This window comes from Stenotrophomonas sp. STEN013 (assembly GCF_056760355.1).
In genome coordinates this window covers 283,612-339,037 of record NZ_JBRREO010000003.1, presented here as the reverse complement: position 1 = coordinate 339,037, position 55,426 = coordinate 283,612, and the positions used below count along the sequence as shown (strand labels likewise).

General features: G+C 64.9%; 54 protein-coding genes and 1 other RNA gene (2 of these 55 running past the window's edge). 30 read left to right on the top strand and 25 right to left on the bottom strand.

From position 1 onward, the window contains the following. From ACVOMH_RS09420 to ACVOMH_RS09350, 15 genes are all read left to right on the top strand, one after another. A protein-coding gene (locus ACVOMH_RS09420; RefSeq protein WP_054656889.1) for a molybdenum cofactor biosynthesis protein MoaE crosses the window boundary here: on the top strand, positions 1 to 46 show its final stretch. Its footprint begins 452 nt before the window's first position; the window shows 46 of its 498 coding nt (coding positions 453–498); its start codon lies beyond the left edge, outside the window; the stop codon is at positions 44 to 46. After that, on the top strand, positions 30 to 593 hold the full coding sequence (gene mobA / locus ACVOMH_RS09415; RefSeq protein ID WP_481524264.1) for a molybdenum cofactor guanylyltransferase: 564 nt from the start codon (positions 30 to 32) through the stop codon (positions 591 to 593). Before ACVOMH_RS09420 ends, mobA begins: the two co-directional genes overlap by 17 nt. Then, positions 590 to 961, top strand: a complete 372-nt coding sequence (locus ACVOMH_RS09410) for a DUF7009 family protein (RefSeq protein ID WP_481524263.1) — start codon at positions 590 to 592, stop codon at positions 959 to 961. The genes mobA and ACVOMH_RS09410 overlap by 4 nt, the downstream gene beginning before the upstream one ends. 152 nt (positions 962 to 1,113) lie before the next feature. Next, the gene (locus ACVOMH_RS09405) at positions 1,114 to 2,532 is read left to right on the top strand and encodes a NarK family nitrate/nitrite MFS transporter (RefSeq protein WP_481524262.1); all 1,419 of its coding nucleotides are present in this window, start codon (positions 1,114 to 1,116) and stop codon (positions 2,530 to 2,532) included. Positions 2,533 to 2,601: 69 nt separating this feature from the next. Next, positions 2,602 to 6,345: a nitrate reductase subunit alpha gene (locus tag ACVOMH_RS09400; RefSeq protein ID WP_481551774.1), complete on the top strand. Its 3,744-nt coding sequence runs from the start codon at positions 2,602 to 2,604 to the stop codon at positions 6,343 to 6,345. After that, positions 6,345 to 7,889: a nitrate reductase subunit beta gene (gene narH / locus ACVOMH_RS09395; RefSeq protein ID WP_481551773.1), complete on the top strand. Its 1,545-nt coding sequence runs from the start codon at positions 6,345 to 6,347 to the stop codon at positions 7,887 to 7,889. Before ACVOMH_RS09400 ends, narH begins: the two co-directional genes overlap by 1 nt. After that, positions 7,886 to 8,566, top strand: coding sequence for a nitrate reductase molybdenum cofactor assembly chaperone (gene narJ, locus ACVOMH_RS09390; protein ID WP_481551772.1), 681 nt, complete (start codon positions 7,886 to 7,888; stop codon positions 8,564 to 8,566). Before narH ends, narJ begins: the two co-directional genes overlap by 4 nt. Then, the gene (gene narI, locus ACVOMH_RS09385; protein WP_054656899.1) at positions 8,563 to 9,270 is read left to right on the top strand and encodes a respiratory nitrate reductase subunit gamma; all 708 of its coding nucleotides are present in this window, start codon (positions 8,563 to 8,565) and stop codon (positions 9,268 to 9,270) included. Before narJ ends, narI begins: the two co-directional genes overlap by 4 nt. Before the next feature lie 3 nt (positions 9,271 to 9,273). Next, positions 9,274 to 10,170: a peptidylprolyl isomerase gene (locus tag ACVOMH_RS09380; protein WP_481551771.1), complete on the top strand. Its 897-nt coding sequence runs from the start codon at positions 9,274 to 9,276 to the stop codon at positions 10,168 to 10,170. A gap of 23 nt (positions 10,171 to 10,193) precedes the next feature. Continuing rightward, positions 10,194 to 11,525, top strand: coding sequence for an MFS transporter (locus tag ACVOMH_RS09375; RefSeq protein ID WP_481551770.1), 1,332 nt, complete (start codon positions 10,194 to 10,196; stop codon positions 11,523 to 11,525). A 65-nt stretch (positions 11,526 to 11,590) separates the two neighbouring features. Next, on the top strand, positions 11,591 to 12,781 hold the full coding sequence (locus tag ACVOMH_RS09370) for a coproporphyrinogen III oxidase (protein WP_481551769.1): 1,191 nt from the start codon (positions 11,591 to 11,593) through the stop codon (positions 12,779 to 12,781). A gap of 7 nt (positions 12,782 to 12,788) precedes the next feature. Continuing rightward, the gene (locus ACVOMH_RS09365) at positions 12,789 to 13,565 is read left to right on the top strand and encodes a helix-turn-helix domain-containing protein (RefSeq protein WP_481524255.1); all 777 of its coding nucleotides are present in this window, start codon (positions 12,789 to 12,791) and stop codon (positions 13,563 to 13,565) included. Between the two features lie 21 nt (positions 13,566 to 13,586). After that, positions 13,587 to 14,327: a molybdate ABC transporter substrate-binding protein gene (gene modA / locus ACVOMH_RS09360; RefSeq protein ID WP_481551768.1), complete on the top strand. Its 741-nt coding sequence runs from the start codon at positions 13,587 to 13,589 to the stop codon at positions 14,325 to 14,327. A gap of 2 nt (positions 14,328 to 14,329) precedes the next feature. After that, a complete protein-coding gene (modB, locus tag ACVOMH_RS09355) occupies positions 14,330 to 15,013 on the top strand; it encodes a molybdate ABC transporter permease subunit (protein WP_481551833.1) in 684 nt (227 codons plus the stop codon). Further along, entirely contained in the window at positions 15,003 to 15,671 is a 669-nt protein-coding gene (locus ACVOMH_RS09350) for a sulfate/molybdate ABC transporter ATP-binding protein (protein WP_481524252.1), read from the top strand. The genes modB and ACVOMH_RS09350 overlap by 11 nt, the downstream gene beginning before the upstream one ends. A gap of 582 nt (positions 15,672 to 16,253) precedes the next feature. Here ACVOMH_RS09350 and ssrA read toward each other — a convergent pair. From ssrA to smpB, 3 genes are all read right to left on the bottom strand, one after another. Continuing rightward, positions 16,254 to 16,607, bottom strand: a transfer-messenger RNA (tmRNA) gene (gene ssrA / locus ACVOMH_RS09345). A 140-nt stretch (positions 16,608 to 16,747) separates the two neighbouring features. Further along, the gene (locus ACVOMH_RS09340) at positions 16,748 to 17,167 is read right to left on the bottom strand and encodes a GNAT family N-acetyltransferase (RefSeq protein ID WP_481551767.1); all 420 of its coding nucleotides are present in this window, start codon (positions 17,165 to 17,167) and stop codon (positions 16,748 to 16,750) included. Then, on the bottom strand, positions 17,167 to 17,670 hold the full coding sequence (smpB, locus tag ACVOMH_RS09335) for an SsrA-binding protein SmpB (protein ID WP_481551766.1): 504 nt from the start codon (positions 17,668 to 17,670) through the stop codon (positions 17,167 to 17,169). Before smpB ends, ACVOMH_RS09340 begins: the two co-directional genes overlap by 1 nt. 50 nt (positions 17,671 to 17,720) lie before the next feature. Between smpB and ACVOMH_RS09330 the strand changes: the two genes are divergently transcribed. Further along, positions 17,721 to 18,149: a type II toxin-antitoxin system RatA family toxin gene (locus ACVOMH_RS09330; protein WP_481551765.1), complete on the top strand. Its 429-nt coding sequence runs from the start codon at positions 17,721 to 17,723 to the stop codon at positions 18,147 to 18,149. A gap of 3 nt (positions 18,150 to 18,152) precedes the next feature. Further along, positions 18,153 to 18,407: an RnfH family protein gene (locus ACVOMH_RS09325; RefSeq protein ID WP_481551764.1), complete on the top strand. Its 255-nt coding sequence runs from the start codon at positions 18,153 to 18,155 to the stop codon at positions 18,405 to 18,407. A 17-nt stretch (positions 18,408 to 18,424) separates the two neighbouring features. On the opposite strand, the gene ACVOMH_RS09320 is transcribed toward ACVOMH_RS09325, so the two are convergent. Beyond that, entirely contained in the window at positions 18,425 to 18,817 is a 393-nt protein-coding gene (locus ACVOMH_RS09320; protein WP_054656920.1) for an outer membrane protein assembly factor BamE, read from the bottom strand. A 105-nt stretch (positions 18,818 to 18,922) separates the two neighbouring features. On the opposite strand from ACVOMH_RS09320, the gene fur reads away from it, so the two are divergent. After that, complete coding sequence (gene fur / locus ACVOMH_RS09315) at positions 18,923 to 19,330, top strand: ferric iron uptake transcriptional regulator (RefSeq protein ID WP_054656922.1); 408 nt, start codon at positions 18,923 to 18,925, stop codon at positions 19,328 to 19,330. A gap of 63 nt (positions 19,331 to 19,393) precedes the next feature. Here fur and recN read toward each other — a convergent pair whose 3' ends face one another. Then, entirely contained in the window at positions 19,394 to 21,058 is a 1,665-nt protein-coding gene (gene recN / locus ACVOMH_RS09310) for a DNA repair protein RecN (protein ID WP_481551763.1), read from the bottom strand. A gap of 183 nt (positions 21,059 to 21,241) precedes the next feature. On the opposite strand from recN, the gene grpE reads away from it, so the two are divergent. The 5 genes from grpE (at position 21,242) to ACVOMH_RS09285 (ending at position 27,257) form a co-directional block, all read left to right on the top strand. Next, complete coding sequence (gene grpE, locus ACVOMH_RS09305; RefSeq protein ID WP_481551762.1) at positions 21,242 to 21,763, top strand: nucleotide exchange factor GrpE; 522 nt, start codon at positions 21,242 to 21,244, stop codon at positions 21,761 to 21,763. 139 nt (positions 21,764 to 21,902) lie between these two features. Continuing rightward, on the top strand, positions 21,903 to 23,819 hold the full coding sequence (gene dnaK / locus ACVOMH_RS09300; RefSeq protein WP_054658284.1) for a molecular chaperone DnaK: 1,917 nt from the start codon (positions 21,903 to 21,905) through the stop codon (positions 23,817 to 23,819). Positions 23,820 to 23,987: 168 nt separating this feature from the next. Further along, on the top strand, positions 23,988 to 25,115 hold the full coding sequence (gene dnaJ / locus ACVOMH_RS09295) for a molecular chaperone DnaJ (RefSeq protein ID WP_481551761.1): 1,128 nt from the start codon (positions 23,988 to 23,990) through the stop codon (positions 25,113 to 25,115). A 124-nt stretch (positions 25,116 to 25,239) separates the two neighbouring features. Then, positions 25,240 to 26,148 carry a pyridoxal kinase gene (pdxY, locus tag ACVOMH_RS09290; RefSeq protein ID WP_481524248.1) on the top strand — a complete coding sequence of 303 codons (909 nt, stop codon included), beginning with the start codon at positions 25,240 to 25,242 and terminating at the stop codon, positions 26,146 to 26,148. After that, positions 26,145 to 27,257: a prephenate dehydrogenase gene (locus tag ACVOMH_RS09285; protein WP_481551760.1), complete on the top strand. Its 1,113-nt coding sequence runs from the start codon at positions 26,145 to 26,147 to the stop codon at positions 27,255 to 27,257. The genes pdxY and ACVOMH_RS09285 overlap by 4 nt, the downstream gene beginning before the upstream one ends. A 222-nt stretch (positions 27,258 to 27,479) precedes the next feature. Here the strand turns inward: ACVOMH_RS09285 and ACVOMH_RS09280 are convergent, their stop codons facing one another. The 5 genes from ACVOMH_RS09280 to ACVOMH_RS09260 all read right to left on the bottom strand — a co-directional run bounded on the left by ACVOMH_RS09280 (position 27,480) and on the right by ACVOMH_RS09260 (position 31,652). Further along, a complete protein-coding gene (locus ACVOMH_RS09280; protein ID WP_481551759.1) occupies positions 27,480 to 27,695 on the bottom strand; it encodes a hypothetical protein in 216 nt (71 codons plus the stop codon). A gap of 84 nt (positions 27,696 to 27,779) precedes the next feature. After that, on the bottom strand, positions 27,780 to 29,543 hold the full coding sequence (locus tag ACVOMH_RS09275) for an ABC transporter transmembrane domain-containing protein (RefSeq protein ID WP_481551758.1): 1,764 nt from the start codon (positions 29,541 to 29,543) through the stop codon (positions 27,780 to 27,782). Then, positions 29,536 to 30,132: an IMPACT family protein gene (locus tag ACVOMH_RS09270; protein ID WP_481551757.1), complete on the bottom strand. Its 597-nt coding sequence runs from the start codon at positions 30,130 to 30,132 to the stop codon at positions 29,536 to 29,538. The genes ACVOMH_RS09275 and ACVOMH_RS09270 overlap by 8 nt, the downstream gene beginning before the upstream one ends. 45 nt (positions 30,133 to 30,177) lie before the next feature. Then, on the bottom strand, positions 30,178 to 31,137 hold the full coding sequence (locus ACVOMH_RS09265; protein WP_481551756.1) for a hypothetical protein: 960 nt from the start codon (positions 31,135 to 31,137) through the stop codon (positions 30,178 to 30,180). Then, entirely contained in the window at positions 31,134 to 31,652 is a 519-nt protein-coding gene (locus ACVOMH_RS09260) for an RNA polymerase sigma factor (protein WP_481551832.1), read from the bottom strand. The genes ACVOMH_RS09265 and ACVOMH_RS09260 overlap by 4 nt, the downstream gene beginning before the upstream one ends. A gap of 204 nt (positions 31,653 to 31,856) precedes the next feature. On the opposite strand from ACVOMH_RS09260, the gene ACVOMH_RS09255 reads away from it, so the two are divergent. Further along, complete coding sequence (locus ACVOMH_RS09255) at positions 31,857 to 34,763, top strand: bifunctional diguanylate cyclase/phosphodiesterase (RefSeq protein WP_481524242.1); 2,907 nt, start codon at positions 31,857 to 31,859, stop codon at positions 34,761 to 34,763. Positions 34,764 to 34,962: 199 nt separating this feature from the next. On the opposite strand, the gene ACVOMH_RS09250 is transcribed toward ACVOMH_RS09255, so the two are convergent. The 8 genes from ACVOMH_RS09250 to purB form a co-directional block, all read right to left on the bottom strand. Then, positions 34,963 to 35,556 carry an LOG family protein gene (locus tag ACVOMH_RS09250; protein ID WP_481524241.1) on the bottom strand — a complete coding sequence of 198 codons (594 nt, stop codon included), beginning with the start codon at positions 35,554 to 35,556 and terminating at the stop codon, positions 34,963 to 34,965. 123 nt (positions 35,557 to 35,679) lie between these two features. Then, on the bottom strand, positions 35,680 to 37,104 hold the full coding sequence (gene lpdA, locus ACVOMH_RS09245) for a dihydrolipoyl dehydrogenase (RefSeq protein ID WP_054659053.1): 1,425 nt from the start codon (positions 37,102 to 37,104) through the stop codon (positions 35,680 to 35,682). Between the two features lie 126 nt (positions 37,105 to 37,230). Next, complete coding sequence (gene sucB, locus ACVOMH_RS09240) at positions 37,231 to 38,421, bottom strand: dihydrolipoyllysine-residue succinyltransferase (RefSeq protein ID WP_481551755.1); 1,191 nt, start codon at positions 38,419 to 38,421, stop codon at positions 37,231 to 37,233. Positions 38,422 to 38,463: 42 nt separating this feature from the next. After that, on the bottom strand, positions 38,464 to 41,292 hold the full coding sequence (locus tag ACVOMH_RS09235) for a 2-oxoglutarate dehydrogenase E1 component (protein ID WP_481551754.1): 2,829 nt from the start codon (positions 41,290 to 41,292) through the stop codon (positions 38,464 to 38,466). Positions 41,293 to 41,468: 176 nt separating this feature from the next. Further along, the gene (locus ACVOMH_RS09230) at positions 41,469 to 42,377 is read right to left on the bottom strand and encodes a GNAT family N-acetyltransferase (RefSeq protein WP_057505818.1); all 909 of its coding nucleotides are present in this window, start codon (positions 42,375 to 42,377) and stop codon (positions 41,469 to 41,471) included. Then, positions 42,374 to 43,807 carry a ribosomal protein uL16 3-hydroxylase gene (locus ACVOMH_RS09225; protein WP_481551753.1) on the bottom strand — a complete coding sequence of 478 codons (1,434 nt, stop codon included), beginning with the start codon at positions 43,805 to 43,807 and terminating at the stop codon, positions 42,374 to 42,376. Before ACVOMH_RS09225 ends, ACVOMH_RS09230 begins: the two co-directional genes overlap by 4 nt. Positions 43,808 to 43,909: 102 nt before the next feature. Further along, positions 43,910 to 44,338: a VOC family protein gene (locus ACVOMH_RS09220; RefSeq protein WP_481551752.1), complete on the bottom strand. Its 429-nt coding sequence runs from the start codon at positions 44,336 to 44,338 to the stop codon at positions 43,910 to 43,912. Between the two features lie 119 nt (positions 44,339 to 44,457). Next, positions 44,458 to 45,840, bottom strand: coding sequence for an adenylosuccinate lyase (gene purB / locus ACVOMH_RS09215; RefSeq protein WP_481551751.1), 1,383 nt, complete (start codon positions 45,838 to 45,840; stop codon positions 44,458 to 44,460). Positions 45,841 to 46,010: 170 nt separating this feature from the next. Here purB and ACVOMH_RS09210 point away from each other — a divergent pair, with 170 nt between their 5' ends. Beyond that, entirely contained in the window at positions 46,011 to 47,402 is a 1,392-nt protein-coding gene (locus tag ACVOMH_RS09210) for a class II fumarate hydratase (RefSeq protein ID WP_481551750.1), read from the top strand. Positions 47,403 to 47,477: 75 nt separating this feature from the next. Here the strand turns inward: ACVOMH_RS09210 and ACVOMH_RS09205 are convergent, their stop codons facing one another. From ACVOMH_RS09205 to ACVOMH_RS09175, 7 genes are read right to left on the bottom strand one after another with little or no spacing between them, the layout of a single operon-like run. Further along, on the bottom strand, positions 47,478 to 47,912 hold the full coding sequence (locus tag ACVOMH_RS09205; RefSeq protein ID WP_481551749.1) for a hypothetical protein: 435 nt from the start codon (positions 47,910 to 47,912) through the stop codon (positions 47,478 to 47,480). Positions 47,913 to 47,969: 57 nt separating this feature from the next. Beyond that, positions 47,970 to 48,560: a DUF2884 family protein gene (locus ACVOMH_RS09200; RefSeq protein ID WP_481524232.1), complete on the bottom strand. Its 591-nt coding sequence runs from the start codon at positions 48,558 to 48,560 to the stop codon at positions 47,970 to 47,972. Between the two features lie 28 nt (positions 48,561 to 48,588). Beyond that, positions 48,589 to 49,416, bottom strand: coding sequence for a GIN domain-containing protein (locus ACVOMH_RS09195; protein WP_481551748.1), 828 nt, complete (start codon positions 49,414 to 49,416; stop codon positions 48,589 to 48,591). Between the two features lie 29 nt (positions 49,417 to 49,445). Continuing rightward, complete coding sequence (locus tag ACVOMH_RS09190) at positions 49,446 to 50,459, bottom strand: hypothetical protein (protein ID WP_481551747.1); 1,014 nt, start codon at positions 50,457 to 50,459, stop codon at positions 49,446 to 49,448. Beyond that, positions 50,456 to 51,328, bottom strand: a complete 873-nt coding sequence (locus tag ACVOMH_RS09185) for an ABC transporter ATP-binding protein (RefSeq protein WP_481551746.1) — start codon at positions 51,326 to 51,328, stop codon at positions 50,456 to 50,458. The genes ACVOMH_RS09190 and ACVOMH_RS09185 overlap by 4 nt, the downstream gene beginning before the upstream one ends. Beyond that, the gene (locus ACVOMH_RS09180; RefSeq protein WP_481551745.1) at positions 51,325 to 51,687 is read right to left on the bottom strand and encodes a GntR family transcriptional regulator; all 363 of its coding nucleotides are present in this window, start codon (positions 51,685 to 51,687) and stop codon (positions 51,325 to 51,327) included. Before ACVOMH_RS09180 ends, ACVOMH_RS09185 begins: the two co-directional genes overlap by 4 nt. Before the next feature lie 3 nt (positions 51,688 to 51,690). Then, entirely contained in the window at positions 51,691 to 51,936 is a 246-nt protein-coding gene (locus ACVOMH_RS09175; protein WP_481551744.1) for a hypothetical protein, read from the bottom strand. A 157-nt stretch (positions 51,937 to 52,093) separates the two neighbouring features. On the opposite strand from ACVOMH_RS09175, the gene ACVOMH_RS09170 reads away from it, so the two are divergent. The 5 genes from ACVOMH_RS09170 to ACVOMH_RS09150 all read left to right on the top strand — a co-directional run. Then, positions 52,094 to 52,633 carry a glutathione peroxidase gene (locus tag ACVOMH_RS09170; protein ID WP_481551831.1) on the top strand — a complete coding sequence of 180 codons (540 nt, stop codon included), beginning with the start codon at positions 52,094 to 52,096 and terminating at the stop codon, positions 52,631 to 52,633. An 85-nt stretch (positions 52,634 to 52,718) separates the two neighbouring features. After that, positions 52,719 to 53,678 carry an FKBP-type peptidyl-prolyl cis-trans isomerase N-terminal domain-containing protein gene (locus tag ACVOMH_RS09165; protein ID WP_054658846.1) on the top strand — a complete coding sequence of 320 codons (960 nt, stop codon included), beginning with the start codon at positions 52,719 to 52,721 and terminating at the stop codon, positions 53,676 to 53,678. Between the two features lie 24 nt (positions 53,679 to 53,702). Further along, positions 53,703 to 55,052, top strand: coding sequence for a UDP-glucose dehydrogenase family protein (locus tag ACVOMH_RS09160; RefSeq protein ID WP_481551743.1), 1,350 nt, complete (start codon positions 53,703 to 53,705; stop codon positions 55,050 to 55,052). Continuing rightward, on the top strand, positions 55,045 to 55,284 hold the full coding sequence (locus tag ACVOMH_RS09155) for a SlyX family protein (RefSeq protein ID WP_054658842.1): 240 nt from the start codon (positions 55,045 to 55,047) through the stop codon (positions 55,282 to 55,284). The genes ACVOMH_RS09160 and ACVOMH_RS09155 overlap by 8 nt, the downstream gene beginning before the upstream one ends. Positions 55,285 to 55,293: 9 nt before the next feature. Continuing rightward, on the top strand, positions 55,294 to 55,426 hold the start of the coding sequence (locus tag ACVOMH_RS09150) for a DUF2058 domain-containing protein (RefSeq protein ID WP_481551742.1). 497 nt of this gene lie beyond the right edge of the window; the window shows 133 of its 630 coding nt (coding positions 1–133); it begins with the start codon at positions 55,294 to 55,296; its stop codon lies off the right edge, out of view.

Sequence of the window (55,426 nt, the reverse complement as noted above, 5' to 3'; positions counted from 1 at the left end):
CGTGGGGCCGGCGGACGAGAGACACGTTCATGAACACCCACACTGAGTCTTCACTTCTGGCCGGCATCGTGCTGGCCGGAGGTCTGTCCAGCCGGATGGGACAGGACAAGGCGCGGCTGCTGTGGCGCGGGCGGCCTTTACTGACGCACATGTGCGGGCTGCTTGAGCAGTCCGGTGCACGACCGGTCAGGGTGAGCGGTGACTATCCGGATTTCGACGCGGTACCCGACAAGCTGCCAGGTTGCGGCCCACTGGGCGGCTTGTACAGCGTGTTGCCGATACTTGAAGATGGTCCCGCGTGGGTGGTCCCGGTAGATATGCCGCGCTTGAACAAGGCATTGCTTGGGCGCCTGCGGGATGCCGGACCGGCGCCGTGCGTGATCTTCCAAGGGCAACCGCTGCCGATGCGGTTGAACATCGACGATGCATGCCGCAAGGTAGTGGCGTCCATGGTCCAGCAACGCGAAGGGCCGCGTTCCCTGCACGCCCTGCAAGCGCGCCTTGGCGTACTTGAGCTGCCCTTGTCGGACGATGTCGCTCCATGGCTGGTGAACTGCAATACCCCCGCACAATGGGAGGAGGTTGCATCATGAAAGTGCAGATTCACCGCCAATCGATACGATTGCGTATTGATGAGGCGGAATTGGCCAGACTCCTGGCCGGCCAGAGGGTGGAAAACCACACTCGTCTGGCTGCTGAGCGCTGCTGGTCGCAGACCCTGCGCCTGGTTCCTTCCGGTGAAGTCCTCATCACGGGTGATACGGCGATACTGCAGATCAGCCTTCCGCGCGATGCCGTGTTGGCGTTGCAGGCGCGGTTGCCGTGCCGTGACGGCCTGAGCTTTGACGTTGCTGCGGGCGGAGAACCGCTGCAGTTGCGGCTTGACGTGGATGTACGCGACAGCCTGCGACAGCGCGGTCCTTCGCGCCGGTCCGCGGCGGCCACATCCTCCATGGTTTGACATATATCAGGAAACCGGCGCGCAGGCGCCGTTGATTGATCCAGATCAATCGCGCCACCAGCGCGGCCCGGGCTTAATGGCGCCGGTGGCGCGATTGAGCACAGTAAAAGCACAGCAAGCCAGCGCCGTTTCATACCGCATTGGAGCCATGCATGACTGTCAGTGACGATGTCAAAACAGGCAAGAAGGCGAGCACAGGCCGGGTCATCACCGATTGGCGGCCTGAAGATCCCGACTACTGGGAACGCACAGGCAGGCGCGTCGCCACGCGCAACCTCCTCATTTCCATTCCCGCGTTGCTGCTGGCGTTTGCCGTATGGGTGCTGTTCTCCTCGGTGACCATCAGCCTGCCGCGCATCGGCTTCAACTTCAGTACCGATCAGCTGTTCTGGCTGGTGGCGCTGCCCAGTCTCTCCGGGGCCACGCTGCGCATTTTCTACTCGTTCGTTATTCCGATCTTCGGCGGGCGCCGGTGGACCGCATTGTCCACCGCCTCGCTGCTCATCCCCACGTTGTGGCTGGGCTTTGCGGTGCAGGATCTATCCACGCCCTACTGGGTGTTCGTGCTGATCGCGATGTTCTGCGGCTTTGGCGGTGCGAACTTCTCCTCCTCGATGTCCAACATCTCCTTCTTCTATCCCAAGCAGCGCCAGGGCTCGGCACTGGGGCTGAATGCGGGGCTGGGAAATGTCGGCGTCTCGGTGTCACAGGCGGTCATCCCGCTGGTGATCACGGCAGGCGTGTTCGGCGCACTGGGCGGGGCGCCACAGCCGACCATGGATGGTGGCGAGCCGCTGTTCCTGCAGAACGCCGGCTTCATCTGGGTGCCGGGCATTGTCCTGTTCGCGGTGGCCGCGTGGTTCGGCATGAACGACCTGACCAGCGCCCGCTCCTCGTTCTCCGAGCAGGCCGTCATCTTCCGCCGCAAGCACAACTGGCTGATGTGCTGGCTGTACATCGGCACCTTCGGTTCCTACATCGGCTTTTCGGCCGGGTTTCCGATGCTGGTCAAGAGCCAGTTCCCGGAAGTCAACCCGATGACCTATGCCTTCATCGGCCCGTTGCTGGGTGCGCTGATGCGCTCGGTGGGCGGCAGCATGGCTGATCGCTGGGGCGGCGCACGCCTGACGTTCTGGGTGTTCGCGCTGATGATCGCCGCGGTGTTCGGCGTGCTGCACTTCCTGCCCAGCAACGGCCAAGGCGGCAATTTCTACGGCTTCCTGCTCTCGTTCATGGCCTTGTTCGTACTCAGCGGTATCGGCAACGGGACCACGTTCCGGATGATTCCGGTGATCTTCCGCACCCTGCACGAGCGCCTGTCTGCCAGTGAGGGGGCCGAAGGCAAGAAGGCCTCTGCCCACCAGGCCAGCATCGAATCGGCCGCCGTGGTCGGCTTCTCCGGCGCGATCGGTGCCTATGGTGGCTTCTTCATCCCCAAGAGCTACGGCACTTCGATCAGTTTGACCGGCAGCCCGGACATGGCGCTGTACGGGTTCATCGTGTTCTACACCACGTGCCTGGCGGTGACGTGGTGGTGGTACTACCGGCGCGGCGCCGAGACGCCCTGCTGAGACAGCCACACAGCGTAGCCAGAAGACACACCCAGTCATGATGCAGAAGTTTGCGAACGGAGATTGACCATGAGCTACTTCCTTGATCGCTTGCAGTTCTTCAAGCGGGACCCACAACCCTTTGCCGATGGCCACGGGTTCAGCAAGAGCGAGAACCGCGACTGGGAGAACAGTTACCGCGCCCGCTGGCAGTACGACAAGATCGTGCGCTCCACCCACGGCGTGAACTGCACCGGCTCGTGCAGCTGGAAGATCTACGTCAAGAACGGCCTGGTCACCTGGGAAACCCAGCAGACCGACTATCCGCGCACCCGTCCGGACCTGCCCAACCACGAGCCGCGTGGCTGCCCGCGTGGCGCCAGCTATTCCTGGTATCTGTACAGCGCCAACCGCCTCAAGTACCCGCTGATCCGCGGCACCTTGCTGCGCATGTGGCGGCAGGCACGCAAGACCCTGTCGCCGGTCGAGGCCTGGGCCAGCATCGTGCAGGACCCGGCCAAGTCGCGCGAGTACAAGCGCCGTCGTGGCATGGGCGGTTTCGTGCGGCTGAACTGGGACGAGGCCAACGAGATCATCGCCGCCTCCAACCTCTACACGACCAAGGAATACGGCCCGGACCGTATCGTCGGCTTCTCGCCGATTCCGGCCATGTCGATGGTGTCCTATGCCGCCGGTGCGCGCTATCTGTCGCTGCTCGGGGGCGCCTGCCTGTCGTTCTACGACTGGTATTGCGACCTGCCGCCGGCTTCGCCGCAGGTGTGGGGCGAGCAGACCGACGTGCCGGAATCGGCCGACTGGTACAACAGCCGCTACATCATCGCCTGGGGCTCGAACGTGCCGCAGACGCGCACGCCCGATGCGCATTTTTTCACCGAGGCGCGTTACAACGGTACCAAGACGGTGGCGATCTGCCCGGACTATTCCGAGCTGGCCAAGCTCACCGACCATTGGCTGCATCCCAAGCAGGGCACCGACGCTGCGCTGGCATTCGCTTTCGGCCACGTGATCCTGCGCGAATTCCACGTCGATACGCCCTCGCAGTACTTCCAGGACTACTGCCGCCAGTACTCGGACATGCCGATGCTGGTGCGCATCGAGCGCCGTGCCGATGGCCGACTCGTACCGGGCCACTTCCTGCGCGCCAGCGAACTGGGCGGGCTGGGCGAGAGCAACAACCCCGAATGGAAGACGCTGGCGTTCGATGAGAACAGCGGCGACATCACCGTGCCCAATGGTTCGGTCGGTTTCCGTTGGGGTGAGAAGGGCAAGTGGAACATCGAGCAGAAGGCCAGCGATGGCCATGAGACCCGCCTGCGGCTGAGCCTGGCCGATATCCATGACGGCATCGAGGCGGTGAGCTTCCCGTACTTTGGCGGCATCGAGAGCGACGGCTGGACCGCCGCGCCGGCCGAGGACGTGCTGGAGCGCAATATCCCGCTGCGCCGCCTGCCGCTGGCCGACGGCAGTGAGGCGCTGGTAGCCACCGTGTATGACCTGCTGCTGGCGCAGTACGGCGTGGATCGGGGTTTCGGCGGCGGCAATGTCGCCAGGAGTTTCGATGACAACGTGCCGGGTACGCCGGCCTGGCAGGAGCGCATCACCGGCGTGTCGCGCGCCGAGGTGATCGAGATCGCCCGCGAGTTCGCCCGCACCGCCGACAAGACCCATGGCCGCAGCATGATCATCGTCGGCGCCGGCATGAACCACTGGTTCCACAACGATATGAACTACCGCGGCCTGATCAACATGCTGGTCATGTGTGGCTGCGTGGGCCAGACCGGCGGTGGCTGGGCCCATTATGTGGGCCAGGAAAAGCTGCGTCCGCAGACCGGCTGGCAGCCGCTGGCCTTCGGCCTGGACTGGAGCCGGCCGCCGCGGCAGATGAACGGCACCTCGTTCTTCTACTTCAATACCGGGCAGTGGCGTTACGAAAAGCTGCAGGTCAACGAACTGCTGTCGCCGCTGGCCGATCCTGCCAAGTACAGCGGCAGCCTGGCCGACCTCAACCTGCGTGCGGTGCGCATGGGCTGGCTGCCGAGCGCGCCGCAGCTGGACCGCAATCCGCTGCAGCTGGTGCGCGAGGCCGAACAGGCCGGCATCGCGCCGGCCGACTATGCGCTGTCCAAGTTCAAGGACGGCTCGCTGGACTTCGCCTTCGCCGATCCGGATGCCGCGCAGAACCACCCGCGCATGATGTTCATCTGGCGCTCGAACCTGCTCGGCTCCTCCGGCAAGGGCCACGAGTACATGCTGCGGCATCTGCTCGGCACGCGCCATGGCCTGCAGGGCAAGGATCTGGGCGAGATGGGCGCGGTCAAGCCCGAGGACGTGACGTGGCGTGACGAGGCTCCGGAAGGCAAGCTCGACCTGCTGGTGACGCTGGACTTCCGCATGTGCACCACCGCGCTTTACTCGGACATCGTGCTGCCCACCGCCACCTGGTACGAGAAGGACGACCTCAATACCTCGGACATGCATCCCTTCATCCATCCGCTGTCCAAGGCGGTGGACCCGGCCTGGGAATCACGCAGTGACTGGGAAGTCTTCAAGGGCGTCGCGCGCACGCTCAGCGACATGGCCCCGGGCGTGCTCGGCGTCGAGAAGGACCTGGTGCTGGTGCCGACCCTGCACGACACGCCCAACGAACTGGGCATGCCGTTCGGCGTGGCCGACTGGAAGAAGGGCCAATGCGAGGCCATCCCCGGCAAGACGATGCCGAGCATGGCGGTGGTCGAGCGCGACTATCCCAACCTCTACCGCAAGTTCACCTCGCTGGGCCCGCTGCTGGACAAGCTCGGCAATGGCGGCAAGGGCATGAACTGGGATACCAAACACGAGGTGGAATTCCTCGGCAAGCTCAACCACACCGTGCGGGACGAAGGCATCAGCCACGGCCGGCCGGCCATTGATACCGCCATCGACGCCTGCGAAGTGATCCTGCACCTGGCACCGGAAACCAATGGCCATGTGGCGGTCAAGGCCTGGGAATCGCTGGGCACCTTCACCGGCCGCGAGCACACGCATCTGGCGGTGGGCAAGGAGCACGAGGCGATCCGCTTCCGTGACATCCAGGCGCAGCCGCGCAAGATCATTTCCTCGCCGATCTGGTCGGGGCTGGAAGACGACAACGTCAGCTACAACGCGGGCTACACCAATGTGCACGAGCTGATTCCGTGGCGCACGGTGACCGGCCGCCAGCAGTTCTACCAGGACCATGAGTGGATGATCGACTTCGGTGAGGCCTTCATGGGCTATCGACCGCCGGTCAACACCAAGACGGTGGCGCCGCTGCTGGGCAAGCGCTCCAACGGCAACAAGGAGATCGTGCTGAACTGGATCACTCCGCATCAGAAGTGGGGCATCCACAGCACCTACAGCGACAACCTGATCATGCAGACGCTATCGCGTGGCGGCCCCATCGTCTGGTTGAGCGAGGACGACGCGCGCAATGCCGGCATCGAGGACAACGACTGGATCGAGTTGTTCAACGTCAACGGGGCGATCGCCGCGCGTGCGGTGGTCAGCCAGCGCGTGATGCCGGGCATGGCGATGATGTACCACGCCCAGGAACGCATCATCAATGTGCCCGGTTCGGAAATTTCCGGTACCCGCGGCGGTATCCACAACTCGGTGACCCGCATCGTGCTCAAGCCCACCCACATGATCGGCGGCTACGCGCAGCTTGCCTGGGGTTTCAACTACTACGGTACCTGCGGCACAAACCGCGACGAGTTCGTGATCGTACGCAAGATGGACAAGATCGACTGGCTGGACGGCGAAGAGACCGCAGTTTCCGCCCGGGAGGTGGTGTGATGAAAGTTCGTGCCCAGATTGCGATGGTGTTGAACCTGGACAAGTGCATTGGCTGTCATACCTGTTCGATCACCTGCAAGAACGTGTGGACCTCGCGCGAGGGCGTCGAGTACGCCTGGTTCAATAACGTCGAGACCAAGCCGGGTATCGGCTATCCCAAGGAATGGGAAAACCAGGAGAAGTGGAACGGCGGCTGGGTGCGCACCCGCGCCGGCAAGCTGGTGCCACGCGTCGGCGGTCGCTGGCGCATGCTGGCCAAGATCTTCGCCAATCCGGATCTCCCGCAGATCGACGACTACTACGAGCCGTTCGATTTCGACTACCAGCATCTGCACGATGCACCGGATCTGAAACACCAGCCGACCGCGCGGCCGCGTTCGCTGCTCACAGGCGAGCGGATGCAGAAGATCGAGTGGGGGCCGAACTGGGAGGAGATCCTGGGCACTGAATTCAGCAAGCGTTCGCGCGACTACAACTTCGACCAGGTGCAGAAGGAGATCTACGGCGCCTTCGAAAAGACCTTCATGATGTATCTGCCGCGCCTGTGCGAGCACTGCCTCAATCCGGCCTGCGTTTCTGCCTGTCCGTCTGGCGCGATCTACAAGCGTGAGGAGGATGGCATCGTCCTGATCGACCAGGACAAGTGCCGGGGCTGGCGCATGTGCGTGTCGGCCTGTCCGTACAAGAAGATCTACTACAACTGGAAGAGCGGCAAGTCCGAGAAATGCATCTTCTGCTACCCGCGGATCGAGATGGGCGAGCCCACGGTGTGTTCGGAAACCTGTGTGGGGCGCATCCGCTACCTCGGCGTGATGCTCTATGACGCCGACCGCATTGCCGAGGCGGCCTCGGTCGCAGCCGAGAAGGACCTGTATCAGGCGCACCTGGATATCTTCCTGGACCCGGAAGATCCGAAGGTGATCGAAGCGGCAAGGGCCGAGGGTATTCCGGACAGCTGGCTGGAAGCGGCCAAGGCCTCGCCGGTGTACAAACTGGCCATCGACTGGAAGCTGGCGCTGCCACTGCACCCGGAGTACCGCACCTTGCCGATGGTCTGGTACGTGCCGCCGCTGTCGCCGATCCAGTCGGCGGCCGAGCGCGGCCGCGTCGGTATGAGTGGCGAGTTGCCGGACATCGCCTCGCTCCGCATCCCGGTGCGGTATCTGGCCAACATGCTCTCGGCCGGCGACGAGATGCCGGTGGTGCGTGCGCTCGAACGCCTGATGGCGATGCGCGCCTGGCGCCGGGCCAAGAACGTGGACGGTGTCGAGGACCACAAGGTGCTCGACCAGGTGGGGCTGAGCGCGGCGCAGGCCGAGGACATGTATCGCTACCTGGCCATCGCCAACTATGAAGACCGTTTCGTCATTCCCAGCGCCCACCGCGAGTACGCCAATGATGCCTTCGGTGAGCGCGGCGGCTGCGGTTTCACCTTCGGCAACGGTTGCAATGGCGACAGCCCGGCGGATCTGTTCAGTCAGCGCAAGAGCACCACGTACGCGGTGCACCCCAACCGTCAACATCGTCATGAGGTGTCCAAATGAGCCTGCTGAAGTTGATCGGAGTGTTGCTGGACTATCCGCGTGACGAGCTTTGGCAGCACGGCGAGGAGCTGCTCCAGACCTGCGACGATCCGGCGCTGTCGCCGGCCCGACGCAGGCAGTTGCAGGGCTTCGTCCGTGACCTGCTGGCCACCGATCCGCTGGATGCGCAGGATCGCTGGTTGGCCACCTTCGACCGTGGCCGCTCGATGAGCCTGTTGATTTTCGAGCATATCCATGGCGAGTCGCGCGACCGGGGCCAGGCCATGGTGGATCTGATCGACGCCTATCGGCGCAATGGCTTTGAGCTCGATGCCAGGGAATTGCCGGACTACCTGCCCTTGCTGCTGGAGTATCTGTCGCACCGGCCGCAGGCCGAGGCCAAGGACTGGCTGCACCACATCGGCCATATCGCCGGCATGCTGGCGGCGCGGGCCGCGGAACGGAAGCTGCCGCATGCGGTGTTGCTGGAGATCCTGGTGGAAATGGGCGAGGGCAAGGTCGACCTCGCGCTGTTGCGCCAGCGTGCCAGCGAGGAAGTGCGCGATGACACCGTCGAAGCCATGGACCGCCTGTGGGAGGAGGAGGCCGTGCGCTTTGGCACCGATGCCCCCTCGCAGGATTGCGATCCTCCCCACCGTTCACCCGCCCGCTCCGTGCACCGGGAGATACAGCCATGAACTACTACCTGAACCAGTTCGCCTTCCAGTTCTATCCTTATATCGCCGTGGCGGTGCTGCTTATCGGCAGCTGGGCACGCTATGACAAAGCGATGTACAGCTGGCGCACCGGCTCCAGCCAGCTGTTGTCCGACCGCGGCATGCGGATCGGCAGCAACTGCTTCCATATCGGCATCCTGGCGATTCTGGGTGGCCACCTTGTCGGGCTGCTGACACCGCATGGGGTGTATGAGCACTTCATCACCTCCTCGCAAAAGCAGTTGCTGGCGATGGTGGTCGGTGGCCTCTTCGGTGCGCTGTGCTTCATCGGCATCGTGATCCTGCTGGTGCGCCGCCTGACCAATGCACGCGTGCGCGCCACCGGCAACTTCGGGGACGTGCTGGTGCTGGTGCTGCTGTTCGCGCAGCTGTGCCTGGGCATGTACAGCATCCGCATCTCGGCCGGGCACATGGATGGGAGCGTGATGGTCATGCTGGCCGAGTGGGCGCAGCACATCGTGACGTTCCGTGCCGGCGCTGCCGACTACGTCGAAGGCGTGCACTGGGTCTACAAGCTGCACATCTTCCTTGGCCTGACATTGTTCCTGATCGCACCGTTCACCCGTCTGGTGCATGTCTGGAGCATCCCGATCAGCTATCTGTGGCGGCCGTACCAGGTGGTACGCCGCCGCCAGGCCACGCTGCGCTACGGCCCGAGGGAGTGAGCCATGGGCAGCCTGCCAAGAATCCTGCCGATCACCGTAATCGACTCGGCCCAGCCGGTGCCGGTCGAAGCCGATCATCACCACGACGACGCGGCACAGCAGGGGCCACGCTCGCTTGGGCAGCCGGCACCGTGCAGTCTGTTTGTCGATGACACACCCATCAGCGAGGCCGAGATAGCCCGCGAGATGCAGTTCCACCGTGCGATGCGGCCAGAACAGGCGCGTGCCGATGCCGCCCGTGCCCTGGTGGTGCGCGAACTGCTGCGTCGTGAGGCCCAGCGGCTGGGCCTGCACCAAGAGCAGGGCGACGGCGTCCATACGGATGAGGAACTGCAGATCCAGCGCCTGCTCGAGCAGCAGGTGGAGGACCGTGTGCCGAGCGAGAACGATTGTCGTCGCTATTTCGAGCAGAACCCCGAGCGCTTTCGTTCGCCCGACCGTATCCGCGTACGCCACATCCTGCTGGCTGCGCCCGCGGACGATATCGCCGGCCGCTTCAAGGCCCGCACCCAGGCCGAGCAGCTGATCGCGCAGCTGGCTGAGCAGCTGCATCTGTTCGCCGATCTGGCACAGCGTTATTCGCAATGTCCCTCGAGCAGCGAAGGTGGCGATCTGGGATGGTTGCAGCGCGGCCAGACCACGCCAGAGTTCGATCGGCAGGTCTTCCGGTTGCGCCAGGGGTTGGCGGGCTTCCCGGTGGAATCCCGCTGGGGATACCACGTTGTGAGTGTGGATGCGCTTGAAGCCGGGCAGTCGCAGCGCTTCGAGCAGGTCCACACACAGATCCGCGACTACTTGGAGCTGCAGGTGCGCCAGCGCAACGTGCAGCAGTTCCTGTTGGAGCTGCGCGAGCGCTATCCCGTCCGCGGTCTTCAAGAAATTGAAGCCTGGGCCGAATGAACTGACGTTCTGGAGGAGTGGCGATGAGCCAAATTCTGCAAGCAGTCACCCATGGGCAGCAGCAACGCGCGTTGTGGTTGAGTACGTTCGCTTTCACCGTCTGTTTTGCGGTGTGGATGATCTTCTCGATCATCGGTATCCAGATCAGCGCGCAACTGGGATTGAACGACACCCAGTTCGGTCTGCTGATCGCCACCCCGGTGTTGACGGGCTCGTTGAGCCGGGTGTTCCTGGGCATCTGGGCCGACCAGTTCGGTGGCCGCAAGGTGTTGGTACTGGTGATGCTGTGCGGCGCCGTCGCCACCTGGATGCTCACGTATGCGCACACCTACCTGCAGTTCCTGTTCGCCGCGTTGTGTGTGGGTATCGCCGGTGGCAGCTTCTCGGTGGGGGTGGCCTATGTGTCCAAGTGGTTCCCGGCCAGCAAGCAGGGAACCGCGCTGGGCATTTTCGGTGCGGGCAACATCGGTTCGGCAGTCACCAAGCTGCTGGCGCCGATGGTGATGGTGGCCGCCGGTTGGACCATGGTCGCCAAGATCTGGGCGGTCGGTCTGGCCGTTGCCGCCGTGCTGTTCTACATCTTCAGCAAGGAGGACCCGCAGCTGGAACAGCGTCGCCGTGATGGCGTCAAGCCGATGCCGTTCTCCGAGCAGATGGCGCCGTTGAAGAACCTTCAGGTGTGGCGCTTCTCGCTGTACTACTTTTTCGTGTTCGGCGGCTTCGTGGCACTGGCGCTGTGGCTGCCGCATTATCTGGTGGGCGCCTACGGCATGGACGTGGCGACGGCCGGCATGCTGGCGGCCTGCTATTCGATTCCGGCCAGTCTGTTCCGCGTGGTCGGTGGCTGGCTGTCCGATCGCATCGGCGCCCGCCGGGTGATGTACTGGACTTTCAGCGTCTCGGTCATCTGCACTTTCCTGCTGGCCTATCCGGACACCGAATACGTGGTGAAGGGCATCAACGGTGAGCTTCGCTTCCACCTGGCCATCGGCGTGACCCTGTTCACTGTGCTGGTGTTCGTACTGGGGTTCTTCATGTCGCTGGGCAAAGCGGCGGTATACAAGCACATCCCGGTGTACTACCCCCACTACGTAGGTGCGGTAGGGGGTGTGGTAGGCATGATCGGTGGTCTGGGGGGGTTCATCCTGCCTATCGCGTTCGGCGCCTTGAATGATGCCGTGGGTATCTGGAGCAGCTGCTTCATGCTGCTGTTCGTGGTGGTTGCCGCAGCGCTGGCGTGGATGCATTTCGCGATCCGTCGCATGGAACGCCGACACTTCCCGCAGCTGGATGGCGAAACCGATCTGCCGGAAGCCATTGACGCCGGTGCCGCCGAAAAGCTGCGGCGCGTTTGATCCATATCAGGGAGCAGGGGCGCGGCGTGCGCGAGGATGCAGACATACCAGTGGAGACCGCCGGGATGGACGACACCTCGTTGCACGCCGCATTGCTGCAGCAGCCGCATCATGTCCTGTTTCCCGCATCCGGGCAGCTCAGTCACGGGTTCGGCGAGGCAGGGTGGCGTGCGGCGATGCTGGCCAGCAACGAACATCTGATCCCGCGCGACCTTACCTTGGGCTTCTGTGCCCCGCAGGGGGGCAGGGAGGATCCGGACGGGTTGCTTGAGGCGCTGCTGAACAGTCTTCGCCTGCATGCCAGCGTGGTGGCCGGTGATCGTGAAGTGGGCGCGATGGTGCTGCAGCTGGGCATGGCCGAGCATCTGCCGCCGCCGCTGCTTGGACGTCTCCTTGATGCCGTGCCACATCATCTTTCCACCATCGCCCGGCCACAGGTGGAGGTCAGGCTGGACGCGGCCAGCGGGGTTGCGCCGGGCGCACTGCGTGAGGTGGGCTGCACGCGGCTGACCGTGATCGACCATGCCGGCGCCGATGGCCCGGCGGTGCTGGCGCAAGGCCTGCATGCCGGGTTCACCGCATGCTATTACCAGTTGCGCATACCGGCACGGGATGACCTCTCCTTCCTGCAACGCCTCCAGGCCGTGCTGGCGTCGGCACCCGATCGCCTGCTGCTGCCTGCGCCGTGTGTGCTGCCAAGCCAGCCGGCAGCGGCGCACTGGCTGCAGGCCTGGCGAATGGTCCGTGCCGCGGGCTATCGCCCCATCGGCGGAGACCACTACCAGCGTCCTGACCTCACCCTGCCGGTACGCAATGGCGATGGCCAGCGCTACTGTGACTTGCTGGGCGTGCCGCGGCGCAAGCGCCACGACCTCCTCGGAATCGGGCCAGGCGCGAGCAGCCAGATTGGCAATGTCGTGTGCGAGATCGAGTCGCAGCCGCAGCGGTGGCGTCAATGTCTGGCGGCGGGCCAGCCGGGTGTGGCAGCCGGGCTGATCCTGTCCGGGCAGGAATGTCTGGTTGACGAGGTGGTACAAAGTCTTGCGTGTGACCATGCACTGGACATGCGTGCATTCGAATGGCGCAACACCGTGCCATTCGAGGAGTTTTTCCAGGATGCGATGGCGCGGGTTACCTCCTTCATCCAGTGCGGTTGGCTGCAGCGCGAAGGTCACGTGTTGCGGATCCAGCATGAAGGTGAGCTGTTGTGGCGTACGATTGCGGCGTGCTTCCGGCCTTCGACTGCTTCTGCATGATTTCGGAATGAATTCCTCCAGCCCAGCATCACGCGGTCCACCGGGAGCCGCCATCACCAATCCTGCCGCCGCCAACGACGGTGATGCCTTGAAATTCTGCAGCACTTGCGCGTTTTCCGATGCCTGCACTTCGCAGGGCTATGACAAGGGCGCGCTCGCCGAGCTGCACGTGCTGGTCGATCATGTCGGGCCCTATCACGCCGGACAGTACATCTTCCGCGCCGGCGAGCCGTTTGAGGCCATCGCCGCCGTGCGCGCCGGCGTGGTCAAAACCTTCATCGATGACAGCCTGGGAAACGAGCAGGTACTGGGATTCAGCCTGCCGGGAGAGGTGATCGGCCTCAATGCGATCCATGGTGAGCGCTATCCCTGCAATGCGGTGGCGCTGGACACCGTGTCGCTGTGCCGGATCTCGTTTCCCCGCCTCAGCCTGCTGGCAACACGGATGCCGACACTGCAGGCCAAGCTGTTCAGCCTGCTCAGTGCAGAGATCGGCAAGGCCGCCGTGCTGGCGGCCAACTACCGCACCGAGGAGCGGATGGCCGCATTCTTGCTGGATATCTCCGCCCGCTACAGCCGGCGCGGATTTTCAGCCAACCGCTTCAATCTGACCATGACCCGCTCGGAGATCGCCAATTACCTGCGCATGGCACCGGAAACCGCCAGCCGGGTGCTGCGACGCCTGAGCGATGACAAGGTCATCCTGGTCAACCAGCGGGAAATCATCCTGCTGCAGCCGGAACGGCTGGCGCAGATGGCGGCCCAGGACGATGCGAACGCGTGATGCCCGAACCAGGACCTGTCCATGAACACGTTGTTGTCATTGTTACTGATGTTTGCCGCGATTCCGGCCGCCGCCGCCGAACTGACCGTGTCGGCCGCGTCAAGCTTGACCGAAAGCTTCCGTGAAATAGCCGCAGCCTATGAAGCGGTGAATCCAGACATCCGTGTGGATCTGAATTTCGCTGCCTCCGGTGTGCTGCTGCAGCAGATCGCGCGCGGGGCACCGGTGGATGTATTCGCCTCGGCCGATCAAGCCACGATGGCGCTGGCCGCACAACGTGGTCTGGTGGTGCCTGCGACGCGGCAGATATTCGCCGTGAACAGCCTGTGGGTGGTGGTACCGCCGCAGGCTCGGGTAAAGCCGGTATCACTGGTGGCATTGGCCGAACCGGTAGTCAGGCGGATAGCCATCGGCAATCCGGACAGCGTACCGGCCGGGCGCTACGCGCGCGAGGTGCTGCAGCAGGCGGGTCTGTGGCAAGCGCTGCAGCCGCGGATGATCAACACCCAGAATGTACGCCAGTCTCTGGACTATGTGGCACGGGGCGAGGTGGATGCCGGTTTCGTCTATGCCACCGACGCGCAGGCGATGCCTGGTCGCGTACATCGCGCGTTCCAGGTGCCGGTTCCGGGCGGCATTAGCTATCCGCTGGCAATGGTGAGAACGACGCGATCTCCCGCGCATGCACGTGCCTTCATGGCTTTCGTGCGTTCAGCGCAAGGGCAGGCCATTCTGCGCAGACATGGTTTCGGCAGTCCCTGATGGTGGACCTGGATTGGAGTGCCTTGTGGTTGTCGCTGAAGGTCGCCGGTTGGGCCACGCTGCTCAATCTCGTGTTCGGTGTCGCCCTGGGTGCGCTGCTCGCGCGGCGGCGCTTTCCAGGACGTGAGTTGCTTGACACGGTTCTCACTTTGCCGATGGTGCTGCCGCCCACCGTGCTCGGTTACTACCTGCTGGTACTGATCGGCAGCCATGGTCCGCTGGGAGCATGGCTGCTGGACAGCTTCGGTATCAATCTTGTTTTCACTTGGCAGGCGGCGGTGTTTGCCGCTGCAGTGGCATCGTTTCCGCTTGTGTTCAAGCCGGCCCGGGCAGCGTTCGAGAACGTCGACACCCAGCTGGAGCAGGCTGCGCGCACGCTGGGAATTTCCGAGATGGCGCTGTTCTTCCGGGTGACGCTGCCATTGGCATGGCGCGGAATTCTGGCCGGTCTGTTGCTGGCGTTCGCGCGTGCGATGGGCGAATTCGGCGCCACCATCATGGTGGCTGGCAGTATTCCCGGGCGCACCCAGACCCTGTCCATCGCCATCTACGAGGCAGTGCAGGCAGGCAACGATGGACGTGCCAATCTGCTGGTGATGGTGTCCTCGGTGGTTTGCATCAGCGTGCTTCTGCTCGCCTCGCGGCTGGTGGGGCGACAGCCAGGAGGCACACGTGATGTGGCTTGAGCTGGAGATCGCCTGCCACCTGCAAGCCGCCGGCCAGCATTTCCATCTGCAGGCGGAGCTGCGTTGCAGCCAGCCCCGCGTGGTGTTGTTTGGTCCTTCAGGCGCGGGCAAGAGCCTCACACTGAAAGCCGTGGCAGGCCTGTTGCGGCCGGACAGCGGCCTGATCCGGCTGCATGGCCATACGTTGTTTGATGCCCGTGCGGGTGTCCACCTGTCACCACAACGGCGTCGGATCGGTTATGTGTTTCAGGACTACGCATTGTTTCCGCATCTGAGCGTGCGCCAGAACGTGGGCTTCGGTCTGCAGCGCGGTTGGTGCAACCCGGCGCGCGGGAGCCGTATCGCGGCGGTGGAGCAGTGGTTGCAGGCGTTCCGCATCGAGCACATCGGCGATCTGCTGCCTGCACAGATCTCCGGTGGGCAGCGCCAGCGCACCGCACTGGCGCGCGCACTGGTGACGCAACCGCAGGCGCTGTTGCTGGATGAACCGTTCGCGGCGCTGGATCACCACTTGCGCGCGCACCTGCGTCAGGAACTGGAGACGGTCCTGGACCAGACCGGCATTCCGCTGCTGCTGATCAGCCATGACCCGGAGGACATGGACATGTTCGGCCAACAGGTGGCGCATCTGGTCGAGGGCCGGATAAAGAGTGGTTGATGGCTGTCCGCAGCATGGCTGGGCCAATGATCGGCGCAGTGCTGGGGTGTAAGACCCTGGCGCGCCGCGCCGGCAGCGGCACGTCCATCAGAGGGAGCCAGCAGCAGCGCTGCTGGCCAGTTGCGACTTTGTCCGCGCGCTTTCCCGCGCGCGTGCTGCTTGGCGGGCCTTGGCCTGAGGCGGTGGGCTGTCGTCTACGCGCCGCCCGTCAACGCAGTGCCCGTTGCAATCTGGTCTTTGCTGACAAGCCCATGATCGGGGGAGGGGGAAGGAGTCCAAGGGAACGGGTCTTTCCTCTCTGTGGATCCCAACCCTGTAGCGGCCCGCATTGCGACTCCAGAGGGCAGGAAATGGCCGCCGTCGTTGAAAGCAGCGGGCGTCGCGGACCTGCTTTTGCCGATCGCAACATCGCTAAGGAGCATTGAGGGCCAGGCTTCATGCACAGTTATCGCGCCCGGGATTGCCCAGTGTTGCTCCGTGTGTTTATGGGCGCTGTCGGACTGTTACAGGCACAAAAAAGGCCGGAACCTTTGATTTCTCTAGGGTTTCCAGCCTTTGTTGCGCCGTCCTAAGACGGCTATATGGTGGAGGTGGGCGGAATTGAACCGCCGTCCGAAGGCACTCCATCCCCGGCACTACATGCTTAGCTCACCGTTGGGTCTCGTCCCGTGGCAGCACGGTGTGCGAAGCGCACCCCAGGACCAGCCTGTTTTGGTTAAGCCGTGACTGACAGGCAGCCGTCACAGCCGGTTCCGTGATAATGACCCTACATCCACGAGCACGGGCACAAGTGGGTTCGGGGCTTACGCCTTAAGCGGCGAGAGCGTAGTTGTCGTCGTTGGCAACTAGAGTTTTGCAGCTGGATTTACGAGGAAAGCTACCCCCTCGGCATGCGCCAAGCGACTTCACAACCCCCGTCGAAACCAGTGCACCCCCGGTTTCTTCAAGTGCTGCATGGCTTATGGGCAGGATGTTGTCCATAAGCCGACTTGACGGGGCCATCCTACGGCAAAAGTGCTGAACAGTCACCGGTACTGTTTGCGTAGGGTTGAGGCAGCCGTTGCTGCGTGGGTGTTTCAGCGCAGGGACTTGCGCATGTAGACGCGCTGGTGTCCCGGTGGGTAGTCATCAAGGCGCCCGAAAACCTCGTAGCCGTGACGCAGATAGAACCCTTCGGCCTGCCAGTCGAAGGTGTCCAGCAGCACTCCGGCAGCCCTCGCGCTGCGGGCGCGTTGTTCGGCCTCGGCCAGCAGCGTGGTGCCAAGGCCTTGGCCGCGGCAGGCGGGCTCGACCCAGAGCACGTGGAGGTTGAGCCAGCCGGCGCAGATGTCCGCCAGTAGGCCAGCCTGCACGTTTCCGTGTTCATCGTGGAGCGCCAGGCGTACTGGCGCTTCGGCCCAGTTCTGGCTGGATGCAGTCCGGTTGAATGTGACCAGCCGCTCGCAGAGCAGGGCGGTTTCCTGCGCGCTGGCATCGCGTGGCGTGCAGGCTGGCATCAGGCGTTGCGGTTGTGCGCCCGCATGGCGCGCTGCTTCTCGCGGGCCCAGTCACGGTCCTTGGCGGCATCGCGCTTGTCGTGATCCTGTTTGCCCTTGGCCAGCGCGATCTCGAGCTTGATCTTGTTCTTGCGCCAGTACATCGCGGTGGGCACCAGAGTGTAGCCTTCACGCTCGACGCGGCCGATCAGCTTGTCGATCTCACGGCGGTGCAGCAGCAGTTTGCGCTGACGGCGGTCTTCAGCCACGACGTGGGTGGAGGCCTGGATCAGCGGGGTGATCTGCGCGCCGATCAGGTAGATCTCGCCGTCCTTCACATAGGCGTAGGCGTCGGTCATGTTGCCGCGCCCGGCACGGATGGCCTTGACCTCCCAGCCTTGCAGCACCAGTCCAGCCTCGACACGCTCCTCAAGGTGGTATTCGTGACGGGCACGCTTGTTGAGCGAGATGGTTTTGTCGACCGTCGGGCTCTTTGCTTTATCCTTGCCGGGTTTCTTGCTCATTTACATATTGTCTCCGATTCGGGGGCGTTCCGGACATTCTTTGTAACCCCATGCCTACCATCCGCCGCAGCGCTTTGGTCGAACACTCCGCAGGATGCATGTTCGACTTGGTCAATGACGTCTCCGCCTATCCGCGCCGCTTCCGCTGGTGCGACAAGGCCGAGATCCTGGAGCAGGGCGGTGATCGCGTTGTTGCCCGGCTCGATCTGGGGCTGGGCTCGTTCCGGACCTGGTTCATGACCGAGAACACGCTGCAGCGTCCGCACAGTATCGATATGCAGTTGCGTGATGGCCCGTTCAAGCGCCTGCACGGACGCTGGGAATTCCACTCGCTGGCGGAAGATGCCTGCAAGGTAACGTTGACGCTGGAGTTCGAGCCAACCTCGCGCTTGCTGGTTCCGGCGTTGGCGCTGGGTTTTCAGGGGCTGGCCGATCGCATGGTCAATGACTTCGTGCGCGTGGCCGATCAGGAGGCCTGAGGCATGCGCGTGGAAGTAGTGCTGGCCTGGCCGGATCGTTATCTCCGCCGCGAGCTGCAGTTGCCGGAAGGTTGTGTCGTGGCCGATGCGCTTGCAGAAGCGGCGCTGGTCGCAGACGGCGAAGTGGTGGCCTGCGCGGTTCATGGCGTCGTCTCGCGCCCAGAGCAGGTGCTTCGGGACGGGGATCGCATTGAGATGCTGCGGCCTCTGGTGGCCGATCCCAAGGAAAATCGCCGCCGGCGTGCGCGCGGCGGCTGAGGTTCAGGAGGCAGCGATCAGCGGCCGCCCTTCTTCTTGTCCTTGGCCAGATTGCGACCGAACTGGCGCACGCTGTTCTTGGCCAGTTCCGCATCCTGGGTGGCGAAGTAGTCGCCTTCCCAGCGCGTCACTGCATCGTTCTCGAAGAAAACAGTGAAATTCTTCACTTCGGTCTTGCCCAGGCGGTTCACACGTTGGCTGGCGGTGTAGTCCCAGCGCTGGGCGTGGAACGGGTCAGCAATGGAAGGTGTGCCCAGCAGCGCGTTGACCTGCTGCTTGCTCTGGCCGACCTGCAATTGCGCCACGGACTGCTCGCGGATCAGGTTGCCCTGATAGATGGGCTGCTTGTAGATGATGCCGCAGCCAGTAGTGGACAGGGCGACAACGGCGATCAACAGGAGGTTGCGCATTGGGTAGGGCGGTTTTAGGAAATCAGGCCGATGATACACTCCCCGGCACCCTGCGCGATCTGACAGGAGACAACTGGCGTTAAACCGCCAATGAACAGGATGGCTATGGAATCCAATGAGCTGCGCAAAGTCGGTTTGAAAGTGACGCATCCCCGCATGCGCATTCTCGCTTTGCTCGAGCAGAACACCCCGCATCACCACCTTACGGCCGAAGACATCTATCGCCAGCTGCTTGATTGCGGCGATGAGATAGGTCTGGCCACGGTCTACCGTGTGCTGACCCAGTTCGAGGCGGCCGGTCTGGTGCTCAAGCACAATTTCGAAGGCGGTCAGGCGGTCTACGAGCTGGATCGCGGCGCCCACCATGACCATATGGTGGACATGGATACCGGCAAGATCATCGAATTTGAAAGTGCCGAGATCGAGGAGCTGCAGCGGAAGATCGCCGCAGAGCACGGGTTCGAGCTCGAAGAGCACTCGCTAGTGCTGTACGTGCGCAAGAAGCGGCGTTGAGCCCGGCTGCGGCGGAGCATCATCTGATCTTAAAAAAACCGGCGCATGCGCCGGTTTTATTTCTCACACTTCTGTCAGCAACTTGCGGGCCGCGGCGCGGGCCTCCTTGCTGACCTCGGCGCCGCCGAGCATGCGCGCCAGCTCTTCCTCGCGGCCCTTGCCGTCGAGCAGCTCCACCGCGCTCTGGGTCATGCCTTCCACCGGCGCCTTGCTGACCCGGTAGTGGGCGTGACCCTTGGAGGCGACCTGTGGCAGGTGGGTCACGCACAGTACCTGGCGGCGTTCGCCCAGCGCCCGCAGCTTGCTGCCGACGATGTCGGCGATGGCGCCGCCGATGCCCGAGTCCACCTCGTCGAACACCATCGTGGGCACCGCGTCCAGGCCCAGTGCGGCCACCTCGATGGCCAGTGAAATGCGCGACAGCTCGCCGCCGGAGGCGACCTTGCGCAGCGCCCGCGCCGGCTGGCCGGCATTGGCAGCCACCAGGAATTCGACCCGCTCGGCGCCATTGGGGTCCGGGCGGAGCTGCGCCTGCGGTTCCAGCTCGATCCGGAACTGGCCACCGCCCATACCCAGTTCGCCAATCAATTCAGTGGTGGTCTGCGACAGCGCCGCGGCTGCCCGGGTGCGGCCCAGGGTCAGAGCGGCGGCCTGCGCCTGCCAGTGCGCGCAGGCCTTGTCGATCTCGCCGGCCAGCCTGGCCAGACGCTCGTCGGCGCCGTGCAGCTGCTCCAGCTCGGCCTCGATACGGTCGCGGGTGCCTGCCAGCTCCTCCATCGGCACGCGGTGCTTGCGCGCCAGATCATGCAGACGCCCGAGGCGACGTTCGATGTCTTCAAATGCCTCCGGATCGCTGTCCAGGTCGTCCTGCACCCGGTCCAGCTGTACCAGGACCTCGTGCAGCTGGATGGCGGCGGCATCGAGCATGCTGTCGATCTCGCCCAGTCGCTGATCGTGCTGGCTGACCCGCGCCAGTTCGCCGCGAACCTGCTGCAGCTGGGCGAGCAGGGAGGGGCTGTCGTCGCCGTTGAGCAGGCCGCTGGCATGCTGGCAGGCCTCGATCAGGGCGGTGGAATGGGCCTGGCGGCGGTGGCTGGCGATCAGGGTGGCGATGGAAGCCGGCTCCAGCTCCTCGCGCTGCAGTTCGCCCAGCTGGTGTTCGAGAAAGCCGATGCGATCGGAGACATCACCCTGTTGCGACAGGGCCTCGCGCTCGTCCAGCAACGCCTGCCAGCGTGATGCGGCCAGGCGAACGGCGGCGCGCTCGGTCTCGTTGCGGGCGTAGGCATCCAGCAGTGCCAGCTGGCTGTGGCGGGCCAGCAGGGCCTGCTGCTCGTGCTGGCCGTGGATTTCGACCAGAAAGGCGGCCAGTTCGGCCAGTTGCGATACCGGTACCGGGCGGCCATTGATGAAGGCGCGCGAGCCGCCATCGGCGCGAATGACCCGGCGCAGCTGGCACTGTTCCTCGTCATCGAGTTCGTTGTCGCGCAGCCATTGCCGGGCGGGGGTGTCATCGCTGAGGCTGAATTCTGCTGACAGCTCGGCCCGGCTGGCGCCGTGGCGCACCACGCCGGAGTCGGCGCGCTGGCCGGAAAGGAAGCCCAGCGCATCGACCATCAGCGACTTGCCGGCGCCGGTTTCACCGGAAACCACGGTCATGCCGGGGCCGAACTCCAGTTCGGTGGCGCGTACTACTGCAAAATCCTTGATGGAAAGATGTCTGAGCATGGTCGGCAGGTCTTGGGGCCGCGCAAAACTAGCATGCGCGAAGGGCCGGGCAAATGTCCGGGGGGATTTTCCTGGCAGGGTAGGTGGTTGGCGTCTCACCGCGTGATTCTTGGCCTTGAAACCGCCGCCGCCGCCCACATACGGGGCAGGGTAGGCGGCTGAACTTCCGCCAGGGAACCGGAAATGAACCAAGAGCACCCAGAACTCGACCCCATTACCCCCGCTGACAGCGAAGCGGCCACCGATCCCCAGCAGGAGCAGATCCAGGCGCTGCGCGCCGAGCTGGAGCAGGTGAAGGCTGACGCGCTGCGTGAGCGCGCCGACTTGGAGAACCAGCGCCGGCGTGTGGCCCGCGATGTCGAACAGGCGCGCAAGTTTGCCAACGAGAAGCTGCTGGGCGAACTGCTGCCGGTGTTTGACAGCCTGGATGCGGGCCTTGCCGCCGCGGGCAGCGAGTCCAACCCGCTGCGCGAAGGGCTGGAACTGACCTACAAGCAGCTGCTCAAGGTGGCGGCCGACAACGGCCTGGCGCTGCTGGATCCGGCCGGGGAAACCTTCAATCCGGAGCACCACCAGGCCATCAGCCAAGTGGATGCGCCGGCTGGCGTGACCCCCGGCGCGGTCGTGACCGTGTTCCAGAAGGGCTACCTGCTCAACGAGCGCCTGCTGCGTCCGGCGCTGGTGGTGGTGGCCCGGGTCGACTGACCCGCAGGCTGGCCGCCGGTTAAACGGCGCCGGCCATCCGCAAACCGTGTTCCGGGGGTGGCTTGAATGTCACCACGCCATCCCCCACATCCCATTCATCCCCGGCGGCTGCCGGCAAACGAATCCTCAGGAGTCCCCCATGGGCAAGATCATTGGTATCGACCTCGGCACCACCAACTCGTGCGTGGCGATCATGGACGGCGGCAAGGCCCGCGTCATCGAAAATTCGGAAGGCGATCGCACCACGCCTTCCATCGTCGCCTATACCAAGGACGGCGAAGTGCTGGTGGGCGCCTCGGCAAAGCGCCAGGCCGTCACCAACCCGAAGAACACCTTCTATGCGGTGAAGCGCCTGATCGGCCGCAAGTTCACCGACGGTGAAGTGCAGAAAGACATCGCCCACGTTCCCTACGGCATCCTGGCCCATGACAACGGCGATGCCTGGGTGCAGACCAGCGACGGCAAGAAGATGGCGCCGCAGGAAATCTCCGCGCGCGTGCTGGAAAAGATGAAGAAGACCGCCGAGGACTTCCTCGGTGAAAAGGTCACCGAAGCGGTCATCACCGTGCCGGCCTACTTCAACGACAGCCAGCGCCAGGCGACCAAGGACGCCGGCCGCATCGCCGGTCTGGACGTCAAGCGCATCATCAACGAGCCGACCGCTGCGGCCCTGGCCTATGGCCTGGACAAGGGCGACAACAAGGATCGCAAGATCGTTGTCTACGATCTGGGCGGCGGCACTTTCGACGTGTCGATCATCGAGATCGCCAACGTCGACGGCGAGAAGCAGTTCGAAGTGCTGGCCACCAACGGTGACACCTTCCTGGGTGGCGAAGATTTCGACAACCGCGTCATCGAGTACCTGGTGGAAGAGTTCCAGAAGGATCAGGGCATCGACCTGCGCAAGGATCCGCTGGCCCTGCAGCGCCTGAAGGATGCTGCCGAGCGCGCAAAGATCGAGCTGTCGTCCGCGCAGCAGACCGAAGTCAACCTGCCGTACGTCACCGCCGATGCCTCCGGCCCGAAGCACCTGAACATCAAGCTGACCCGTGCAAAGCTCGAGGCGCTGGTGGAAGACCTGGTCAAGAAGTCGATCGAGCCGTGCCGTGTCGCGCTCAATGACGCCGGCCTGCGTTCGAGCGACATCAACGAAGTGATCCTGGTCGGTGGCCAGACCCGCATGCCGAAGGTGCAGCAGGCGGTGAGCGAGTTCTTCGGCAAGGAGCCGCGCAAGGACGTCAACCCGGACGAAGCCGTGGCACTGGGTGCCGCGATCCAGGGTGGCGTGCTGGGCGGCGACGTCAAGGACGTGCTGCTGCTGGACGTGACCCCGCTGTCGCTGGGTATCGAGACCATGGGTGGCGTGTTCACCAAGATCATCGAGAAGAACACCACGATCCCGACCAAGGCTTCGCAGATCTTCTCGACCGCCGAGGACAACCAGTCGGCCGTGACCGTGCACGTGCTGCAGGGTGAGCGTGAGCAGGCCCGCTACAACAAGTCGCTGGCCAAGTTCGACCTGTCCGGCATCGAGCCGGCCCCGCGTGGCATGCCGCAGGTGGAAGTGTCCTTCGACATCGACGCCAACGGCATCCTGCACGTGTCGGCCAAGGACAAGAAGACCAACAAGGAGCAGAAGGTCGAGATCAAGGCCGGCTCGGGTCTGTCCGAGGAAGAGATCGCACGCATGGTCGCCGATGCGGAAGCCAACCGTGAGGAAGACAAGAAGTTCCAGGAGCTGGTGCAGACCCGCAACCAGGCCGATGGTCTGATCCACGCGACCCGTAGCGCCATCACCGAGCACGGCAGCAAGGTCGGCGGCGATGTCATCGGCAAGGTCGAGGCGGCACTGGCCGATCTGGAAACGGCGATGAAGGGCGACGACAAGGCGCAGATCGAAGCCAAGTCCAAGTCGCTGGAAGAGGCCGGCCAGGCGCTGTTTGCTGCCGCTTCGGCGGGCGAGCAGGGCGGCACGGCCGATGCTGGTGCCGGTCAGTCCAGCGATGACGTGGTCGATGCCGAGTTCACCGAGGTCAAGGACGACAAGAAGTCCTGATCCGGCGGTGGAACGGGGAGGTGGCGCAGGCCATCGCCCCGGTCCCCTCCTGCAACAACTGGTCCTGACAGAAGGGTAAGCCGGCGTCGGGGCGGCCAACAGAGGAGCGGAAGCGGTTTTCGCTCCTTTGTTTTGACGAATCCCGAGTGACGGAACTCTATTCCTGAAATGAGCAAGCGCGATTACTACGAAGTGCTGGGTGTTTCCCGCACTGCCAATGACGAAGAACTGAAGAAGGCCTATCGCCGTTGCGCGATGAAGCACCACCCCGACCGCAATCCGGGGGACTCCGCGGCCGAAGCGGCGTTCAAGGAGTGCAAGGAGGCGTACGAAGTCCTGTCCGATGGCAACAAGCGGCGCATGTACGACGCCCACGGTCATGCCGCGTTCGAGCATGGCATGGGCGGTGGGGGCGGCCACGGCGGCCCCGACATGAACGACATCTTCGGCGATATCTTCGGCAATATTTTCGGGGGCGGTGGCGGCCCGCGCCAGCCGCGTCGCGGGGCCGACATCGGCTATGTGATGGAGCTGGACCTGGAGGAGGCGGTGGCCGGCGTCGAACGCCGCATCGAGATTCCCACCTTGGCCGAGTGCGACGACTGCGATGGCAGCGGCTCGGAAGACCGCAAGGTCGAGACCTGCAACGTCTGCGGCGGACGCGGCCAGGTGCGGGTGCAGCGTGGCATCTTCGCCATGCAGCAGGCTTGCCACAACTGCGGCGGCCGTGGCCAGATCATCGCCAAGCCCTGCAAGACCTGCCACGGCAACGGCCGGGTCGAGGAAGACAAGGTGCTCTCGGTCAAGGTGCCCGCGGGCGTGGACAGCGGTGATCGCATCCGCCTCCAGGGCGAGGGCGAGGCCGGTCCGCCAGGCACGCCGCCGGGCGATCTGTATGTGGAAATCCGCGTTCGCGAGCATGCAATCTTCACCCGCGATGGCGACGACCTGCATTGCGAAGTGCCGGTGCGTATCTCGCAGGCGGCGCTGGGCGACACGATCCGGGTGGCCACGCTCGGGGGCGAGGCGGAGATCCGCATTCCGGCCGAGACCCAGACCGGCAAGCTGTTCCGCCTGCGCGGCAAGGGCGTCAAGTCGGTGCGCAGCCGCACCGAAGGGGACCTGTACTGCCGCATCGTCGTGGAAACTCCGGTCAACCTGACGGTCGAACAGCGCAAGCTGCTGGAACAGTTCGAGGCCAGCTTCAGTGGTGAAGACGCCCGCAAACACTCGCCCAAATCGGCCACGTTCATTGATGGCGTCAAGGGGTTCTGGGATCGCATGACCTCCACCTGACCGGTTCGTTTTCAGCAATGACAAAGCCGCAGCTTGCTGCGGCTTTGTTGTTTCCGTGCGCGGCGTTGGTTGCGCACGCAATCTACGCCGTCGCCTCGGGGGTGTGCGGACGTAGAATGTAACGATGAACGAAGTCGACCACAGCCATCTCGTGCACGGTCGTCGGCAACGCCCGGATGGGCCGACGCCGGTGGACGTGATTTCGGTCCAATCCCAACTGGTCTACGGCCACGCCGGCAACAGTGCGGCAGTGCCGCCGTTGCGTGCACTGGGTCTGCGCGTGGCGGAAATCCCCACGACGCTGCTGAGCAATGCGCCGTTCTATTCGACGCTGCGCGGGCACGTGCTCCCCGCGGACTGGTTTGCCGATCTGCTGCTGGGGGCGAGCGAGCGTGGGCTGCCGCAGCGTGCCGGTGCGCTGGTGTCCGGCTATTTCGGCAGTGTGGAAAACGGTGTCGCATTCGCCGACTGGCTGGATACAGTGCTTCCGCAGTCGTCCCAGTTGCGTTACTGCCTGGATCCGGTGATCGGCGACACCCATACCGGCCCCTATGTGGAGCCGGGGCTGGAGAAGGTCTTCGCCGAGCGCTTGCTGCCACATGCCTGGCTGGTGACGCCCAACGCGTTCGAACTGGGACGACTGACCGGCATGCCCGCATTGGCGCAGGACGATGCCATCGCCGCTTCGCGCAAGTTGCTGGAACGGGGGCCGGAATGGGTGATCGCCCATTCGGTCTCGGGGAATCCGGGCGACCTGGTGACGCTGGCGATCGGGCGCGATGAAGTCTGGCGTTGGACCTCGCCGCATCTGCCGGTGGATGTGGCAGGTACCGGTGACGTGCTGATGTCGCTGATCGTCGCCTTTCTGCTCAAAGGACACGCCTTTGAAGATGCGGTGGGCCGCGCCATTGCAGGTGTACATGCCGCGCTGGAAGCGACGTTGGCGCAGGGCGTGGAGGAATTCGATGTGCTTGCAGCAGCGCCCGCGGCGCTGGGTACGCCGCACCGGTTCCGCGCCGAGCGCCTGGCATGAGTGGTCCTGTCATCGGCATCGTCGGCAGCGGCGGCGCCTATGGCCGTTGGCTGCGCGGATTCTTCCAGTCGCGGATGGGGCTGACGGTCATCGGCCATGATCCGGTGGATGCGGACTCGCAGACCCCCGAACAGCTGCTGGAGCGGGCCGACGTGCTGCTGTTTTCCGCGCCCATCCGCCATACGCCGGATCTGATACGCGACTACGTCCACCGATCGGGCGGGCGCGAGCAGGGCCGTCTGTGGCTGGATGTCACCTCGATCAAGGCCGGGCCGGTAGCGGCGATGCTGGAGTCCAGAGCATCGGTCGCCGGACTGCATCCGATGACCGCGCCGCCCAAATCGCCGACGCTCAAGGGCCGGGTGATGGTGGTCTGTGAAGCCCGCCTGGATCCCCGCTGGCAGGGCTGGCTCAAGGAGCTGTACGCCGGGCTGGAGGCCGAATGCGTGCGTGCCACGCCCGAGCATCATGACCGGGTGATGGCGCTGGTGCAGGCGATGGTGCACGCCACCCATCTGGCGCAGGCCGGTGTGCTGCGCGAGTACGCGCCGCTGCTGGGTGATCTGCAGGCGCTGATGCCTTACCGTTCTACCGCCTTCGAACTGGATGCGGCGGTCATTTCGCGCATCCTGTCGCTGAATCCGGCGATATACGAAGACATCCAGTTCGGCAATCCGCATACCGCCGAGATGCTGGATCGTCTGCTCGGCCAGCTGCAGCAGTTGCGCGGACTGATCGGACGGAGCAGCGATTCGGCCCGCGCCGTGTTCCGTCAGCAGTTCCTGCTCGACAACCGGGCGGCGGTGGGCGAGGACACCCTGCGCGACGGCAATTACAGCTTCGAGCGGCTGGGCTATCTGCTGGCCGATCTCACCGAACAACGGGCGATGAGCGTACATCTGCCGCAGGACCGCGCCGGTTCACTGCGTGAACTGCTGCATGTGTTCGAGCAGCATGGGGTCAGCCTGGCCTCGATCCACTCCTCGCGTACGCAGTCAGGGGAAGTGCATTTCCGTATCGGTTTCGAGCACAGCTATGCGCCGGAGGTGTTGGCCGCGGCCGCGCAGCAGATCGATCACAGCGGTATCGGACGCGTGCTGGGACGCTGACCTACCGGGGAACTGTCGCAGCAGCTGCGACTTAATCCACAGGGGGTGTGGATGAAATGTACACAAACGTGTGGATAAGCGTCGGCACGCCTTGTGGCACAAGGCTGTCAAGACACTTGTTCAATAATTGACCAGCATCGGGCTGGTTTGGCAAAGCCCATTCAGGCCCACATAGTCCACGCGTTTTGCTGCTGCATCCGCTGTCGCATGGAGGTCCTGTTTTCAGGCACGGTACGCTTGGTTCAGTGACAACCTGACCGCACCATCGGCGGTTCCCAGGTGGCTGCCCTGGCGGATCAGTGGACGCCCGTCGGCCAATTCATAACGCGGCGCGGGCGTGGAGTTGCCACTGGCCGCGCCTGGTGTCTCGTCCCTGAATTCGATGACGATCCAGCTCTGGCCATCGGCACTTGTCGCAGGGAATTGTCGGAACGCCATCGCTCAGCTCCTGGTGGCAGGTACCCGGATCAGCCGCGTTGATCATGCCGGCAGCGGCGTTACCCGGCTGTCGGCATGATGTTCTCAATCTATGAACTGCAGTCGCGCCAGTTCGGCATACAACCCGTCCTGGGCCAGCAGCTCGGCATGCGAGCCTTGGGCGATGATGCGACCGTGGTCCATCACCACGATGCGGTCCGCCTTCAGCACCGTGGCCAGACGATGCGCGATCACCAGCGTGGTGCGGCCGCTCATCAGTCGTTCCAGCGCCTGCTGCACCGCGCGCTCGCTCTGCGCGTCCAGCGCGCTGGTGGCCTCATCCAGCAGCAGTACCGGTGCGTCCTTGAGCAACGCGCGAGCGATGGCGATGCGCTGTTGCTGGCCGCCGGACAGGCGCGCGCCGCGCTCGCCCAGATCGCTGGCGTAACCTTCGGGCAGCTGGCTGAGGAACTCGTCGGCTTCGGCCGAGCGTGCGGCGACCCGTATCGCTTCATCACTGGCCTCGAGCCGGCCATAGCGGATGTTGTCGGCGGCGCTGGCGGCGAACAGGGCCGGCTGCTGCGGTACCAGCGCGATGTTCTGGCGCAGTTGGGCCGGATCGAGCCGGCGCAGATCGATGCCATCAAGCTGCACGCTGCCGGCGTCCGGATCGTGGAAACGCAGCAGCAGTGACAGCACCGTGCTCTTGCCCGCGCCGGAGGGGCCGACCAGGGCAACGGTCTCGCCGGGCGCCACCGTCAGGCTGAAGTCGTCCAGTGCCGGCTGGTCCGGACGCTGCGGGTAGTGGAAGGACACGTGCTGGAAGCGGATTTCCCCGCGCAGCGGTACCGGCAGCGGCTGTGCTTGCGCCGGCGCGGTGATGCGCGGCGTTTCGGCCAGCAGCTCGGCGATGCGGCCCATGCCGCCGGCGGCGCGCTGCAGCTCGTTCCACACCTCGGCCAGTGCGCCCACCGAGCCGCCGCCGATCAGCGCATACAGCACGAATTGTCCCAGCGTGCCGGCGCTCATGTTGCCGTCCACGACATCGTGCGCGCCGGACCACAGCACCGCGACGATGGCACCGAACACCAGCACGATGGCGATGGCAGTGACGACGGATTGGGTGCGGATGCGGCGCCGTGCGGTGGCCACCGAGACCTTCAATGCGTCTTCAAAGCGGCCGCGTTCGTAGGGCTCGCGGGCATGGGCCTGCACAGTGCGGACCGCGCCCAGGGTCTCGGCGGCCAGTGCATTGGCGTCGGCGATGCGGTCCTGGCTGGCGCGTGAGATCTTCTGCAGCTGGCGCGCGCCCAGCACGATCGGCAGCACCGCCAGAGGAATGCCAATCAACGCATACGCGGCCAGACGCGGGCTGGTGACAAACAGCATCACCATGCTGCCAACGACGGTGACGGCGCTGCGCAGAGCCACCGACATGGTCGAACCGATCACGCTGCGCAGCAGTTCGCAGTCGGCGGTCAGCCGGGATACCAGCTCGCCGCTGCGGTTGCGGTCGTGAAAGCCGGCATCCAGGCCGATCAGGTGGGCGTACAGGCGTCCACGCAGGTCGGCGACGACCTTCTCGCCCAGCAGCGACACAAAGAAGAAGCGGGCGGCCGTGGCTAGCGCCAATACCACCGCCACCACGAACAGCAGCGAGAACGCGCGGTTGATCTGGCCGCCGCCGGAGAAACCGTGGTCGATCATCTGTTTGACCGCCATCGGCAGGCTCAACGTTGCCGTTGAGGACACCGCCAATGCGACCAGCCACGCCCCGAACAGGGCGCCATGGCGACGCACGAACGGCCACAGCGCCTTGAGGCTGCCCAGCTTCTGCAGCTTGGGTGAGGGAGGCATTGGTTCAGTCATGGGGGGAAAGCTCGCTCATGCGCAGGCGGTCGCGGGTGGCGTCACGCAGGCGCAGCGCCAACGCGTCGATCTGGTCGGCAGGCAGGCGCACGTGCAGGCGCAGACCCTCGGGCAGGAATTGTTCTTCAAGCTTCTCGGCACCGGCATTGCCCAGCAGGGTGTGGACGATGCCCATGTCCTCGAAGCCGCATTGCAGGATGCGTTCGGTCATCGCCACCAGCGGGCTGCGCTGGGCCAGCCGCAGGCACTCGGCGGCGGTACCGCCATAGGCGCGCACCAGACCGCCGGCGCCCAGCTTGATGCCGCCATACCAGCGCGTGACCACCACCGCGATGCGGTCGTAGCCTTGGCCATCAATCGCTGCCAGGATCGGCCTGCCCGCGGTGCCGGCCGGTTCGCCGTCATCGCTGGAGCGGTATTCATTGCCGTGGCGGTAGGCCCAGCAGTTGTGGGTGGCATCGGCGAACGAGACCGCACCGATGAACGCCAATGCTTCGGCGGCAGTGCCGATAGGGGCAGCCTGCGCGAGGAAGCGGCTGTGTTTTATCTCCAGCTCATGGCTGGCGGGGGCGGCAAGGGTGTCGAGCATCACCGCCATTCTAGAGGCTGGCAACCGACGCGTGTGTCTGCGCGGTCAGTCCGTGAGCAGGGGGCGCAGGTCACGCGGAATACGCGCCTCGGGATACTCCTGCATGAAACGCTGCAGGCTCAGACGTGCGCCGGACAGATCGCCGGAGGCGCGGCGTTCGCGGATGCGCTTGAGCCACTGCCGGCGCGGGAGCGCGGCATCGCTGCCGATGTCGCTCTGCCATTGCTGCAGTCGTTCGGCCGCGAGATTTTCGGCACTCTGCGGCGTGCTGCCGGAACTGCGGACCGCCGCCAGCGGTTCGGGCCGAGGCGCGGCCGTGCGGGCAACCGGCGGCGCCTGGAGCGCGGTGCGCCGATCGGCCTGCGCGCCGGCGTATTCGTCGTTTTGCGGAGCCATCGCCTGTTGCGGAGTCATCGCCGGTGCTGGTGCGGGTGGTGCTGGCGGGGAAGGGGAAGTGACCATCGGCGTGGCTTCAACGGCGGGCGCCGTTACCACTGCCGCGTCGCTTGCAGATGCGGCGCGCGGTGCTGGTCTTTCACTGGGCCGTGCCCTGGCTGGCAGGGGCGTTGTGGCGGCTTTTGCGTCCGGGGCCTTCTTGTCCGTTGTGGCAGCCGGTTCCCCGATGGAGGCGGGTGCAGTTGTACCCGCCCCACCCGCGGCAGCCTGGGCCTGGGGTGGTGCTGACGCCGGGTAATTGGCCGGGGCGGTGCGGACGGCACTGGGAACCGGTGCTGCGGGGGGGGGCGGCCGCAACTGCCAGGCAAGGCCCACCACCAGTACCAGCGAGGCGGCGATTGCCAGCGAGGAGGTCACGCTGCGGCGACGGCCCCAGCCTTGGCTGCGGGCCGAGCGCGGTGATGCGGCGGGCGCGCCGGACAACGGTTGTCGCGCCGTTGCCAGGATCCGGGCGTCGAGCTCGGCGCCGGGCTGCTCGCTGGAGCGCGGTTGCCCCAGCAGCCGGGCGAGTTCGCGTTCTTCCGGGGTCAGCCTGTCGGAGATCTTCATTCGTTCAACCTCGCGCGCAGCTTGTCCATCGCGTAACGCAGTCGCGATTTGACGGTTTCCCGGCCCACGCCGGTGATCTGCCCGATTTCTTCCAGACTCAGCTCCTGCTCAAGGCGCAGGATGACCACTTCCTGCTGCTCGGGCGGCAGTTCCGCGAGCCCCTGTTGCAACTGCTGGCGCCGGATGTGCTCATCGGCCAGCAGTTCCGGGGTGCGTACATCGGCCAGTCGCGCTGTGCGCTCGTCTGCATCGGCCGGTGCCGCAGGGCGGTGCCTGGCGGCCCGCCAGTGATCATTGAGCCGGTTGTGGGCGATGCGGAACAGCCAGGTGGCGAAGGCGGCCTCCGGCTGCCAGCTGCCGCGGGCGTTGATGACCTTGTGCCAGATATCCTGGAAAAGTTCCTCGGCCAGCGAGCGGTCACGCAGTTGGCCCAGCAAGTAGTGGAACAGGCGGGTCCGATGGCGGGCATACAGCTCGGCGAACGCGTCGCCATCGCCACGCGCATAGGCCAGCATCAGCGTTTCGTCGGAAACAGGTTGGACGGCGGTATCCACTTTCCCAGCCTAATGATTCCTCGGGTGGATGCCTAGCCGGCCGGCGAGTCTGCTCCTGCGGATTCAGATAAAGAACTTTTGCCCGGCCCTGTATATCCGCGTGGGTGACGGTATGCTGCGGATCAGGGGAGCCCATCCAGTTTGGGAGCCAAAGAGACCGGATGTATGCTCTACAGCCCGCTTGATATCCTTGCCGCCCACCCGCGTGCGGACAGTGATTCCCCCACGGCCCGCGTGGTGGCGACCCTGCAGGGCCTGCTCCCCGCCGGAAGTACGGTGGCGCTGGCGTGGGAGGACGCGGTGCTGGCTGCCGGTGGCTGTACCAGTCCGCCGGATCGCGATGCGCTGCAGTCGGCGGTGCGACAGCAGCTCGAGGGGGCCGCGTTGACGGGTGATCTTCCCCTGCGTGTTTCAACCACGTGGACGCATGCCGACAGCGGCACCCGGATTGCACTGATCGCCGAGCTCACCGAAACTGTGGCGCACGAGCAGCGCGAAGCGTGGCTGGGTACGGCGCGGGCGCTGGTGACCACGGTACTGATGACCTTGCGCCAGCAGCTGCGGATCCAGGAGTTGGAGCGCTCCAAACGCTTGCAGAAGGCATTGTTCGAGATCGCCGATCTGGCCGGTTCGGATCTGGATTTCGATGAAATGCTGGCGCATTTCCATCAGATTCTCGGCTCGCTGATGTACGCGGAAAACTGCTACATCGTCGAATGCGACGAGCAGCAGAGCAGTCTGCGCTTTCTGTACTTCGTGGACACCCAGGACGATTTCATCCCCGAGCCCGAACGCAGCTATCGCCACGAGGAGATGCCGGCCAGCCTGACCTTCGCCGTGCTGCGGCATGGCCAGGTGATGAGCGGCCCATCGCGTGAGCTGCTGAGAAATATCGATTCACGGTGTGACAAGGCCGAGGGGCTGGAAAGTGCCGACTGGCTGGGGGTGCCGATGTGGCGCAACGGGCGGGTGTGCGGCGCCATCGTGGTGCAGAGCTACCAGCTCGAGGTCCGCTACTCGGACGAGGATCGCGCGGTACTGAATTTCGTTGCCAAGCACATCCTGACCGCCATGGACCGGCGGCAGGCGCATGTGCGGCTGGAGCAGCACGTACAGCGGCGCACGCTGGAGCTGGAGCGGGCAAACCGCAGTCTGCAGGCGGAAATCAACGAGCGCCGTCGCGCTGAAATGGTGCAGACGGCGCTGTTCCGGATTTCCGAGCTGGCCATGAGCTGCAACAGCCAGGCCGATTTCCATGCACAGCTGCACGCAGTGATCTGCACGTTGCTCGATGCCCGGAACTTCTACATCGCCCTGGTGAACGCCACCGGCGATGGGGTGGACTTCGTCTACTCGGTGGATGAAAAGAGACCCCGGGAAACCTCGCGCCCGTTCAGTGGCGGCCTGACCGAATACACCATCCGCCGGGGACAGCCGTTGCTGGCCATGCGCGAGGATATTGATCGGTTGATCGCCAACGGTGAGCTTTGCGAGTTTGGCACGCCTTCCTATTGCTGGCTGGGGGTACCACTGCTGAACGATGACGAGATTATGGGAGTGATCGCGGTTCAGAGCTATTCGCCTGACGTGGTTTTCAACGCGCAGGACCAGCGGCTTCTCGCGTTTGTGGCCGGCAATATCGGCAACAGCTTGACCCGTCAGCGTGATCGCGGCCGCCTGCTCGATGCGCATTCGGAACTGGAGCGCCGGGTCGTGGAGCGCACCTACGAGCTGGGGGAGGTCAACCAGAAGCTGCTCGGGCAGATCAGTGAACGTCTGCGCGCGGAGGAGCGGCTCACCCACCTTGCCTTGCACGACGTGCTGACCGGTCTTCCCAATCGCATGCATCTGCAGCAGACGCTTGAGCAGACCATTGCCCATGCGCGCCTGGGCGCTGGCCCGCCTTTCGCGTTGTTGTTCCTGGACCTGGACCGCTTCAAATGGGTCAATGACAGTATCGGCCACGCCGCCGGTGATCAGATGCTGGTGGAGGTCGCGCGACGGCTGGTGCGGATGATCCGCACCGATGATGTCGTCGCCCGCCTGGGAGGCGATGAGTTCGCGCTGGTGGTGCGTTGTGACGGTGGTGCTGTGGCGGCCATGGATCTGGGGCGGCGTCTGCTGAAAGTGCTGGAGGCGCCGATGTGGGTGGAGGGGCGCGAGCTGTTTCCTTCCGGTAGCGTGGGTATCGCGTTGTGGCACCCGCGCTACACCTCCGGCGCGGATCTGCTGCGGGATGCCGATGCGGCGATGTACCGGGCCAAGGTGAAAGGCCAGGACCGCTGTGTGGTGTTCGATGCCGCCATGCATCAGGAAGCGATGCGCAGCCTGGAGCTGGAGTCCGATCTGCGGCGTGCGATCAACAATCGTGATTTCGTGCCCTTCTACCAGCCCATCGTGTCACTGGAGGATGGTCGCCTGATCGGCCACGAAGCGTTACTGCGATGGCCGCACGAACAGCGCGGCCTGCTGTTGCCCGGGCAGTTTCTCGCGCTGGGCGAGGAGAGCGGACTGATCGAGCAGGTCGACTGGCTGATCTATGAACAGGTGGTCAAGGATCTGGCCCGCACCACGCGTGGCTACGTGTCGGTCAATGTCTCGCCCCGGCATTTCCGCGTGGCGGATTTCGCGCCGCGCCTGCTGGCAGTGATCGAAGAGGCAGGTGCCGATGCGGATCGATTGCGCATTGAAATCACCGAAACGGCCTTGCTGGATGATGCACCGCGTACGCTGCAGACCCTGCACCAGTTGCGGGAGCGGGGCGTGGTGGTGCAGCTGGACGATTTCGGAACCGGGTATTCGGCGCTGTCCTATCTGCATCGTTTTCCGATCAGCGCGTTGAAGATCGATCGCAGTTTTGTCGCCGGACTGCACGCACAGAGCGGCAAGAGCACGCTGGCACTGGTGGACGGAGTGCTGTCGTTGGCCCGGACCCTGGGTATCGAAACCATCGGCGAGGGCGTGGAAACCGAGCAGCAACGCCAGACCCTCCAGCAGCTGGGCTGCAACTACGGGCAGGGATATCTGCTGGGGTATCCCGCTCCGCGCCAGGCCACTTTGCATCAGCTTTGATGTACAAAAAAAACAAGCCCGCCGATGCGGGCTTGTTCTGGACGGGCGCTCACTGTGCTTGAACGGCATGCCCGAAGAGGATCGATCTGGATGATCCCCGGCGCGGCCGCATCAACGCAATGGATTGCGTTTTCTCCCGGCCGCGCCACGTCCGGAGGCGGGCGCTTTCCAGCCACTCGCGCTGCGCCGTGCCAGTGACTTACCGCAACGCGGCGCGCAGCTTCTCGTCGAACCACTTGCTGGCCTGCGCCGGCGAGTAGGCGCGCATCCATTCGAGCATCTGCGCCGGATCTTCGCCGTGCCACAGATCATCGCGCTGTTCCGGATGCAGGAAGCGTTCGCTGACCATGGTGTCGATCATGCCGATCAGCTGTGCGTAGAAGCCGTCGATATCGAGGAAGGCACAGGGCTTCTTGCCAATGCCGAGCTGGCGCCAGGTCAGCATCTCGAAGATCTCCTCGGCGGTGCCGAAGCCGCCGGGCAGGGCGACGAAGGCATCGGACAGGTCGAACATGCGCGACTTGCGCTCGTGCATCGAGCCGACGATCTCCAGCGTGGTCACGCCTTTATGCGCCACTTCCATGTCCACCAGATGCTGCGGAATCACGCCGGTGACTTCGCCGCCGGCGGCCAACACGCCGTCGGCCACCGCGCCCATCAGTCCGGTCCTGCCGCCACCGTACACCAGCCGCAGGCCTTCTTTGGCAATGCGCGTTCCCAGTTCGGTGGCGCGTTGCATGTAGATGGGCTTGGCGCCGGGATTGGAGCCGCAGTAGACGCAGATGGACTTCATGGTTGTTCCTGATGGATGGGGAGAGGTATTCGGATTCCGTCTATGAACAGGGGCGGGATCAGAGGATTTCAAAAGCAAGAAGGCCCCGCCGGGGCGGAGCCTTCTGCACACAGGCCGTGGGGCTTAGTTGGCCTTGTGGATCGAACGCTTGCCAACGGCCATGGCCGCGTCGTGCACCACTTCCGACAGCGACGGGTGGGCATGGCAGATGCGGGCCAGATCGTCGGCCGAACCGCTGAACTCCATCGCCAGCACGCCTTCGTGCACCAGCTCGGAGACGTTCACACCGACCATGTGCATGCCGAGGATGCGGTCGGTTTCGGCATGGGCCAGCACTTTGACGAAGCCAGCCGGCTCGGACATCGCCACTGCGCGGCCGTTGGCGGCGAACGGGAAGCTGCCGGCCTTGTACGGAATGCCTTCGGCCTTGAGCTGCTGCTCGGTCTTGCCGACCCAGGCCAGTTCCGGCTCGGTGTAGATGACCCACGGGATGGTGTCGAAGTTGACGTGGCCGGGCAGGCCGGCGATCAGTTCGGCCACCGCGATGCCTTCCTCGAAGCCCTTGTGGGCCAGCATCGGGCCGCGCACGCAGTCGCCGACCGCCCACACGCCGTCGACGCCGGTGTGGCAATGGTCGTCGACCACGATCTGGCCGCGCTCGTTGACCTGCACGCCGGTACCGTCGGCCAGCAGGCCCTTGGTGGCGGCACGACGGCCCACGGCGACCAGCAGCTTGTCGACGGTGATGGTCTTCTCGCCGCTGGCGTCGCTGTAGGTGACCAGCACTTCCTTGCCCTTGACCTCGGTCTTGGAGACCTTGGCATTGAGCTGGATGTCCAGGCCCTGCTTCTTGAATTCCTTGGCGGCGACCTTGGCGGCTTCGCTGTCGGCAGCGGCCAGGAACTCCGGCATGGCTTCCAGGATCGTCACTTCCGCACCCAGGCGCTTCCACACGCTGCCCAGTTCCAGGCCGATCACACCGGCGCCGATCACGGCCAGGCGCTTGGGCACTTCGGTGAAGTCCAGCGCGCCGACGTTGTCGACGATGGTGTCACCGTTGAATTTGGCGAACGGCAGCTCGATCGAATCCGAACCGGCGGCGATGATGACGTTGGTGCCCTTCAGCTCGACGGTGCTGCCGTCGTGCTGCTTGACGGTGACCACGTTGCCGGCCTGCAGCTGGCCGAAGCCGTAATAGGCGGCAACCTTGTTGGCCTTGAACAGCTGGGCGATGCCGCCGGTGAACTGCTTGACGATCTTGTCCTTGCGGCCAACCATCGCGCCGACGTCGATCTTGGCGTCGTTGAAGCTGATGCCATGGTCGCCAAAGATGTGGCCCATGTTCCAGAACTGGCGCGAGGAATCCAGCAGCGCCTTGGACGGGATGCAGCCCACGCGCAGGCAGGTGCCACCCAGGGCCGGCTTGCCGTCCTTGCCCAGCGCTGCGTCGATGCAGGCGGTCTTCAGACCGAGCTGGGCGGCGCGGATGGCGGCGTGATAGCCGGCAGGACCGGCACCGATGACGACGACGTCGAATTGTTCAGCCATTGATAATTCCTTGTTGCTTTCCGTCGGCCCGGAGGCGGGCCGCTGGCGCCTGGCGCCGGGAAGAGGACGGTGATGCGAGCCTGCAAAGCCAAGCCCCTCGCCATTGCGGGCGAGGGGCTGGAGGGATTACAGACCGAACAGCATGCGGCCCGGGTTTTCCAGCTGGTTCTTGATATCCACCAGGAACTGCACCGAGTCCTTGCCATCGATGATGCGGTGGTCATAGGACATGGCCAGGTACATCATCGGAGCGATCACGACCTGGCCGTTCTCGGCGATCGGACGATCCTTGATCGTGTGCATGCCGAGGATGGCGCTCTGCGGCGGGTTGACGATCGGGGTCGACATCAGCGAGCCGAAGGTGCCGCCATTGGTGACGGTGAAGGTGCCGCCCTGCAGTTCTTCCAGCGACAGCTTGCCGTCGCGGGCCTTCTTGGCGTAGTCGGCGATGGCCTTTTCGATGTCGGCGAAGGACATGCGCTCGACGTTGCGCAGCACCGGGGTCACCAGACCCTTGTCGGTGGACACGGCGATCGAGATGTCCGAGTAGCCGTGATAGATGATGTCGTCACCATCGATCGAGGCATTGACCAGCGGGAAGCGCTGCAGCGCATTGGCGGCGGCCTTCACAAAGAAGCTCATGAAGCCCAGCTTGATGCCGTGGGCCTTCACGAACTCTTCCTGCAGTTCCTTTCGCGCGGCGGAGACCTTGGCCAGGTTGACTTCGTTGAAGGTGGTCAGCATCGCGGTCGAGTTCTTCGACTGCATCAGACGCTCGGCGATGCGCTTGCGCATGCGGGTCATCGGCACGCGTTCTTCCGGACGGGCGCCGCCGGCCTTGCCGACGCCACCGTTGCGGGCGAAGTTGACGATGTCTTCCTTGGTCACGGCGCCGTGGCGGCCGGTGCCGGACACGTCAGCCGGGTTCACGCCTTCGGTGATGGCCGAGAAGCGGGCGCCCGGGGGCAGGGTGTCGGCGGCGGACTTGGCAGCCGGAGCCGGCGCGGCAGCAGCGGCGGCGGCCGGAGCGGCAGCCTTCGGCGCTTCGGCAGCGGCGGCCGGGGCGGCAGCGGCAACCGCGCCTTCCTCAATGATGGCCAGGATCTGGTTGGAGGTGACGGTGTCGCCTTCCTTGAACTTGATTTCCTTCAGCACGCCATCAACCGGTGCCGGCACTTCCAGCACGACCTTGTCGGTTTCCAGGTCGAGCAGGTTCTCGTCACGCTTGACGGCCTCGCCCAGCTTCTTGTGCCAGGTGGCGATGGTGGCGTCGGAGACGGATTCGGGCAGTACCGGTACTTTGACTTCGGTGGCCATTGGGCGGATTTCCTGGTTGCAGATTCTTGAGAGAAAGGTGGCTTATTCGGCGTAGTTGTCGTCGATCTTGTTGACCAGCGCGTCGGCGAGCAACTGCTGCAGTTCGCGCAGGTGATCGGACATGTGGCCAACAGCAGGCGACGGAGAACGCGGGCGACCGGCATAGTGCAGGGCCTGGCCATCGGCCACGCATGCCTGCAGGTGGTGCCTGATCTGGTACCAAGCACCCTGGTTCATCGGCTCTTCCTGGCACCACACCACGTCGGTGGCCTTGTCGAACTTCTTCAGTTCGGCAGCCAGCGCCGGGCGCGGGAACGGATAGAGCTGTTCGATACGCACGATGGCCACATCGTCCTGGCCACGCTTGGTCTGGTCTTCCAGCAGGTCGTAGTAGACCTTGCCCGAGCACAGCACCACGCGCTTGACCTTCTTGGCGTCGGCGGCGGCGTCACCGATCAGGTGCTGGAACTCGCCGTTGGCCAGTTCGTCCAGGGTCGACACGGCCAGCTTGTGGCGCAGCAGCGACTTGGGCGACATCACCACCAGCGGCTTGCGGGTGTCCATGCGCATCTGGCGACGCAGCATGTGGAATGCCTGGGCCGGGGTCGACGGTACGCAGACCAGCATGTTCTCCAGCGCGCACAGCTGCAGGAAGCGCTCCAGGCGCGCGGAGCTGTGTTCCGGACCTTGTCCTTCATAACCGTGCGGCAGCAGCAGCGTCAGGCCGGAGATGCGGCCCCACTTGGCCTCGCCCGAGGCGATGAACTGGTCGATCACCACCTGGGCACCGTTGGCGAAGTCGCCGAACTGGCCCTCCCAGATGCACAGGGTGTTGGGATCGGTGGTGGAGAAGCCGTACTCGTAGGCCATCACCGCTTCTTCGCTGAGCAGCGAATCGATAATGGTGGCCTTCTCCGGCGACTCGACCAGCTGACGCAACGGCAGGTAATAGCTGTCGGTCTTCTGGTCATGCAGGATCGCATGGCGGTGGGTGAACGTACCGCGGCCGACGTCCTGGCCGACCAGGCGCAGGCCGTGGCCTTCGTCCAGCAGGGTGGCGTAGGCCAGGTTTTCGGCAAAGCCCCAGTCACCCGGGATCTCGCCGGCGGCCATCTTGCGGCGGTCGTCATAGACCTTGGCTACGCGCGAATGCACTTCCACACCCTCAGGAATGGTGTTGATCATCGCGGCCAGCTGGGCCAGCTTGCCCATCTCGACCTTGGTGCTGACCTGGTCGGACAGCTTGCCCGCCAGATACTTGCCCCAATCCACGAACAACTTGCTGGTGGCCGGGGTTTTGCCCACATCGGCCAGTTCGGCGGTCACTTCACCGGCATCGAGCTTGTTGCGATAGCTGTCGACCAGCTCCTTGCCGGCACCGGCCGGGATCACGCCGGCGGCTTCGAGCTGTTCGGCATACAGCTCGCGGGTGGTCTTGTGCTTGCGGATCACCTGGTACATCAGCGGCTGGGTGATCGCCGGCTCATCGGCTTCGTTATGACCCCAACGGCGGTAGCAGATCAGATCGATCACGACGTCCTTGTTGAACTGCTGGCGGAAGTCGTACGCCAGCTTGGCGGCAAACACCACCGCTTCCGGATCGTCGCCGTTCACGTGCAGGACCGGTGCGCCGATCATCTTGGCGATATCGGTGCAGTACAGGGTCGAGCGCGAATCGTCGCGGTTGGAGGTGGTGAAGCCCACCTGGTTGTTGACCACGATGTGCATCGTGCCGCCAACGGTGAAACCGCGGGCCTGCGACATCTGGAACAGTTCCATCACCACGCCCTGGCCGGCAAAGGCGGCGTCACCGTGGATCAGGATCGGCATCACCTGCTTGCGCGCGGCATCGCCGCGACGCTCCTGGCGCGAACGCACCGAGCCGGCAACCACCGGGTCGACGATTTCCAGGTGCGACGGGTTGAACGCCAGTGCCAGGTGCACCGGGCCGCCATCGGTGGCGACGTCGGCGGAGAAACCCATGTGGTACTTCACGTCACCGGCGACAGCACGCTCGTCGTGCTCGAACTTGCCTTCGAACTCGTCGAACAGCTTGCGCGGGTTCTTGCCGAGCGTGTTGACCAGCACGTTGAGGCGGCCGCGGTGGGCCATGCCGATGATCACGTCCTTGACGCCATCCTTGCCGGCGCTGCGGATCACGGTGTCCATCATCGGGATCAGCGAATCGCCGCCTTCCAGCGAGAAGCGCTTCTGGCCGACGTACTTGGTGTGCAGGTAACGCTCAAGGCCTTCGGCCGCGGTCAGGCGCTCCAGCGTGCGGCGCCGGGTGTCGGCATCGAGGTTGTAGTTGCCGCCGGCGTTCTCGAGGCGCTGGTAGAGCCACTGGCGCTGCTCGACCTCGGCGATGTGCATGAATTCCGCACCGATCGAGCCGGTATAGGTCGCCTTCAGGCGTGCAACCAGATCGCGCAGCTTCATCCGCGGCTGGCCAGCGACGCCCCCGGTGCTGAACTCGTCGTTGAGGTCGGCGTCGGTCAGGTGATGGAACGGCAGGCTCAGGTCCGGCGGATTGACCGGCGGGGTCAGGCCCAGCGGATCCAGGCGGGCACCCAGGTGGCCGCGCGAACGGTAAGCGGTGATCAGACGGCCGACGTTGCGCTCACGCTCGTCGCCTGCACTGGCAGCGCCTGCGTTGGACGCGTTCTTGGCGGCTTCGGTGATGAGGGCGATGGCGGCCGAGTGCGGGACATCACCTGCTTCGCGGCCCTTGAAGCCATCGAAGTAGGACTTCCACTTGGGGTCCACACTGTCCGGAGAAACGAGGTACTGCTCGTACAGATCCTCGATATAGGAGGCGTTGCCGCCGGCGAGTTGCGATGACTGCGCAAACTGCTTCAGGAGATTGTCCACGATGGAGTGTCGGATTCGCTTGTGGGGTATGACTCAGGGAAACCGGCGCGTCATATGAACAGGCGCGCACGGGCGTGATCTAACCGCTGAATTATACCCCTGCCGGGACAGGAAGGGGCATTCACACTGTCCCGTGGATTAATGCCAGGCCGCCATTTGTCTTGCCGTGTCTGGCGTCAGACACCGAGGACACGCAGTGCGCTGCAGACGCGCGATCGCTCCCAGATACGCTGGAACAGCTCGTCCTGCTGCCGGGCGCGCGCATCGTTGGCCAGGGACAGCTCGCCCTCCAAACGTTCGCCCATTGGACGAAAGTAGCAGTCGCCATTGTCATTGCCGATGCCGGCCGACGCGACGGCGCAATCGACCGGATCGACCGGCTCACGCAGCTCGAAAACGCTGGGCAAGCGCTGGATCAACGCCGTCAGTGGCGCAGGCAAGGTGGCCAGGTCTCCTTCGGCGAGCAGCAGCTGTACCTGCTTGTCGTGGCGGGCGGTGGCAAAGCGGCGCAGCGCCGCCAGCAGCTGGGGCTGCCCGAGCAGGACCGAGTCGTCACCGCGGATCTGGAGCCGCAACCGCCGGCGCGCGCGATGGATCACGCTGCTGGCGGCGGCCGTCGCTCCGGCCAGATCGGCCACGCGCATGGCGCCATCGAGCCGGCGGCGCATGGTCTGGTGGGTGATGCCGGCCTCTTCGAAGGTATCGCCTTCGGGCAGGAAACCGTTGCGGGCGTAGAAGTCGCGCGCGGTCAGCTGGGCGTGCAGGCTCACCTCGCCCCAGCCGCGGCGGCGGGCCTCGGCGACCAGGGCTTCGAGCAGGGCGTCGCCGACGCCGTTGCCGCGGGCGCCGGCCACGACCGCCATGCGTCCGATCCGGCGCTCGGGAGTCAGCCGGCCGGTACCGATGGGCTGGCCATCGGCATCGCGCGCCAGCACGTGATGGCTGAGCGGGTCCAGCGCATCGACCTCCAGCTCCACCGGTACCTGCTGTTCAATCACGAACACGGCATGCCGCACGCCATGCAGCGCGGCCTGCTGGGTGGCGTAGTCGGCGGTTTCGATATGGAAACTGGGGGCGGGGATCATGCTGCGGGGGTATCCGTGTCGTCGTTGTCGCAGATCACCACGACCTCGACCCCGTCTTCGCTGACATTGACGGTCTGGATGTCGGCCTGGGCCGGCTCGCCTTCGGCGGCCTGGGTGTACTCGAACACCTCGATCTCGACTTCCGGCGCGTCGTGGTCGTCGTCGGCGTCATTGTCGCTGTCGTCCAGTTCTTCGGCAGCGGCCTGCAAACGGGCGAGCGTCTCCACATCCAGCAGCTGGAAGTAGCCGCCGGCCAGCAGCTCCAGCATGGCGCTGCGGCCCTTGGCCGAGAGCTTGCGGTAGGCGGTGGCGTCGATGTGTTCGGCGGCGGCCAAGGTCTGCGCGTCCTTCACCGACAGCGGAAATTCGCGGCCTGAGCAGTACAGCGTGCCGCCCCGGGTGGCACGGCGCCAGGCCAGACGGGCCCACGGGTGGCGCTCCAGCTCGCCGCCACGGGCCAGTTCGGCTTCCACCTCTTCCAGCGGGCGCGGTGCCTGTGAGGGCAGGATGTCGCCGGCCGAGCGGTAGGTGGTGATGAAGCGGCCGAACCAGTCGCCGAGGCGGTCCGGATCGTTCATCCGCAGCGCATTGAGCGCGGTGACCACCCGCTTCATCGCCGCCGCATCGATCTCGTTGGGATCTTCAGGCAGCTTCAGGTCCGGATCCTGGAAGCGGATGGATTCATCGGCATTGGCCACCAGGTCATCCAGCCAGTCGCTGATCAGCTCGGCCGATGACGGTGCGCGCATGCCGAAGGAGTAGGTCAGGCACGGGTCTTCGGCCACGCCGTTGTGCGGCACGTTCGGCGGCAGGTAGAGCATGTCACCGGGCGCCAGCACCCAGTCGTGGCTGGCCTTGAACTTCTTGAGCAGCTTCAGCTCCACGTCCGGGCGGAAATCCAGCGGTGGGCGCTTGCCCTTGGTCGATTCGCTGGCGTCGATCTGCCAGCGGCGGTGGCCGTGGCCCTGCAGCAGGAACACGTCGTACTGGTCGACATGGGCGCCGACCGAGCCGCCGGTGGCGGCGAAGCTGATCATCACGTCATCCATGCGCCAGCGCGGCAGGAAATCGAAGTGGGCCAGCAGCGCGCGCACGTCCGGGTCCCACTTGTCCACGTCCTGCACCAGCAGGGTCCAGTCGTGGTCGGGCATGCCCGGGAACTCATCTTCCTGGAACGGGCCGGTACGCACGGTCCAGCCGTCGGTGGCGCGGTCGTGGTTGATCAGCCGTGCCAGCGCGCCGTCCTCGCAGGCCAGACCGGCCAGATCGTCCGGCGAGACCGGGCTCTGGAAATCCGGGAAGGCACCGCGGATCAGCAGCGGACGCTTCTGCCAGTAGTCGCGCAGGAAGGTGGCCGGGGCCATGCCCAGCGGCTGGCCCGGCTTGGCCTGGACTTCGATCGGATAGGTCTTGTTCTTGCGTGCAGCCATGGGAAATCCTTGCAGCGTGGAAGCGGGGTTGCGGGCGCCAGATGCGCGCAGGCCGCTATTGTCCCCTTGTTGGCGCCAAACCGCACGACTACCGGCGCGAAGTCAGGCCGGCGCGCGGGCGATCCCGTCATGGCCGTCACCGGTGAATGGCAGGGGGCACCGGCGATGATCGGAGGGATCGGCCGTGGTCACGAGGCGGCCCCAGGCGGCTTCGCGTATCCCGGCTTCCGGGCGCATTCCGGCCGCTTCGGCTCGGGCCAGTACCGGCTCCAACAGTGGTACCACCACATCCAGGTGCAGAGGCGTCCAGTGACACCCGCAGTGGCGGGGCTGGCTGGCGGCCGCATCGCCGCCAGCCGGAGGTGCCAGCCGCCACAGCAGGGCCTCGGCGCCGAGCAGTTCGACTCCGGCATCGCCGATGCGTCGGCCGGGGCGCCGCCCGAACGCCGCGCAGTAGCAGGCCTGGGCGGTGGCCAGCCCGGGCACATCCAGGTTGATCCGCAGTTCCCTTGAGACCTGGACTGCCAGCATAGGCGTGCACCATCGCCCCGGGGCAATGCGGTTTCACGGTGCGCGGCTGCGGGCAGGCGCCAGATGGCAGAAGAGCCGGCAGTGCCGGCTCCTCTGGGGTTCGCTCAGGTGATCAGGACTCAGATCGCCTTGGCCAGCTGTGCGGCCAGGCCGGCATAGCCGCCCGGGGTCAGCTCGCGCAGGCGCTGCTTGGCCTCGGCCGGCAGCTCGAGCGATTCAATGAACGCGCGCATCGAATCGGCGGTGATGCCGTGGCCGCGGGTCAGGGCCTTGAGCTGCTCGTAGGGATTGGGCAGGCCGTGGCGGCGCATGACCGTCTGCACGGCTTCGGCCAGCACTTCCCAGGCCGCATCCAGATCGGCATCCAGACGCTCCGGGTTCACGGTCAGCTTGCCCAGGCCCTTGGCCAGCGAGTCCAGCGCGATCTGGCTGTGGCCGAAGGCGGTGCCGACCGCACGCAGCACGGTGGAGTCGGTCAGGTCGCGCTGCCAGCGGCTGATCGGCAGCTTGGCGGAAAAGTGCTCGAACAGCGCATTGGCGATGCCGAAGTTGCCTTCGGCGTTCTCGAAGTCGATCGGGTTGACCTTGTGCGGCATGGTCGAGGAGCCGACTTCGCCTTCCTTGAGCTTCTGCTTGAAATAACCCAGCGAGATGTAGCCCCAGATGTCGCGGGCCAGGTCGATCAGGATGGTGTTGGCGCGACGGGCTGCGTCGCCGATCTCGGCCACGTTGTCGTGCGGCTCGATCTGGGTGGTGTAAGGGTTGAACACCAGCCCCAGCGAGGTGACGAACGCTTCGGCGAAGGCCGGCCAGTCGACATCCGGATATGACACGACATGGGCGTTGTAGTTGCCGACGGCGCCATTGATCTTGCCGGTCAGCTCGACCGCGCCGATCTGCTTGATCTGCCGTTCCAGGCGGGCGACGACATTGGCCATTTCCTTGCCCAGGGTGGTCGGCGAGGCGGTCTGGCCGTGGGTGCGCGAGAGCATCGGCTGTTCGGCCTGGGCGTGGGCCAGCTGGCGCAGCGTGGCGGCGATGCCGCTGTAGGCCGGCACGATCACCTTGTCGCGGGCTTCAGCCAGCATCAGGCCGTAGGACAGGTTGTTGATGTCCTCGCTGGTGCAGGCGAAATGCACGAACTCCAAGGCCGGCGCCAGCTCGGCGTCGTCCTTGAGCTGTTCCTTGATGAAGTACTCCACGGCCTTGACGTCGTGGTTGGTGGTGCGCTCGATTTCCTTGACGCGGGCGGCATTCTCAACCGAGAAGCCCTCGGCCAGCGCGCGCAGCCTGGCCTTGCCGGCGGCGCTGAAATCGGCCAACTCGCTGATGCCCGGTTCGGCACCCAGCGCCAGCAGCCACTCGATCTCGACCTTGACGCGGGCCTTGATCAGGCCGTATTCGGAGAAGATCGGACGCAGCGCGTCGACCTTGCCGGCATAACGGCCGTCAAGCGGGGACAGGGCGAGCAGGGTGGCTTCTTGGCGGGACGTATCCGTCATGGCGGCAGGCGTTGGGCAGTGGCGGGGGCGCACATTCTACGCCGACGACGGCGGCAGGCTGTGCCACGGGCGGCGCCGCAAAACGAATTCCTCGCAGGTGATGGGCTAGATTGCCGCTGAAAGGCGGGACCGTAGTCGCCGCCGGAATGTCGATCTGTTGGAGGAATCCTATGAAGATGCGTGTCGAACACGACAGCATGGGCGAGCTGCAGGTGCCGGCCGAGGCGCTGTGGGGTGCACAGACCCAGCGCGCGGTGGAGAATTTTCCGGTGTCCGGGCAGCGCATGCCACGGGCCTTCATCCGGGCTTTGGGGCTGATCAAGGGCGCGGCGGCCGAGGTCAATGCCGGGCTGGAGCTGCTGCCCAAGGGCGTGGCCAAGGCGATCCAGACAGCAGCGGCCGAAGTGGCGACCGGCGCGCACGACGCGCATTTCCCGATCGACGTCTACCAGACCGGCTCGGGCACCTCCTCGAACATGAATGCCAACGAGGTCATCGCCACGCTGGCCAACCACAGCGGCAGGGCCGGCAAGACCGTCGTGCACCCCAATGACCACGTCAATCTGGGGCAGAGTTCCAACGATGTGATCCCGACCGCGATCCGCGTCTCGGCGCAGCTGGAAACGGTGCAGACCCTGTTGCCGGCGCTCAAGCACCTGCGCAAGACCATCGACAAGCGCGGGCGTTCGCTGGGCAAGATCGTCAAGACCGGCCGTACCCACCTGATGGATGCGATGCCGCTGACCTTCGCACAGGAGTTCGGCGCGTGGTCGGCGCAGCTGGAATCGGCGCAGGCGCGGATCGAGGACAGTCTCAAACGCCTGCGCCGGCTGCCGCTGGGCGGCACCGCGATCGGTACCGGTATCAATGCCGACCCGCGCTTCGGTGGCAGGGTGGCCAAGGCGCTGTCGACCACGACCGGGGTGAAGTTCGACAGTGCGGAGAATAAGTTCGAAGGGCTGGCCGCACAGGATGACGCGGTGGAGCTGTCCGGCCAGTTCAATGCGCTGGCGGTGGCGCTGATCAAGATCGCCAATGACCTGCGCTGGATGAACGCCGGACCGCTGGCCGGGCTGGGCGAGGTGGAACTGCCGGCGTTGCAGCCGGGCAGCTCGATCATGCCGGGCAAGGTCAATCCGGTGATTCCCGAAGCCACCGTGATGGCCGCGGCGCAGGTGATCGGCCACCACACCGCCATCACCATTGCCGGGCAGACCGGCAACTTCCAGTTGAACGTGACCCTGCCGCTGATCGCAGCCAACCTGCTGGATTCGATCCAGCTGCTGTCCAGCGTGATGAACCTGCTGGCCGACAAGGTGATCGCCGGGCTGGTGGTCAAGCAGGAACGGGTGCGTGAGGCGCTGGCCCGCAATCCGATCCTGGTGACCGCGTTGAACCCGATCATCGGCTACGAGAAGGCCGCGGCGATCGCCAAACGGGCCTACAAGGAGCAGCGTCCGGTGCTGGAGGTGGCAGTGGAGGACAGCGGTCTGTCCGAGGCCGAGCTCAAGCGGCTGCTGGACCCGGCGGAGCTGACCCTGGGCGGCATCCACGGCGGCTGAGGCGGGCAGCTCAGGCCGGGCATGAAAAAGGCGGGCATCTGCCCGCCTTGGTGCTGGCGCCGGAAGGGCGCGTGGTCAGCGCAGCGCGCGCGGGTTGGCCAGCGCCTCGCTGTACTGCTTGAATTCGGGAATACGTTCGGCCAGATCGGCCGGGAACGGTTCCTGCCCCGGCGGGATCACGATCGGCAGGGTGCGCTCGCCCGGCTTGCTGGCCGGCGTGGCGTCCACCAGTGTGTTCTGGCGCAGGATCTGCAGTTTGACGAAACCGGTCTGCAGGATCTGCTGTTGCTCGGGAGTGAGTGGAATCTGGATGTCATCCACGCGCAAGCCGCCATTGGGCTGGATGTCGAGATTGGGATAGGGGGCGCGACGCAACGCGATACGGTCATCGGTCACTTCCATCTTCGGTTTGCTGCGCTCGACGCGGTGCGCGGCGTATTCGGCGCGGTCGCCACAAGCGGAGAGCAGGGAAACCATGGCCGCCAGGGCCAAAAACAGCAGCTTGTTCATGAGAGGGCAAAGCGTGGGGCAGGGGGCGGCAGTTTACCGCCCCGCTACCAATGCGGCTTACGGAGCGGAGAACTCACCGTTACTGCGGCAGTCGTCGATATCACTCTGGTCCATCTTCGCGTACGGGGCGAACTGGGGTACGGCGGCGGCCAGCTTCTGCTGGGTGGCCATCAGTCCGGGCAACTGGTCGCAGATCAGCTGCGCCTGCTGTTTCAGCTTGTCGGCTTCGGCATTGATCCGGGCTTCGACCTGTCCACTGTTGCCGCTGAAAATGCCCTTGATCGCTTCCCCGGCGGCATTGACGCCGAGGTTGGCGCCGGCTATGCCGACATCGATACCGGCTTCGGCCACTTTGACCATCTGCGCGCGGTACTGCATCACCAGTGCCCGCTGCCCGGCATCGAGCGGTACGGCAGTACCGTTGATCAGCAGCTCGCCGCTGGGCGAGATCTCGACCTTGGCGCCGCCGTCTTTGGAAATACTGATGTTGCCTTCGGCCAGCTTCTTGCGGGCTTCATCGGTAGCGGCGCGGACCTTCTGGCCAAGCGCTGTATCGGTGCCCGGAGCACCGGTCTGGGGGCGTTCACCGCAGGCGGCCAGCGGCAGGGCCAGAACCAGGGCGAACAGGGGGGCGACAGGAATTTTCATGAGGTGCTTTCCGTTGCGGTTGGGAATGTCAGCGTTTTTTTGGCAGATCGACCGTGCCGGAAACGCCGCTGTGACGGATCGAGCCGCTGCCCACGCGTTGCACGCGCAGGCTGGCGGCGTTGTGGACGTCAGCGTCACCCGAGCCGATCGCGCCCAGGCTGACGCCGCCGCGGGTGTCACGTACCTCGATATCGCCGGAGCCAAGGCTTTCGATGGTCACCGCGCCCTGTACGCCGCGCAGCTCCAGGTCGCCCGAGCCGACGCTTCCGACCCGTGCATCACCGCGGACGCCGTGGATCCGGGCGTCACCCGAGCCCAGTGACAGCAGGTACAGGGCGCCGACGTTGTCGAACTGGATATCACCGGAGCCGACCGCCGCGGTGGCCAAGCCCTTGATGTCGCGGGCGCTGACATCGCCGGAGCCGACATCGGCGCTCATCGAGCGCGCGCCGGCCAGCGTGGCGTCACCCGAGCCGACCTTGAGCTGTACCAGGATGTTGTCCGGCACGGTGCCGGTCAGGTCCAGATAGGCGTAGGTGCTGCCGCTGAAGTTGATATTCAGGCCCTGGCTTTCGCGCTTGAGGGTGACCACCAGCTTGTCGCCCACCCTGTGCTGGGTCAGCGACAGCTGGCCCAGCAGATCCTGGGTCGAGGCGCAGGCGCGACCGCTCAGCGCGGCGCTGGCGCCGGGGCTGGCCTGCAGCTTCAGGTCGTGGCTGTTGACTTCAAACACCACGGCTTTGGCGCCGGCCAGCTCCAGCTCCAAGGCCTGTGGCTGGCTGAACTTGCAGTGCTCCCCGGCAATGGCGCTGGCGGGCAGCAGGGCCAGGGCGAACAGGAGGGGTTTGATGTTCATCTCGGTTCCTTGCGTTGGCGGAAGGCGGTTCAGATGTCGTCGCGGCGCTGGCGCAGCCAGATCGCCAGAACGATGAAGGCGATGCCGACGACGGCGCCAATCCACAGCTGCGGGCTGGCCAGCGTCGTGAACTGGTCGGCTGGAGTAAGGCCATGTAGCACCGATTGCAGCGATTGCCCGCCGTTGAGGTCAGCCTTGTAGGCCATCTCGATACCCGGCACGGTGCCCAGCAGCAGGCGGCCGACCACATGGGCCCAGAACCAGCCGGCATTCATGTCGAACAGCTTCATCAGCCCGAACCAGCTGACCACCACGCCGGCGAACACCGGCAACATCACCGCCCACAGGAACGGCTTGCTCTTGGCCCAGGACGAACAGAGCAGCAGCCAGCCGGCGGTAGGCAGCGCCCAAAGCGCATAGACCGGGATCCAGGCGAACATGCCACCGATGAGGGTCAGCGGGCTGGCTGGCCCCCAGATCAGGGTCATCGGGCTGCCGCCATGGGCCAGCGCCACCAGGCTGATCATCAGCAGGAAGCCCAGCATGGTGAGGATGCCGGCGATCACCGCCAGCACCGGTGCCACGACCAGCGCGCTGGCCAGCTTGGACAGCACCGTCTGGGTGTCCGACAGCGGCATCGATTTCCAGAACAGCACACTGCGATCGCGGCGATCGTCGTACAGCGCGCCCAGACAATAGAAGAACACCACGAAGCCGAGCACGATGAACGGCCACGCCGAGCTGAGCACCAGGGTGAAGTTCATGCCCTCGGCCCACTTGCCCATATCGGCGGGTGACATCTGCGAGGTCAGCAGCTTCAGGTCCAGGCCGTTGACGTTCACACCATTGATATGGAGATCGCCATTGTCCGCGGCGCGGTTGGCCGCCCACAGCCCGGCGACGATCGCCATCAGCGACAGCAGCAGGGACACGCCGCCGGCGATCAGCGGCGCCCACAGGAAGCCGCCGCGGTTTTCCCAGTATTCGCGCTTGAGCAGCCACTTGAACTTGCCCAGCGGGGTGATGTGGTGAACGGCGTTCATGCGTAGGTTCCCTTCATGATGGCCACGAACAGGTCGGCCAGGCCCGGGTTGCGGGTTTCGCCCAGGGCGGTGACACGGCTGCGCTCGACGTTGTCATACAGCAGCACGGTTTTGCCGAACGGCAGGGCGCGCTCGTCGATCGGGCCCAGTGCGCGGGCGGCGTCCAGCGTGTCGGCCGAGGCCAGCAGCTCGGTGTAGCGTCCGGCCATCGATTCCATGTCGGCGGCGAGCACGATCCTGCCATCGCGGATGAACAGCACGTCGGTGAGGATATGTTCGATCTCCTCCACCTGGTGGGTGGTGATGATGATCGTCTTCTGCTCGTCGAAATAATCTTCCAGCAGGCGCTGGTAGAACTCCTTGCGGTACAGGATGTCCAGACCCAGGGTCGGTTCGTCCAGCACCAGCACCTTGGCGTCGATGGCCATCACCAGCGCCAGGTGCAACTGCACCACCATGCCTTTTGACAGCTCGCGCACCCGCTGCCTGGGCTGCAGTTTGGTGTTGGCCAGAAAGCGCTCGCAGCGCGCGCGGTCAAAGCGCGGATGCACGCCGGCGACGAAGTCGATGGCTTCCCTGACCCGGATCCAGCGCGGCAGCACGGCCACGTCGGCGATGAAGCAGACATCGTTCATCAGCGCGTTGCGCTGGGTGCGCGGATCCATGCCCAGCACGCGCAGCTCGCCTTCGAACGGGGTCAGCCCGAGCAGGGCCTTCAGCGCGGTGGTCTTGCCGGCGCCGTTGGGGCCGATCAGGCCGACGATGCGGCCCGGTTCGATGGAGAAGCTGGCGTTGTCCAGTGCCGGCTTCTTCTTGTAGGCCTTGCGCAGGCCGGTGGCGGAAACGACCGGTTCAGTAACGGCATTCATAGCGTGGTCCCCGATGGCAGCAGATCTTCCAAGGTCAGCCCCAGACGCTGGATACGCTCCAGGACCGCGGGCCATTCGTCTTTGAGAAAACGTTCGCGCTCGTTGCCACGCAGCTTCAGCGCGGCTTCCTCGGTCATGAACATGCCCAGGCCACGTCGCTTCTCGACCAGTTTCTCGTCGGCCAACTCCTGGTAGGCACGCGATACCGTGATCGGGTTGAGCTGGTATTCGGCCGCCACCTGGCGTACCGAGGGCAGGGCATCGCCCGGCTTGAGCAGCCCGTCCAGCATCATCGCGATCACGCGATCCTTCAACTGGCGGTAGATGGGAGCACCATCGCTCCACTGGATATCAGTCATGAGTCAGCTCCGCGGGTTCAGCGACTGTGCGAAGGAGAAGTAGGGCAGTGACAGGCTGGTTCGCATCCGCCTGACCGGCCGCTTCGCTTTGGGAAGGTCATTCGCATCCTGCTCATCACCGGCCGCCTCGGCTGCATAATCCCGGACGTTGGTACGGCCGGTTTCAGGCGCCGCCGAGCAGCCGAGCAACAACAGGGTGCCCGTGGCAATCACTGCCTGGAGTACGTGTCTGCTGCGTTTGATGCTCATCTCGGCTCCCTGTGTAGGGTGGCTGGTGTTGTATGCAACTATAACACCGACACGGCGCCGCGCAACTGTTCTGCCACTAAAATTACGGCCGATACGTATCCATCAGTGCCGATTGCCCAGGAGAAGGATTTTGAAAATTCGCAAAATGCTGATTTCAATGGTTTTTATGGCGTCGCTTGGCGGTGCGGCGAGTGCCGTTGCCGGGCCGCTGCTGGACCGCGACTACCGCCTGTTGGCGGGAAACAGCGAGGTGAACCTGAATCGGACCTATGGCGGCAAGGTGCTGTTGATCGTCAACACCGCTTCCAAATGCGGCTTCACCCCGCAGTACGAAGGACTGGAGGCGCTGCAGCAGGAGCTGTCGGGGCAGGGGTTTGCGGTGCTGGGTTTCCCCTCCAACGACTTCAAGGGGCAGGAGCCGGGCACCGAGGCGCAGATCCAGGAGTTCTGCACGCTGACCTATGGCGTGAAATTCCCGATGTTCCAGAAGGTGCATGTGGTTGGCCCGGAAGCCACGCCGCTGTACCGGGACCTGACCCGCGCCACCGGCGTGGCGCCGGGCTGGAATTTCCACAAGTATCTGGTGTCGCGCGACGGGCGGGTGGTCGCCCAGTTCCCGAGCAAGGTGCGCCCGGATGATCCGGCGCTGCGTGCGGCGATCGAACGCGAGCTGGCGGCACCGGCGCCGCGGCGTTGAGGCGCCTCGACATATCCAGCGTGCGTGCGACAATGTCGCCCCTTGCGCCGACCGCGGCGTTTGTTCACTTCCAGGAAAGCAGCGAATGAAGATGGGAAAGCGCGGCGCCGTGGCGTCGCTTCTGATTCTGGCGATGGCGGCACCGGGTGTCGTGATGTCGCAACAACCTGCCGCCCCGGCGGCTACCAAGGAGAAGTCTGTTTTGACCTCGGATCGTGAAAAAGTCGGTTACGCCATCGGCATCGACGTTGCCAGCTCGTTTGAGCCCATCGCTTCGGAAGTCGACATCGCGGCACTGCGTCGTGGCATCGAGAACGCATTTGCCGGCGGCCAGCCGCTGCTCTCGCAGGAAGAGGCCCAGCAGACCGACCAGGCGCTGCGCACCGTGATGATGGCCCGTTCCGGCCAGCAGGTGCCGGGTATGGCCCCGGGCAGCCAGCCGCCGTCGGTGGACAAGGAAAAAGTCGGCCTGATGCTGGGCAGCTATGCGGTGGGCCCGTCGCTGGCGCCGATTCAGAAGGAAATCGACCTGGACTCGGTGTTCCAGGCCATCACCACCGTGTTCAGCAAGGGCACGCCGCTGATGGACCGCCAGCAGGCGCAGGCCATGCTGCAGGCTTTCAGCACCGCCAAGCAGGCTGCTTCGGCCGGCAAGAACCGTGAAGAAGGCAATGCCTTCCTCGCCAAGAACAAGACCCAGCCGGGCGTGGTGACCACCGCCTCGGGCCTGCAGTACCAGGTGATCCGCCCGGGCAGCGGTGAGCGTCCGGTCCCGACCAGCCGCGTGCGCGTGAACTACGAAGGCAAGCTGCTGGACGGTACCGTGTTCGACAGCAGCTACCAGCGTGGCGAGCCGGTCGATTTCGGCCTGAACCAGGTCATCAAGGGCTGGACCGAAGGCGTGTCGCTGATGCCGGTCGGTGCCAAGTACCGTTTCTGGATCCCGTCGGAGCTGGCTTACGGCAGCGCCGGTACCCCGGGTGGCCCGATCGGTCCTGACGCGGCGTTGACGTTTGACGTGGAACTGCTGGGTATTCTGCAGTAACACAGCCACGGAGTTCCCGCTGCCATGCGCGTCGCGATGTTCGGTACAGGCTATGTCGGTCTCGTCACCGGAGCCTGTCTGGCCGAGGTCGGTCATGACGTGGTCTGTGTCGATATCGACCAGGCCAAGATCGATGGTCTGAACCGGGGCGTCATCCCGATCTACGAACCGGGATTGGCGCCACTGGTACAGGCCAACCACGCCGCCGGGCGGCTGGCCTTCACCACCGAGGCGGCCGGCGCCATCGCGCATGCACAGGTGATCTTCATTGCAGTCGGCACCCCGCCCGATGAGGACGGCAGTGCCGACCTGCAATATGTGCTGGCCGTGGCCCGCACGATCGGTCGCCACCTGGACCATCCGGCAGTGGTGGTCAACAAGTCGACGGTGCCGGTCGGTACCGCCGACAAGGTCCGCGCGGTGATCGCCGAGGAGTTTTCCGCCCGTGGTGCCCGGATCGCCTTTGATGTGGTCTCCAACCCGGAATTCCTCAAGGAAGGCGATGCGGTGGCCGACTGCCTGCGGCCGGACCGGATCATCATCGGTGCGGACGATGCGCGCGCGGTGACCGTGCTGCGCCGTCTGTACGCACCGTTCAACCGCAAGCGCGACCGTGTGGTGGAGATGGATGTGCGTTCGGCCGAGCTGACCAAGTACGCGGCCAACGCGATGTTGGCGACCAAGATCAGCTTCATGAACGAGATCGCCAATATCGCCGAGCGCGTGGGGGCGGATATCGAACAGGTCCGCCAGGGCATCGGTTCGGACCCGCGCATCGGCTGGCACTTCATCTACCCCGGCGCCGGTTACGGTGGCTCCTGCTTCCCCAAGGATGTGCAGGCACTGGCGCGCACCGCCGCCCAGCACGGGCATACACCCCGGCTGCTGGAGGCGGTGGAAGCGGTCAACGAGGCGCAGAAGGGCCACCTGTTCACCCTGATCCAGCGCCATTACGACCGGGGCGAGGATGAAGGCGTGCGGGGCAAGACGTTTGCGGTATGGGGCCTGGCGTTCAAGCCCAATACCGATGACATGCGCGCCGCCCCCAGCCGGCGGCTGCTGGCGCAGTTGTGGGAGGCCGGCGCGCGGGTGCGCGCCTATGATCCCGAGGCGATGGGCGAAGCCCGTCGTGTTTTCGGAGAGCGCAAGGATCTGATGTTGTGCGAGTCCGCGTTCGAGGCACTGGAAGGTGCCGACGCGCTGATCGTGGTCACCGAGTGGAAGCAGTTCCGCAGCCCCGATTTTGTCCGTCTGCGCGAGGCGCTCGGGGATGCGGTGGTGTTCGATGGGCGCAATCTGTACGACCCGCAGGAAATAGAGGCCGCAGGCCTCGCTTATTACGGCATTGGCCGAGGACGTTCCCTGCATGCATGAGTTTTCTCCGAACGAGCGCGAACAAGCGCTCGAAGCCCGTCTGGTTGAGCTGGAAATGCGGGTCTCCTTCCAGGAGCAGGCACTGGCCGAAATGAGCGAAGCCTTGGCCGATGCCCGCATGCAGGGCTCGCGCAACGCCGACCTGCTGCGGCACCTGCTGGACGATCTGGGCAAGGTGCGTACCGCGCTCTATGCCGATGCCGCCGACGAACCACCGCCCCCGCATTACTGACGGTTACCTATGAGCGACACACTCCGCGACCAGCTCCTCGGGCTGGGCTTCAAATCTGCGCCCAAGCCGGAGCGCAAACCCGATCAACGCCGCGATGGCCGTCCGCACGGCAAGCCGGGCGGTCGTCCGTCTGCCGCTGCCG

Excerpts from the sequence above, each read along its gene's own strand:
- mobA (WP_481524264.1), top strand. The coding sequence starts at position 30 with ATGAACACCCACACTGAGTCTTCACTTCTGGCCGGCATCGTGCTGGCC.
- ACVOMH_RS09410 (WP_481524263.1), top strand. The coding sequence starts at position 590 with ATGAAAGTGCAGATTCACCGCCAATCGATACGATTGCGTATTGATGAG.
- ACVOMH_RS09405 (WP_481524262.1), top strand. The coding sequence starts at position 1,114 with ATGACTGTCAGTGACGATGTCAAAACAGGCAAGAAGGCGAGCACAGGC.
- ACVOMH_RS09400 (WP_481551774.1), top strand. The coding sequence starts at position 2,602 with ATGAGCTACTTCCTTGATCGCTTGCAGTTCTTCAAGCGGGACCCACAA.
- narH (WP_481551773.1), top strand. The coding sequence starts at position 6,345 with ATGAAAGTTCGTGCCCAGATTGCGATGGTGTTGAACCTGGACAAGTGC.
- narJ (WP_481551772.1), top strand. The coding sequence starts at position 7,886 with ATGAGCCTGCTGAAGTTGATCGGAGTGTTGCTGGACTATCCGCGTGAC.
- narI (WP_054656899.1), top strand. The coding sequence starts at position 8,563 with ATGAACTACTACCTGAACCAGTTCGCCTTCCAGTTCTATCCTTATATC.
- ACVOMH_RS09380 (WP_481551771.1), top strand. The coding sequence starts at position 9,274 with ATGGGCAGCCTGCCAAGAATCCTGCCGATCACCGTAATCGACTCGGCC.
- ACVOMH_RS09375 (WP_481551770.1), top strand. The coding sequence starts at position 10,194 with ATGAGCCAAATTCTGCAAGCAGTCACCCATGGGCAGCAGCAACGCGCG.
- ACVOMH_RS09370 (WP_481551769.1), top strand. The coding sequence starts at position 11,591 with ATGGACGACACCTCGTTGCACGCCGCATTGCTGCAGCAGCCGCATCAT.
- ACVOMH_RS09365 (WP_481524255.1), top strand. The coding sequence starts at position 12,789 with ATGAATTCCTCCAGCCCAGCATCACGCGGTCCACCGGGAGCCGCCATC.
- modA (WP_481551768.1), top strand. The coding sequence starts at position 13,587 with ATGAACACGTTGTTGTCATTGTTACTGATGTTTGCCGCGATTCCGGCC.
- ACVOMH_RS09350 (WP_481524252.1), top strand. The coding sequence starts at position 15,003 with ATGTGGCTTGAGCTGGAGATCGCCTGCCACCTGCAAGCCGCCGGCCAG.
- ACVOMH_RS09340 (WP_481551767.1), bottom strand. The coding sequence starts at position 17,167 with ATGCCAGCCTGCACGCCACGCGATGCCAGCGCGCAGGAAACCGCCCTG.
- smpB (WP_481551766.1), bottom strand. The coding sequence starts at position 17,670 with ATGAGCAAGAAACCCGGCAAGGATAAAGCAAAGAGCCCGACGGTCGAC.
- ACVOMH_RS09330 (WP_481551765.1), top strand. The coding sequence starts at position 17,721 with ATGCCTACCATCCGCCGCAGCGCTTTGGTCGAACACTCCGCAGGATGC.
- ACVOMH_RS09325 (WP_481551764.1), top strand. The coding sequence starts at position 18,153 with ATGCGCGTGGAAGTAGTGCTGGCCTGGCCGGATCGTTATCTCCGCCGC.
- ACVOMH_RS09320 (WP_054656920.1), bottom strand. The coding sequence starts at position 18,817 with ATGCGCAACCTCCTGTTGATCGCCGTTGTCGCCCTGTCCACTACTGGC.
- fur (WP_054656922.1), top strand. The coding sequence starts at position 18,923 with ATGGAATCCAATGAGCTGCGCAAAGTCGGTTTGAAAGTGACGCATCCC.
- recN (WP_481551763.1), bottom strand. The coding sequence starts at position 21,058 with ATGCTCAGACATCTTTCCATCAAGGATTTTGCAGTAGTACGCGCCACC.
- grpE (WP_481551762.1), top strand. The coding sequence starts at position 21,242 with ATGAACCAAGAGCACCCAGAACTCGACCCCATTACCCCCGCTGACAGC.
- dnaK (WP_054658284.1), top strand. The coding sequence starts at position 21,903 with ATGGGCAAGATCATTGGTATCGACCTCGGCACCACCAACTCGTGCGTG.
- dnaJ (WP_481551761.1), top strand. The coding sequence starts at position 23,988 with ATGAGCAAGCGCGATTACTACGAAGTGCTGGGTGTTTCCCGCACTGCC.
- pdxY (WP_481524248.1), top strand. The coding sequence starts at position 25,240 with ATGAACGAAGTCGACCACAGCCATCTCGTGCACGGTCGTCGGCAACGC.
- ACVOMH_RS09285 (WP_481551760.1), top strand. The coding sequence starts at position 26,145 with ATGAGTGGTCCTGTCATCGGCATCGTCGGCAGCGGCGGCGCCTATGGC.
- ACVOMH_RS09280 (WP_481551759.1), bottom strand. The coding sequence starts at position 27,695 with ATGGCGTTCCGACAATTCCCTGCGACAAGTGCCGATGGCCAGAGCTGG.
- ACVOMH_RS09275 (WP_481551758.1), bottom strand. The coding sequence starts at position 29,543 with ATGACTGAACCAATGCCTCCCTCACCCAAGCTGCAGAAGCTGGGCAGC.
- ACVOMH_RS09270 (WP_481551757.1), bottom strand. The coding sequence starts at position 30,132 with ATGCTCGACACCCTTGCCGCCCCCGCCAGCCATGAGCTGGAGATAAAA.
- ACVOMH_RS09265 (WP_481551756.1), bottom strand. The coding sequence starts at position 31,137 with ATGAAGATCTCCGACAGGCTGACCCCGGAAGAACGCGAACTCGCCCGG.
- ACVOMH_RS09260 (WP_481551832.1), bottom strand. The coding sequence starts at position 31,652 with ATGCTGGCCTATGCGCGTGGCGATGGCGACGCGTTCGCCGAGCTGTAT.
- ACVOMH_RS09255 (WP_481524242.1), top strand. The coding sequence starts at position 31,857 with ATGCTCTACAGCCCGCTTGATATCCTTGCCGCCCACCCGCGTGCGGAC.
- ACVOMH_RS09250 (WP_481524241.1), bottom strand. The coding sequence starts at position 35,556 with ATGAAGTCCATCTGCGTCTACTGCGGCTCCAATCCCGGCGCCAAGCCC.
- lpdA (WP_054659053.1), bottom strand. The coding sequence starts at position 37,104 with ATGGCTGAACAATTCGACGTCGTCGTCATCGGTGCCGGTCCTGCCGGC.
- sucB (WP_481551755.1), bottom strand. The coding sequence starts at position 38,421 with ATGGCCACCGAAGTCAAAGTACCGGTACTGCCCGAATCCGTCTCCGAC.
- ACVOMH_RS09230 (WP_057505818.1), bottom strand. The coding sequence starts at position 42,377 with ATGATCCCCGCCCCCAGTTTCCATATCGAAACCGCCGACTACGCCACC.
- ACVOMH_RS09225 (WP_481551753.1), bottom strand. The coding sequence starts at position 43,807 with ATGGCTGCACGCAAGAACAAGACCTATCCGATCGAAGTCCAGGCCAAG.
- ACVOMH_RS09220 (WP_481551752.1), bottom strand. The coding sequence starts at position 44,338 with ATGCTGGCAGTCCAGGTCTCAAGGGAACTGCGGATCAACCTGGATGTG.
- purB (WP_481551751.1), bottom strand. The coding sequence starts at position 45,840 with ATGACGGATACGTCCCGCCAAGAAGCCACCCTGCTCGCCCTGTCCCCG.
- ACVOMH_RS09210 (WP_481551750.1), top strand. The coding sequence starts at position 46,011 with ATGAAGATGCGTGTCGAACACGACAGCATGGGCGAGCTGCAGGTGCCG.
- ACVOMH_RS09205 (WP_481551749.1), bottom strand. The coding sequence starts at position 47,912 with ATGAACAAGCTGCTGTTTTTGGCCCTGGCGGCCATGGTTTCCCTGCTC.
- ACVOMH_RS09200 (WP_481524232.1), bottom strand. The coding sequence starts at position 48,560 with ATGAAAATTCCTGTCGCCCCCCTGTTCGCCCTGGTTCTGGCCCTGCCG.
- ACVOMH_RS09195 (WP_481551748.1), bottom strand. The coding sequence starts at position 49,416 with ATGAACATCAAACCCCTCCTGTTCGCCCTGGCCCTGCTGCCCGCCAGC.
- ACVOMH_RS09190 (WP_481551747.1), bottom strand. The coding sequence starts at position 50,459 with ATGAACGCCGTTCACCACATCACCCCGCTGGGCAAGTTCAAGTGGCTG.
- ACVOMH_RS09185 (WP_481551746.1), bottom strand. The coding sequence starts at position 51,328 with ATGAATGCCGTTACTGAACCGGTCGTTTCCGCCACCGGCCTGCGCAAG.
- ACVOMH_RS09180 (WP_481551745.1), bottom strand. The coding sequence starts at position 51,687 with ATGACTGATATCCAGTGGAGCGATGGTGCTCCCATCTACCGCCAGTTG.
- ACVOMH_RS09175 (WP_481551744.1), bottom strand. The coding sequence starts at position 51,936 with ATGAGCATCAAACGCAGCAGACACGTACTCCAGGCAGTGATTGCCACG.
- ACVOMH_RS09170 (WP_481551831.1), top strand. The coding sequence starts at position 52,094 with ATGGTTTTTATGGCGTCGCTTGGCGGTGCGGCGAGTGCCGTTGCCGGG.
- ACVOMH_RS09165 (WP_054658846.1), top strand. The coding sequence starts at position 52,719 with ATGAAGATGGGAAAGCGCGGCGCCGTGGCGTCGCTTCTGATTCTGGCG.
- ACVOMH_RS09160 (WP_481551743.1), top strand. The coding sequence starts at position 53,703 with ATGCGCGTCGCGATGTTCGGTACAGGCTATGTCGGTCTCGTCACCGGA.
- ACVOMH_RS09155 (WP_054658842.1), top strand. The coding sequence starts at position 55,045 with ATGCATGAGTTTTCTCCGAACGAGCGCGAACAAGCGCTCGAAGCCCGT.